The organism is Mesorhizobium muleiense (assembly GCF_900099905.1).
Classification (GTDB): domain Bacteria; phylum Pseudomonadota; class Alphaproteobacteria; order Rhizobiales; family Rhizobiaceae; genus Mesorhizobium; species Mesorhizobium muleiense.
On sequence record NZ_FNEE01000005.1, the window covers coordinates 276089 to 321676 of the forward strand.

General features: G+C 62.8%; 51 protein-coding genes, 1 other RNA gene and 2 pseudogenes (1 of these 54 running past the window's edge). 25 read left to right on the plus strand and 29 right to left on the minus strand.

Annotated elements, in window-relative coordinates:
• Window positions 1-354: the 5' portion of an Lrp/AsnC family transcriptional regulator gene (locus tag BLT09_RS12690; protein ID WP_091593435.1), read on the minus strand. The gene continues 105 nt to the left of window position 1, outside the view; 354 of the gene's 459 nt are visible here — the first part of the coding sequence; the start codon lies at window positions 352-354; its stop codon lies off the left edge, out of view.
• Window positions 355-488: 134 nt separating this feature from the next.
• Between BLT09_RS12690 and BLT09_RS12695 the strand changes: the two genes are divergently transcribed.
• The 9 genes from BLT09_RS12695 to BLT09_RS12735 all read left to right on the plus strand — a co-directional run bounded on the left by BLT09_RS12695 (window position 489) and on the right by BLT09_RS12735 (window position 8597).
• On the plus strand, window positions 489-1418 hold the full coding sequence (locus BLT09_RS12695; protein ID WP_091593437.1) for a DMT family transporter: 930 nt from the start codon (window positions 489-491) through the stop codon (window positions 1416-1418).
• 133 nt (window positions 1419-1551) lie between these two features.
• Window positions 1552-2199: a thiamine phosphate synthase gene (locus BLT09_RS12700; RefSeq protein WP_091593557.1), complete on the plus strand. Its 648-nt coding sequence runs from the start codon at window positions 1552-1554 to the stop codon at window positions 2197-2199.
• A 1-nt stretch (window position 2200) separates the two neighbouring features.
• The gene (locus tag BLT09_RS12705; RefSeq protein ID WP_091593439.1) at window positions 2201-3232 is read left to right on the plus strand and encodes a tetratricopeptide repeat protein; all 1032 of its coding nucleotides are present in this window, start codon (window positions 2201-2203) and stop codon (window positions 3230-3232) included.
• A 204-nt stretch (window positions 3233-3436) separates the two neighbouring features.
• A complete protein-coding gene (gene efp, locus BLT09_RS12710; RefSeq protein ID WP_023800001.1) occupies window positions 3437-4003 on the plus strand; it encodes an elongation factor P in 567 nt (188 codons plus the stop codon).
• Between the two features lie 138 nt (window positions 4004-4141).
• On the plus strand, window positions 4142-4942 hold the full coding sequence (locus BLT09_RS12715) for an inositol monophosphatase family protein (RefSeq protein ID WP_023800002.1): 801 nt from the start codon (window positions 4142-4144) through the stop codon (window positions 4940-4942).
• Between the two features lie 124 nt (window positions 4943-5066).
• A complete protein-coding gene (trhA, locus tag BLT09_RS12720) occupies window positions 5067-5774 on the plus strand; it encodes a PAQR family membrane homeostasis protein TrhA (protein WP_091593441.1) in 708 nt (235 codons plus the stop codon).
• A 121-nt stretch (window positions 5775-5895) separates the two neighbouring features.
• Window positions 5896-6921, plus strand: coding sequence for a MotA/TolQ/ExbB proton channel family protein (locus tag BLT09_RS12725; protein WP_091593443.1), 1026 nt, complete (start codon window positions 5896-5898; stop codon window positions 6919-6921).
• A 1-nt stretch (window position 6922) separates the two neighbouring features.
• Window positions 6923-7954 carry a peptidoglycan -binding protein gene (locus tag BLT09_RS12730; RefSeq protein WP_023800005.1) on the plus strand — a complete coding sequence of 344 codons (1032 nt, stop codon included), beginning with the start codon at window positions 6923-6925 and terminating at the stop codon, window positions 7952-7954.
• Between the two features lie 229 nt (window positions 7955-8183).
• The gene (locus BLT09_RS12735; RefSeq protein WP_091593445.1) at window positions 8184-8597 is read left to right on the plus strand and encodes a hypothetical protein; all 414 of its coding nucleotides are present in this window, start codon (window positions 8184-8186) and stop codon (window positions 8595-8597) included.
• Window positions 8598-8809: 212 nt separating this feature from the next.
• Here BLT09_RS12735 and BLT09_RS12745 read toward each other — a convergent pair whose 3' ends face one another.
• Window positions 8810-9727 carry a LysR family transcriptional regulator gene (locus tag BLT09_RS12745; protein WP_091593559.1) on the minus strand — a complete coding sequence of 306 codons (918 nt, stop codon included), beginning with the start codon at window positions 9725-9727 and terminating at the stop codon, window positions 8810-8812.
• A gap of 98 nt (window positions 9728-9825) precedes the next feature.
• Here BLT09_RS12745 and BLT09_RS12750 point away from each other — a divergent pair, with 98 nt between their 5' ends.
• Window positions 9826-10575 (plus strand): sulfite exporter TauE/SafE family protein, encoded by a 750-nt coding sequence (locus BLT09_RS12750; RefSeq protein ID WP_413468413.1) that lies wholly within the window; start codon window positions 9826-9828, stop codon window positions 10573-10575.
• A gap of 184 nt (window positions 10576-10759) precedes the next feature.
• On the opposite strand, the gene BLT09_RS12755 is transcribed toward BLT09_RS12750, so the two are convergent.
• On the minus strand, window positions 10760-11113 hold the full coding sequence (locus BLT09_RS12755) for a DUF1304 domain-containing protein (protein ID WP_091593453.1): 354 nt from the start codon (window positions 11111-11113) through the stop codon (window positions 10760-10762).
• A gap of 188 nt (window positions 11114-11301) precedes the next feature.
• Between BLT09_RS12755 and BLT09_RS12760 the strand changes: the two genes are divergently transcribed.
• Entirely contained in the window at window positions 11302-12801 is a 1500-nt protein-coding gene (locus BLT09_RS12760; protein WP_091593454.1) for a carboxypeptidase M32, read from the plus strand.
• Window positions 12802-12894: 93 nt separating this feature from the next.
• Here BLT09_RS12760 and BLT09_RS12765 read toward each other — a convergent pair whose 3' ends face one another.
• A complete protein-coding gene (locus BLT09_RS12765) occupies window positions 12895-14697 on the minus strand; it encodes an ABC transporter transmembrane domain-containing protein (protein WP_091593456.1) in 1803 nt (600 codons plus the stop codon).
• A gap of 35 nt (window positions 14698-14732) precedes the next feature.
• Window positions 14733-14921 (minus strand): hypothetical protein, encoded by a 189-nt coding sequence (locus BLT09_RS33670; protein WP_139172593.1) that lies wholly within the window; start codon window positions 14919-14921, stop codon window positions 14733-14735.
• On the opposite strand from BLT09_RS33670, the gene rpmE reads away from it, so the two are divergent.
• A complete protein-coding gene (rpmE, locus tag BLT09_RS12770; protein WP_006327661.1) occupies window positions 14904-15125 on the plus strand; it encodes a 50S ribosomal protein L31 in 222 nt (73 codons plus the stop codon). The two genes, BLT09_RS33670 and rpmE, sit on opposite strands and share 18 nt — an antisense overlap.
• A 69-nt stretch (window positions 15126-15194) precedes the next feature.
• On the opposite strand, the gene BLT09_RS12775 is transcribed toward rpmE, so the two are convergent.
• A complete protein-coding gene (locus tag BLT09_RS12775) occupies window positions 15195-15836 on the minus strand; it encodes a TetR/AcrR family transcriptional regulator (RefSeq protein WP_091593561.1) in 642 nt (213 codons plus the stop codon).
• A 112-nt stretch (window positions 15837-15948) separates the two neighbouring features.
• Between BLT09_RS12775 and BLT09_RS12780 the strand changes: the two genes are divergently transcribed.
• Both BLT09_RS12780 and BLT09_RS12785 read left to right on the plus strand, forming a co-directional pair.
• On the plus strand, window positions 15949-16782 hold the full coding sequence (locus tag BLT09_RS12780; RefSeq protein WP_091593458.1) for an NAD(P)H-binding protein: 834 nt from the start codon (window positions 15949-15951) through the stop codon (window positions 16780-16782).
• A gap of 1 nt (window position 16783) precedes the next feature.
• The gene (locus tag BLT09_RS12785; RefSeq protein ID WP_091593459.1) at window positions 16784-17263 is read left to right on the plus strand and encodes an anthrone oxygenase family protein; all 480 of its coding nucleotides are present in this window, start codon (window positions 16784-16786) and stop codon (window positions 17261-17263) included.
• 29 nt (window positions 17264-17292) lie between these two features.
• Here BLT09_RS12785 and BLT09_RS12790 read toward each other — a convergent pair whose 3' ends face one another.
• The 3 genes from BLT09_RS12790 to BLT09_RS12800 all read right to left on the minus strand — a co-directional run bounded on the left by BLT09_RS12790 (window position 17293) and on the right by BLT09_RS12800 (window position 19023).
• Entirely contained in the window at window positions 17293-17619 is a 327-nt protein-coding gene (locus tag BLT09_RS12790; RefSeq protein WP_091593461.1) for an Rdx family protein, read from the minus strand.
• A gap of 105 nt (window positions 17620-17724) precedes the next feature.
• Window positions 17725-18474 carry a YebC/PmpR family DNA-binding transcriptional regulator gene (locus BLT09_RS12795; protein ID WP_023800014.1) on the minus strand — a complete coding sequence of 250 codons (750 nt, stop codon included), beginning with the start codon at window positions 18472-18474 and terminating at the stop codon, window positions 17725-17727.
• Between the two features lie 225 nt (window positions 18475-18699).
• Complete coding sequence (locus BLT09_RS12800; protein ID WP_023800015.1) at window positions 18700-19023, minus strand: ArsR/SmtB family transcription factor; 324 nt, start codon at window positions 19021-19023, stop codon at window positions 18700-18702.
• A gap of 51 nt (window positions 19024-19074) precedes the next feature.
• Between BLT09_RS12800 and BLT09_RS12805 the strand changes: the two genes are divergently transcribed.
• Genes BLT09_RS12805 through BLT09_RS12815 form a run of 3 tightly spaced genes read left to right on the plus strand, consistent with a single transcriptional unit; the run spans window position 19075 to window position 20428 of the window.
• Entirely contained in the window at window positions 19075-19557 is a 483-nt protein-coding gene (locus BLT09_RS12805) for an SRPBCC domain-containing protein (RefSeq protein WP_091593563.1), read from the plus strand.
• Window positions 19558-19573: 16 nt separating this feature from the next.
• Window positions 19574-19936: a VOC family protein gene (locus tag BLT09_RS12810; protein ID WP_091593463.1), complete on the plus strand. Its 363-nt coding sequence runs from the start codon at window positions 19574-19576 to the stop codon at window positions 19934-19936.
• A 27-nt stretch (window positions 19937-19963) separates the two neighbouring features.
• Window positions 19964-20428, plus strand: a complete 465-nt coding sequence (locus tag BLT09_RS12815) for an SRPBCC family protein (RefSeq protein WP_091593465.1) — start codon at window positions 19964-19966, stop codon at window positions 20426-20428.
• A 126-nt stretch (window positions 20429-20554) separates the two neighbouring features.
• Here BLT09_RS12815 and BLT09_RS12820 read toward each other — a convergent pair whose 3' ends face one another.
• The 4 genes from BLT09_RS12820 to ssrS all read right to left on the minus strand — a co-directional run bounded on the left by BLT09_RS12820 (window position 20555) and on the right by ssrS (window position 23138).
• On the minus strand, window positions 20555-21322 hold the full coding sequence (locus BLT09_RS12820; RefSeq protein ID WP_091593467.1) for a TerC family protein: 768 nt from the start codon (window positions 21320-21322) through the stop codon (window positions 20555-20557).
• Window positions 21323-21394: 72 nt separating this feature from the next.
• Window positions 21395-22219: a TIGR00282 family metallophosphoesterase gene (locus BLT09_RS12825; protein ID WP_023800020.1), complete on the minus strand. Its 825-nt coding sequence runs from the start codon at window positions 22217-22219 to the stop codon at window positions 21395-21397.
• Window positions 22220-22300: 81 nt separating this feature from the next.
• Window positions 22301-22888 (minus strand): 5-formyltetrahydrofolate cyclo-ligase, encoded by a 588-nt coding sequence (locus BLT09_RS12830; protein WP_023800021.1) that lies wholly within the window; start codon window positions 22886-22888, stop codon window positions 22301-22303.
• 94 nt (window positions 22889-22982) lie between these two features.
• Window positions 22983-23138: non-coding RNA, 6S RNA (gene ssrS / locus BLT09_RS12835), on the minus strand.
• A gap of 181 nt (window positions 23139-23319) precedes the next feature.
• On the opposite strand from ssrS, the pseudogene BLT09_RS12840 reads away from it, so the two are divergent.
• The 6 genes and pseudogenes from BLT09_RS12840 (at window position 23320) to msrB (ending at window position 27762) form a co-directional block, all read left to right on the plus strand.
• Window positions 23320-24160, plus strand: a pseudogene (locus BLT09_RS12840) (AAA family ATPase).
• Window positions 24161-24328: 168 nt separating this feature from the next.
• A complete protein-coding gene (locus BLT09_RS12845) occupies window positions 24329-24775 on the plus strand; it encodes a GNAT family N-acetyltransferase (RefSeq protein WP_091593469.1) in 447 nt (148 codons plus the stop codon).
• A 46-nt stretch (window positions 24776-24821) separates the two neighbouring features.
• Window positions 24822-25226, plus strand: coding sequence for a type II toxin-antitoxin system HicB family antitoxin (locus BLT09_RS12850; protein ID WP_091593565.1), 405 nt, complete (start codon window positions 24822-24824; stop codon window positions 25224-25226).
• Window positions 25227-25236: 10 nt separating this feature from the next.
• A complete protein-coding gene (locus BLT09_RS12855; RefSeq protein ID WP_091593471.1) occupies window positions 25237-26427 on the plus strand; it encodes a vWA domain-containing protein in 1191 nt (396 codons plus the stop codon).
• Window positions 26428-27249, plus strand: coding sequence for an MBL fold metallo-hydrolase (locus BLT09_RS12860; protein WP_091593473.1), 822 nt, complete (start codon window positions 26428-26430; stop codon window positions 27247-27249).
• Window positions 27250-27357: 108 nt separating this feature from the next.
• A complete protein-coding gene (gene msrB, locus BLT09_RS12865; protein WP_091593475.1) occupies window positions 27358-27762 on the plus strand; it encodes a peptide-methionine (R)-S-oxide reductase MsrB in 405 nt (134 codons plus the stop codon).
• A 70-nt stretch (window positions 27763-27832) separates the two neighbouring features.
• Here msrB and BLT09_RS12870 read toward each other — a convergent pair whose 3' ends face one another.
• Entirely contained in the window at window positions 27833-28177 is a 345-nt protein-coding gene (locus BLT09_RS12870) for a hypothetical protein (protein ID WP_023800028.1), read from the minus strand.
• A 217-nt stretch (window positions 28178-28394) separates the two neighbouring features.
• Between BLT09_RS12870 and BLT09_RS12875 the strand changes: the two genes are divergently transcribed.
• Window positions 28395-28904, plus strand: coding sequence for an arsenate reductase ArsC (locus BLT09_RS12875; RefSeq protein WP_091593477.1), 510 nt, complete (start codon window positions 28395-28397; stop codon window positions 28902-28904).
• Window positions 28905-28926: 22 nt separating this feature from the next.
• On the opposite strand, the gene BLT09_RS12880 is transcribed toward BLT09_RS12875, so the two are convergent.
• From BLT09_RS12880 to BLT09_RS12940, 13 genes and pseudogenes are all read right to left on the minus strand, one after another.
• Window positions 28927-29382: a hypothetical protein gene (locus BLT09_RS12880; protein ID WP_091593479.1), complete on the minus strand. Its 456-nt coding sequence runs from the start codon at window positions 29380-29382 to the stop codon at window positions 28927-28929.
• Between the two features lie 48 nt (window positions 29383-29430).
• The gene (locus BLT09_RS12885; RefSeq protein ID WP_023800031.1) at window positions 29431-29691 is read right to left on the minus strand and encodes a DUF2312 domain-containing protein; all 261 of its coding nucleotides are present in this window, start codon (window positions 29689-29691) and stop codon (window positions 29431-29433) included.
• A 159-nt stretch (window positions 29692-29850) separates the two neighbouring features.
• Window positions 29851-33309 (minus strand): pyruvate carboxylase, encoded by a 3459-nt coding sequence (gene pyc, locus BLT09_RS12890; protein ID WP_091593482.1) that lies wholly within the window; start codon window positions 33307-33309, stop codon window positions 29851-29853.
• Window positions 33310-33548: 239 nt separating this feature from the next.
• Window positions 33549-34667 (minus strand): branched-chain amino acid ABC transporter substrate-binding protein, encoded by a 1119-nt coding sequence (locus tag BLT09_RS12895; protein WP_023800033.1) that lies wholly within the window; start codon window positions 34665-34667, stop codon window positions 33549-33551.
• Between the two features lie 139 nt (window positions 34668-34806).
• Window positions 34807-35154: a DUF6867 family protein gene (locus BLT09_RS12900; RefSeq protein WP_091593483.1), complete on the minus strand. Its 348-nt coding sequence runs from the start codon at window positions 35152-35154 to the stop codon at window positions 34807-34809.
• Between the two features lie 17 nt (window positions 35155-35171).
• The gene (locus tag BLT09_RS12905; protein WP_027152864.1) at window positions 35172-35900 is read right to left on the minus strand and encodes an ABC transporter ATP-binding protein; all 729 of its coding nucleotides are present in this window, start codon (window positions 35898-35900) and stop codon (window positions 35172-35174) included.
• Window positions 35900-37054, minus strand: coding sequence for an ABC transporter ATP-binding protein (locus tag BLT09_RS12910; protein WP_091593485.1), 1155 nt, complete (start codon window positions 37052-37054; stop codon window positions 35900-35902). Before BLT09_RS12910 ends, BLT09_RS12905 begins: the two co-directional genes overlap by 1 nt.
• A pseudogene (livM, locus tag BLT09_RS12915) lies at window positions 37054-38547 on the minus strand (high-affinity branched-chain amino acid ABC transporter permease LivM); the annotation flags it as partial. The gene BLT09_RS12910 and the pseudogene livM, both read right to left, overlap by 1 nt.
• 106 nt (window positions 38548-38653) lie before the next feature.
• Window positions 38654-39556, minus strand: a complete 903-nt coding sequence (locus BLT09_RS12920; RefSeq protein ID WP_023800038.1) for a branched-chain amino acid ABC transporter permease — start codon at window positions 39554-39556, stop codon at window positions 38654-38656.
• A gap of 335 nt (window positions 39557-39891) precedes the next feature.
• Window positions 39892-40893: a 4-hydroxyproline epimerase gene (locus BLT09_RS12925; protein WP_091593490.1), complete on the minus strand. Its 1002-nt coding sequence runs from the start codon at window positions 40891-40893 to the stop codon at window positions 39892-39894.
• A gap of 12 nt (window positions 40894-40905) precedes the next feature.
• Window positions 40906-42159 (minus strand): NAD(P)/FAD-dependent oxidoreductase, encoded by a 1254-nt coding sequence (locus tag BLT09_RS12930; RefSeq protein ID WP_091593492.1) that lies wholly within the window; start codon window positions 42157-42159, stop codon window positions 40906-40908.
• Window positions 42159-42605 (minus strand): GNAT family N-acetyltransferase, encoded by a 447-nt coding sequence (locus tag BLT09_RS12935; protein WP_091593494.1) that lies wholly within the window; start codon window positions 42603-42605, stop codon window positions 42159-42161. Before BLT09_RS12935 ends, BLT09_RS12930 begins: the two co-directional genes overlap by 1 nt.
• Before the next feature lie 10 nt (window positions 42606-42615).
• Window positions 42616-43509 (minus strand): dihydrodipicolinate synthase family protein, encoded by an 894-nt coding sequence (locus tag BLT09_RS12940; RefSeq protein ID WP_091593496.1) that lies wholly within the window; start codon window positions 43507-43509, stop codon window positions 42616-42618.
• Window positions 43510-43577: 68 nt separating this feature from the next.
• On the opposite strand from BLT09_RS12940, the gene BLT09_RS12945 reads away from it, so the two are divergent.
• Complete coding sequence (locus BLT09_RS12945; RefSeq protein WP_084833754.1) at window positions 43578-44270, plus strand: GntR family transcriptional regulator; 693 nt, start codon at window positions 43578-43580, stop codon at window positions 44268-44270.
• A gap of 67 nt (window positions 44271-44337) precedes the next feature.
• Here BLT09_RS12945 and BLT09_RS12950 read toward each other — a convergent pair whose 3' ends face one another.
• Both BLT09_RS12950 and BLT09_RS12955 read right to left on the minus strand, forming a co-directional pair.
• Complete coding sequence (locus BLT09_RS12950) at window positions 44338-44652, minus strand: hypothetical protein (RefSeq protein WP_027152857.1); 315 nt, start codon at window positions 44650-44652, stop codon at window positions 44338-44340.
• 284 nt (window positions 44653-44936) lie between these two features.
• Window positions 44937-45236 (minus strand): hypothetical protein, encoded by a 300-nt coding sequence (locus BLT09_RS12955; RefSeq protein WP_091593498.1) that lies wholly within the window; start codon window positions 45234-45236, stop codon window positions 44937-44939.
• Window positions 45237-45588: the final 352 nt, after the last annotated feature.

Sequence of the window (45588 nt, forward strand, 5' to 3'; positions counted from 1 at the left end):
GAGAAGCTTGTCGAGGTCGCCGATCGAGCGCACGAACAGCCGGGCAACAAAGCAGTCGTCGCCCGTCACCTTGTCGCATTCGCCAAACTCCGGAATCTCCTCGATCAGCTTCTGGACAATATGCAGCTTGCCCGGCAAGGGCCGGATGCGAACGATCGCCTGCAAGGTGTAGCCGAGCGCTTGGGGATCGATTTCGACGGTGAAGGCCCTGATAACGCCACGATCCTCCAGCCGACGCAGGCGTTCCGCGACACTCGGCGATGACAGTCCTACCTGCTGGGCCAGTTCCTTCAATGAGGTTCGCGAATCCTTGATCAGACTTTCGAGAAGGCGTCGGTCCAGATCGTCCAGCATTTGACATTCCCAAGGAAAAGGCCATCTTCACCTTATTTAATTAGGCATAACGGGCATATCACCCGGCGCAAATTATTGAAAGCGCTGATGTGGCATGGGATTATCAACCATCAGCGTTTCGAGAGGCAATATTCATGGACAGCACGGTGCGTGGCACGGTCGAAATGACGGCCGCAATGGTGATCCTCGGCACGATCGGATGGTTCGTCGTCATGTCGGGCGAGCCCATCATGGACGTCGTCTTCTGGCGCTGCGCCTTCGGCGCTATAACGCTGCTGATCATCTGCGCTGCCCTGGGGCTGCTGCGCGGCACGCTGTCACTGCGCATCGTGGCGATTGCGGCCCTTGGCGGCGCGGCCATCGTCATCAACTGGCTGCTGCTGTTCAGCTCGTTTTCCCGCGCCTCGATCTCGATCGCCACGGCTGTTTACAACACGCAGCCCTTCATGCTGGTCGGCTTTGGCGCGCTCTTCTTCTCAGAGCGGCTGACCCTGACAAAGCTGGCCTGGCTTGGCATCGCCTTCGCCGGCATGCTGCTGATCGTGCAAGGCTCGCCTGATGCCGGCTCCGATGCAGGCCCCAATACAGGCAATGTCGGCACGGATTATTTTATCGGCATCGCGATGGCGCTGGGTGCGGCTTTCTTCTGGGCCGTCGCCGCCATCGTCACCAAGAAGCTCAAAGGCACGTCGCCGCACCTGATCGCCCTCATCCAGGTCTGCGTCGGCGTCGTCATCCTGGCACCCTTCGCCAACCTTTCCCACCTTCCCGCCGACGTGTGGAGCTGGAGCATGCTGGCGACGCTTGGCGTCGTCCATACCGGCCTGATGTACATCCTGATGTACGGCGCCATTCAGAAACTGCCAACCTATCTGCAGGGGTCGCTGTCCTTCATCTACCCTGTGGTCGCGATCCTGGTCGATGTCGTCGCCTTCGGCCACCGGCTGCATCCGGCCCAGATGGTCGGCGGCGCCGCCATCCTGGTCGCCGCCGCCGGCATGAATCTTGGCTGGACGCTGTGGAAATCGAAAACCCCAGCCGAGAGCACCCAGGCAATCAAGTGAGGCAACAACGTCGCCGTGCGACAATCATGCGCCAATGGTCCTGGCCGCCCGCCTGTTCAAGGCCGGCACTTTGCTCTATGCCGCAATGCAACCATCTTCGCCCGGCATAGGCGAAAACCGGGGTCAAAAACCTATGAACGACGCAACGCCTCCAAATCGCTGCCGCATCGTGCTGATCGCGCCGCCCGGCATGCCGGCTGAGCACATCGGCGCGGCGTTCGAGGGCGGCGACGTCGCCTCGCTGATCCTGCCCGAAAACGACATGGACGAAGCCTCCTTCCAGGCCTTCGCCGAACAGATCGTGCCGGCGGCGCAAGCGGCAGGCATCGCTGTCATCATTGCCGGCGACACCCGCATCGCCGGCCGCGTCCAGGCCGATGGCCTTCATGTCGAGGCCGGCAAGGCCGAACTCGCCGAGACGATCGAGCGTTTCCAGGCAAAAATGATGGTCGGCACCGGCGGCGCCAAGACCCGCGACGATGCGCTGGAACTCGGCGAACTCAGGCCCGACTACATCTTCTTCGGCCGCTTCGGCTACGACAACAAGCCGGAGCCGCACCCACGCAACCTGTCGCTGGGGCAATGGTGGGCGGATGTGATCCAGATCCCTTGCATCGTCATGGCCGGGTCCGACATCACTTCGGTGGAAGCGGTGGCTGCCACCGGCGCCGAATTCGTGGCGCTGTCCAGCGCCGTCTTTGCCGAGGGCATCGACCCAAAGATGGCAGTCGCCAGCGCCAACGCGCTGCTCGACGAAACCGCGCCGCGTTTCGAGGACTGACGTGCCCGCGCCGACAATCCTTTTCAGTGCTTTGCTTGCGCAGCTCACGGTGCAGGTCGCCGTGGCGGAAACCGTCCCATTGCCGCAACCGAAGCCCGACACCGCTGCAAGCACGGACAAGCCGATCGCCACGCCGCTGCCGCAGCCCGCCACCACGGCGCCGCTGCCGTCGGCCGACGCCATCAATCCCGACCGCTTCGGTGCAAAGCCGTCGGATTCTGCCTATGGCGCCTTCCAGCGCGGCCTTTACAAGACGGCCTACAACCTCGCTCTGGTTCGCGCCCAGAACGGCGATCCGGCGGCGCAGACGTTGATCGCCGAGATATTGTCGCGCGGCCTTGGCGTGCCGGTCGACGCGGCGGAGGCGGCCAAGTGGTACGCGCTTGCCGCCGAGCAGGGGATACCGGAATCGCAGTTCCAATATGCGCTGATGCTGCTCGACGGCCGCTACGTCAAGAAGGACGAGAAAGGGGCTTACGCGCTGATGCAGGCCGCCGCCGAGGCCGGCAACCGTCTGGCGCAGTTCAATTTCGCGCAGCTGCTGGTGCGGCAGGACCCCGGCGATGCCGGCATCGCAAAGGCCGTGTCCTATTATCAGCGCGCCGCCGCGACCGGCCTTGCCGACGCGCAATATGCGTTGGCGCAGGTCTATGCCAATGGCGTCGGCGGCAAGCTGCGCGACGATGCCCAGGCGCGCGGCCTGCTGGCGCAGGCAGCAAGGCAGAACTACGATACGGCGCAGATCGATCTCGCTGCCTGGATGATCGAGGGACGCGGTGGCGCCCGCGACCTGAAGTCCGGCTTCGGCTGGATGAAACAGGCCGCCGAGGGCGGCAATGTCGCCGCCCAGAACCGCCTCGCCAAGCTTTACATGGGCGGCATCGGCACCGATCCGGATCCGATCCTTGCCGGCGCCTGGTACGTCGTCGCACGGCGCGCCGGGCTGATCGATCCGGAGATGGACGATTTTCTGCAGGGCCTGACCGACGACCAGACCAAGCAGTTGCTGCAGAAGGCCAACCGCCTGCCGTAAAGCGTCGCGGACAGTGAATATCGGGCAGCGGATGCTGACGAGGGAATGGCTCCGCCTCCCCCACTCCTCTCATGCCACCCCTTGCCCGCTCCCCCTCTTGCCCACTCCCCCCTCTTGCCCAATCCCTTGCCTCTCCTGGCGATTTGTGGTCTTGGAGGCGCCAAATCGCTTTCGTCGCGAAATCTCATTCCGGATCACATCATCATGGCCAAGATCAATGGCAACGAAATCCGTCCCGGCAACGTCATCGAGCACGATGGCGGCCTGTGGGTGGCGGTCAGAACCAACGCTGTCAAACCAGGCAAGGGCGGCGCCTATAACCAGGTCGAGCTGAAGAACCTGATCAACGGCACCAAGCTCAATGAGCGTTTCCGCTCGGCCGAGACAGTCGAGCAGATCCGACTGGAGATGAAGGATTTCTCCTTCCTCTACGAACAGGGCGAAGCGCTGGTGTTCATGGACACCGAAAGCTACGAGCAGCTTGAATTGCAAAAGGATTTCGTCGGCGATCGCGCTGCCTTTCTGCAGGACGGCATGATGGTGACGGTCCAGCTCTATGACGAAAGGCCGATCGGCATTTCGCTGCCCGACCAGGTGACGCTGACGATCACCGAGGCCGACCCGGTGGTGAAGGGCCAGACCGCCGCCTCGTCCTATAAGCCGGCGATGCTGGAAAACGGCATTCGCGTGCTGGTGCCGCCTTTCATCGGCTCGGGCGAGCGTATCATCGTCGACACCAACGAAATCACTTATGTGCGCCGCGCCGACTAAGGCATGATCCCAAAAAGTTGCAGACTTTTTTGGACAAGATCATGTCTCAAAGCAAATAGCATCATCCCAAAAAGTTGCAGACTTTTTGGATAAGATCATGCCTCAAGGCAAATAGGCGCAGCGGCAGGAAGAAGAGCAATGGCGCGTTCCGCGATCCTCAATGTCATGGTCCAGGCCGCTATGAAGGCCGGCCGCTCGCTGTCGCGGGATTTCGGCGAAGTGCAGAACCTGCAGGTCTCGATGAAGGGGCCGGGCGACTATGTCAGCCAGGCCGACCGCAAGGCAGAAGAAATCCTCTTCACCGAGCTGTCGAAGGCGCGGCCGGGCTATGCCTTCCTGATGGAGGAGCGCGGCCTGATCGAAGGCGACGACAGCCAGCACCGCTGGATCGTCGACCCGCTCGACGGAACCACCAATTTCCTGCACGGCATTCCGCTCTTCGCCATCTCGATCGCGCTGGAGCGCCAGGGCCAGATCGTCGCCGGTGTCGTCTACAATCCGGCGATGGACGAACTCTACACCGCCGAGCGCGGTGGCGGCGCATTCATGAACGACCGCCGGCTGCGGGTTGCCGGTCGCACCAAGCTGATCGACACGGTGATCGGCTGCGGCGTGCCGCATCTCGGCCGCGGCCAACATGGCAATTTCCTGATTGAGCTGCGCAACGTGATGGCCGAAGTTTCGGGCGTGCGCCGCCTCGGCTCCGCCTCGCTCGATCTCGCCTACGTCGCTGCCGGCCGCATGGACGGGTTCTGGGAAACCGGCCTGTCGGCCTGGGACGTCGCCGCCGGCATCCTGCTGATCCGCGAGGCGGGCGGCTTCATCTCCGACTTCGCCGGCGGGCAGAACATGCTGGATGGCGGCTCGATCGTCGCCGGCAACGAGACCATCCAGCGTGCGCTGTTGAAGACCGTCAGGAAGCCGGTGACGCCGCGCTAGACCATGATCCCCGAAAAAGCATGAACCCGGACTTGGCGCGCTGAACCGCCGCAGTCGCAAAACCGCAACGAAAGCTTGAAATGCTGTCCGGCATGCGCCCAAATAGGCGGATGCAGGATCATTCATGACGCATATCGGCCCGAAATCCCAGATCGAGATACCCCAGATCGAAATCCCCTTCATGGGACGCTGGCACTATTCGCGCGCCGAAATGATCGCTGACGGCATCGTCCATGCGGTGGGCATCGTGCTCGCCATTGCTGCTGGCTCGACGGTGCTGGCGCTGGCTGCCTTCCATACAGGTCCGGGCGAATATATCGCCGCCGCTTTCTACGTGGTTTCGCTGCTCGCCGTGCTGTCGGTGTCGCTGGCCTATAATCTGTGGCCGGTGTCGTCGCCTGCCAAGTGGATATTGCGGCGCTTCGACCATGCCGCGATCTATCTGCTGATCGCCGCGACCTACACGCCTTTCCTCGCCCAGCTCGACGGTTCGTCGCTGGCCATCTCGATGATCGTCCTGGTCTGGGCCGCGGCAGCGATCGGCATCGCCATCAAAGTGCTTCTTCCCGGTCGCTTCGACCGGCTGGCGATCGTCTTCTATCTCGCCATCGGCTGGAGCGGCATCGTTCTGGTCGAGCCGCTCGTCGAGACATTGCCGACGACATCGATCGCGCTGATCGTCGCCGGCGGCATCGTCTATTCCTGCGGCGTCATCTTCTTCGCCTGGAAGGGCCTGCGCTTCCACAATGCGCTGTGGCACGGCTTTGTCGTCACCGGCGCCGGCCTGCATCTTGCCGCCATGGTCGACTGCCTGGTCATCAACCGACCCTAACGCAATGGTCCGCTTGGCAATATTGCCAAGCGCCATTCAATTTGGTCACAATTGCGTTTAGAGTCGCCGTCAAACGTGAATTGGCGGCGGCGGCGGCGGCGGCATCGGAAACGGGGCACGGATGGCTTTACTCAAATCCTTCGGCATGGGCAGGCGCTCCGACGTGCTGATGTACGATCCGCACAAATTGTCGAGCCCGCAGGTCTTTCTCCTGACCATGGTCATCTTCCTGATGATCGTCGCTTTCATCGCCGCCATCCTGACCCGTCAGATCTCGACTGCCTTTGCCACCAATCCCGGTCTCAACGGCCTGATCGTCGGCGTGCTTGCGGTCGGCATCCTGCTGGCCTTCGCGCAGGTCGGCCGGCTGTTTCGCGAAGTGCGCTGGGTCAACTCTTTTCGGGCCGGCTCCGAAACCACCGAACCGGTGCTGCTGGCGCCGATGAAGGCGATGATCGGCCGCTCGCCGACGATCGCCTTCTCGACCAGCTCAATGCGCACCATGCTCGATTCGATCGCCACCCGCCTCGACGAAAGCCGCGACACCTCGCGCTATCTTGTCGGGCTGCTGGTATTCCTTGGTCTGCTTGGCACCTTCTGGGGCCTGCTCAACACGATCGGCTCGATCCGCGAAACCATCGATTCGCTCGATCCCGGCACCGGCGATGCCGCCGCCGTGCTCGAATCCCTGAAGGCCGGACTTTCCGCGCCGCTGGCCGGCATGGGCACCGCCTTCTCGTCCTCGCTGTTCGGCCTGTCCGGTTCCCTGGTGCTCGGCTTCCTCGACCTGCAGGCTGGCCGCGCCCAGACACGCTTCTACACCGAGCTCGAAAACTGGCTGTCCTCGGTCACCGACCTGTCCTCCGACATCGTCGTCGCCGAACCGCCCAGGGCCGAGTCCTCCGACGAGATCCGCGTCCTGTCGGAAAGACTGCGCAGCATGCAAGAGAACGGCGGCGGCGCCAATCCGCGTGTCGCCACCGCCATGGCCAACCTTGCCGACGGCATTTCGGGTCTGGTCAAGAACATGCGCTCGGAGCAGCAGATCATGCGCGACTGGGTCGAGGCCCAGTCGGACGAGCAGAAGGCGATGCGCAACACTCTGGAGAAGATCGCCGACGCCTTGAAGAAGACTGGAGTCCATTAGCATGGCTCTCGCCAGGAGCCGGCGTGCCGATCGCCGTATCGATTACTGGCCGGGCTTCGTCGACGCGCTGTCGACGTTGCTGCTCGCGATCATGTTCCTGCTTACCGTCTTCGTGCTGGCGCAGTTCCTGCTCGGCCGCGAAATCTCCGGCAAGGACACGGTGCTCAACCGCCTCAATTCGCAGATCAACGAACTGACCCAGCTTCTGGCGCTGGAGCGTTCGACAACGCAGGACAAGGAAGATTCGCTCGCCAATTTGCAGGCGTCGCTGTCGGCGTCGGAGGCGGAAAAGAGCCGGCTCGAGCAATTGCTGGCGCAAGGCGCCGGTGCCGGCGACGCCGCCAACCAGCGGGCCACGGCGCTGTCGGGCGAACTCGACAACCAGCGCCAGATCAGCCAGCAGGCACTGAGCCAGGTTGAAATCCTCAACCAGCAGATCTCGGCGCTGCGCAGGCAGATCGGAGCACTCGAAGAAGCGCTCAACGTGTCCGAAGCGCGCGATCGCGAGTCCAACACCAAGATCGCCGATCTCGGCCGCCGCCTGAACGTCGCGCTGGCGCAACGTGTGCAGGAACTGAACCGCTACCGGTCCGACTTCTTCGGGCGCCTGCGCGAAATCCTCGCCGACCGCGAGAACATCCGCATCGTCGGCGACCGCTTCGTCTTCCAGTCGGAAGTGCTTTTCCCGACAGGCTCCGAAGTGATCAACGATGCCGGCAAGGACGAGATGAAGAAGCTCGCCGACGCCATCATCGACCTGCAGAAGGAGATCCCGCCGGAGATCAACTGGGTGCTGCGCGTCGACGGCCACACCGATGACAAGCCGCTGTCGGGCACCGGCCGCTACCGCGACAATTGGGAATTGTCGACGGCGCGCTCGACCTCGGTGGTGAAGTTCCTGATCGAAAACGGCGTGCCGGCCAACCGCCTGGTTGCCGCCGGCTTCGGCGAATTCCAGCCGCTCGACCCCGCCGATACCGAAGACGCGCGCAACAAGAACCGCCGCATCGAGCTGAAACTGACCGAGCGCTGATCGCCCCGGCTCCAGGCGGCGGCCGCACTTAGGGCGGCGATGCAGGCCAGCAAGGCCTGAAAAGATTACCTTTTTTTGATTACACTTTGCCGAGGATCGCTCCTAGCTATGTCATGGGGCCGAGAACCGCCGGCGGTGGAAGCGTCCAATGCGACCCGACGGAACCGACGGCCCACGGCCGGAAGGTGGCCCTCCCAATCGCCGCCTCCCCTGTAAAAGGAGACGCAACATGCGCTCTTTCACTCCCAAGACCCTCAGGCCCAAAACCCTTAAGACTGCAACGCTCGCCGCACTTCTCGTCACCGTTCCGTTTGCTGGTGCCTACGCCGGCCCGCGTGAGACAGCTTTGATCAACCAGATAGAGAGCGTGGATACCGGTATCCAAGCCGCCATGCAGGCGAACAGGATCAAGCCGGACGAGGCACGTGGCTTGCGCACACAGGTCGGTCAACTTGATCGGGCCGCCCGGAGGGCCGCGCGAGATGGAACGATGCCGGCCACGCGATATCATCAAATGCTGACGCAGCTCGATCATGTGAGCCAGAGGCTGCGGGCTGCGACCGGCAGCGCCTTCCTCGTCGGCAGCGGCGGCGATGGCGGGTACTATCCGAACGGCTACGGCCCAAACTATCCAAAAGGCTGAAACCATTCAGTACAGCTCCACGGGTTTTCGGACGCGCAAAGGACGCGGAAGCAATTTGAGTTGCGCATGGTCCTTTTCCGTCCTTCGGTTTGGGATCATGCGCCGGTTGATCAAAACCTGACGCTTGGTGCCGATGCGAAATACCTGTTCCGACCCGTTGCTGACCTCCGGGGTCATAGAACGAATGGTCAGTTTCATTAAAAAACTTGACCTCAGGTCAACTCGCGCGGGCCATGGGAGTCGTGCGGACCGCTCGATGCTAGATGCTCGAAGAGGTCCAGCGCGGGCGGCGTCAACTCCTCCTGCGCGCGGACGCAGACCGACAGCCGGCGTGTCGCCCAGTCTTCGGCAAGGCGGACGGCCGCGATCTTTGCAGATCTGCCGCAGCGGCGCGCCGCCGTTTCGGGCACGATGCCGAGGCCGACACCAGCCGCCGCGATCTGGCAGATGCCCTCGAAGGTGCGTATCCGCAACCGCATCTTCAGCCTGACGCCCATCCTCGCGGCCTGGGCATCGATGTGGTCCTGCAGCGCGCCGCCCGCCAGACCGACAAAGTGCTGTTGCAGGATGTCCTCAAAAGCGACGCGCTTCTTCGCTGCCAGCGCGTGATCGCGCGGGACCACCACAACCAGCCGGTCGATGGCGAAGGGACGCAGGTGCAGGTCGCCAGTTTCGACCGCATCCGAAAGTATGCCGATCTCCACCAGTCCGGCCGCGACGGCTCCCGCGATCTCGATGCTTTGCCGTTCCTTCAGCTCGACATCGATCCGCGGATGGGCTGCCATCCAGATGCCGAGCCGTTGAGGTAGGAACTCGGTGAGGGCAGCCGTGTTCGCGGCAAGCCGGACGGTTGCCCGCAGGCCACTGGCATGCTCGCCGAGTTCGCCGCGCATCAGCGCCATCTGGCGTTGGATCACCCGGGCGTGATGCGCCAGCGCTTCGCCGGCCTCGGTCGGCGTGACGCCGCGGCGGCCACGCTCGAACAGCTTGACTTTGCCGGCAGCTTCCATGTCGCGCAGGCGCTCGCTGGCAGCCGGCAACGAAAGCCCGACATCCGCCGCTCCATGGGTGATGCTGCCGGCATCCACCACGGCGAGGAACAGGCGAAGGTCGGTCAGGTCGAAGCGCATGCGGACGAGGATATCCGACATCCAGCCTTCGGACCAGCCGAAGTCTGGCTGCGGATCATCCGCATTGTGACCGTCGCAAAATGCACTACCAGAAGGGTATTATGGACTTTTCACTTCTGCTCGTCGTCGCGGCAGCCGCGACCTTCTTTGCTGCCGGCATCGTCAAGGGCGTCACCGGCATGGGGCTGCCGACCGTCGCCATGGGCGTGCTCGGCGCGCTGATCTCTCCGCTGGCCGCGGCCAGCCTGCTGATCGTCCCGTCTTTCGTGACCAATGTCTGGCAGCTTTTGGCAGGTCCGAGCTTCGGCCTGCTCGCGCGCAGGCTCTGGCCGATGATACTGGCAGTCGCCGTGGGGACGATTGCCGGCTCGTCGCTGCTCACCAGCGGCGGCACCGTGCTCACAACAAGCGCGCTCGGCGCCGCTCTTGTCCTCTACGCCGCCTATACGCTCGCCGCTCGCCAGCTTCGCGTGCCGACGACCCTGGAACCGTGGCTGTCGCCCGTCATCGGAGCGGCAACCGGCGTGGTCACAGGGGGCACCGGTGTCTTCGTCATCCCGGCAGTGCCCTATCTTCAGGCGCTCGGTCTCGAGAAGGACGATCTGGTTCAGGCGCTCGGCCTGTCCTTTACCATCGCAACAATTGCTCTCGCGGCCGGGCTGGCATGGCGAGGCGCCTTTCAGATCGACAATCTCGCAATACCGGCGCTGGCGATCGTGCCAGCGCTCGCCGGCATGTGGACCGGGCAGATCGTCCGCAGCCGCGTCAGTCCGTCAACCTTCCGTCGTTGGTTCCTGATTTGTCTGCTCGCCCTCGGCACCGAAATGCTCGCGAGACCGTTTCTCTAAGCGCGGCAATCAGCAGCGATTTGGGTGCAATCGGTGGGATGATGGGTGGACGAGGGTTCGAGCTTCTTCATCGCGACTACGCCGCGAGCATCTAATCCCGCCAAGTGGGTGGAAGCGGCCATTCAGCTCTTTCGAATTAGACTTCCGCTCACCACCCTAAGCGGGCTTACGCCCCGGCGTCGGATTACTGGCTCAAAACGAGTGCGACCAGAGCAACTGCAGCGGGCACGGTTTGGACGTAGAGGATTTTCCTGCCGACCGTCGCCGCGCCGTAGAGGCCGGCGATGGCGACGCAGAGCAGGAAAAACACCTTGATCTGGAAACCGGCCGCGCCGAGGTAAAGCCCCCAGATCAGCCCGGCGGCGAGAAAGCCGTTGTAGAGTCCCTGGTTGGCCGCAAGCACTTTCGATGCGCTGGCGAATTCCGGCGTCAGTTTGAACGCCTTGTGGCCGCGCGGCGTGTCCCACAGCACCATCTCCAGATAGACGATGTAAAGGTGGATCAGCGCCACCAACCCGACCAGCACATTGGCGATCATGCTTCGTCTCCCCGATGCGACGCGCCGCCGCCTCGCGACATTGATCACGCACGCCACCGCTCCCGCAAGACCCATTGCAGCGTGCATCCTGGCCAGCAACCAATGTGCCATCGCGAACCGCCTTTCAGGGTTGCCAATATCAGCGCATTGGTATCTTTTCCCGCCGTTCAAATTCAGCGGAAGCCACCATGTCCTTTCAAAAACTCGACGACCTCGGCCACAAGCTTGAAGCACTGGAGCATGCGCTCGCCATTCTCGGCGCCGACGAGGCGACCCACATGGCCGTCGGCGGCGGCGAAAAGCGCGCCGAGGCGATGTCGGCGCTGGCCGGCATGCATCACGCCAGAGCGACAGCGCCGGAGATCGCCGACTGGATCGCAGCGGCCGAACAGGAAACGCTGAACGAAGAACAGCAGGCAGCGGTCAAGGAATTCCGACGGCAATACACCAACCTGACCTGCCTGCCGGTCGAATTCGTCGAGCGCCAAACCACCGCCCGGATGCGCTCCGAGCAGCTGTGGCGCGACTTGCGTGCAAAGAACGACTGGGCCGGCTTTTTGCCGGCGCTAGAAGGCGTCGTCGCACTGGTGCGCGAGGAAGCAGCCCTTCGCGCCGACGTGCTCGGCCTTGATCCCTACGACGCGCTGATGGAGCAGTACGATCCCGGCAACCGCGCCGCCGACATCACGCCGGTCTTCGCCGAGTTGAAGACGTTCCTGCGGGATTTCGTACCGGAGGCATTGGCGGTGCAGGATGAGCGGCTGGCGAAACATCCGCTAAAACCGCTTTCGGGCAGCTATGCGATCGAAAAGCAGCGCGAGCTTGGCCTCGCCATGATGGCGGCGGTCGGCTTCGATCTCACCCACGGCTCGCTGTCGGTATCGCATCATCCGTTCTGCGGCGGCGTGCCGAGCGACGTGCGCATCACCACCCGCTACAAGACCTCCGATTTCCTGTCGGCGCTGATGGGCGTGCTGCACGAGACCGGCCATGCGCTTTACGAGCAGAACCTGCCGCAGGCGTGGGCGCACTGGCCGCTAGGCAAGGCGCGCGGCATGGCTGTGCATGAAAGCCAGAGCCTGTTCGTCGAGAAGCAGATCGGCCGCAACCCCGAATTCTGGCGCTGGGCGCTGCCGGTGGTCGAAAAGCATCTCGGCGAGGCGTGGTCGATCGAAGACATCCTGCCGCACGTACACCGGGTCGAGCGCGGGCTGATCCGCGTCGACGCCGACGAGGTGACCTATCCGCTGCACGTCATCCTGCGCTACGAGCTGGAGCAGGAGCTTGTCTCGGGGCGGCTGGAGGCCGCCGACCTGCCGGAGGCCTGGGACGCCAAGATGCGCGACTATCTCGGCCTGTCGACCATCGACATCCCGGCCGACGGGCCGATGCAGGACGTGCACTGGCCGGGTGCTGCCTTCGGCTATTTTCCGTCTTATACACTTGGCGCGATGATGGCGGCGCAGCAATGGGCCGCCCTGACCAGAGACCATCCCTGCGCCGACGAAGATCTCGCCAAGGGAAATTTCGCGGCGATCAACGACTGGCGCCGGCAAAAGATCTGGTCGCAAGGCTCACGCTGGTCGACGCCCGACCTGCTCGAACGCGCCACCGGCGAGAAGCTCAACGCCACGCATTTCACCGAGCATTTGCGCAAGCGCTATGGGGAGGTGCTGAAGGGCGCCTGACATACCATTAAGCGCATCGAACGCGGCGGCACTTTCGTCACTGCCGACCAGCGCCGTTTGCAAAAGGCGAAGCCGTTTGGCAGCGTCGTCCTACTACTCCGCGGCGCCCCTGAAAGCGTTCGCCCCGGTTTCGAACTGCAGCTTGGCCAGCCGCGCATAGATGCCGCCCTTGGCGACGAGGCTCTGGTGGGTGCCTTCCTCGACGATGCAGCCGCCATCCATGACCAGGATCCGGTCGGCCTTCAGCACCGTCGCCAGCCGGTGGGCGATGACGATCGTCGTGCGGTCCTGCATCAGCCGCTCCAGCGCCGTCTGCACCAGCGTCTCGCTTTCGGCGTCCAGTGCCGAGGTTGCCTCGTCGAGCAGAAGGATCGGCGCATGGCGCAGTATCGCGCGGGCAATCGCCACGCGTTGGCGCTGGCCGCCGGACAAGGTCACGCCGCGCTCGCCGACCTGGCTGTCATAGCCTTTTTCGAGTTTCAGGATGAACTCGTCGGCAAGTGCATCCCTGGCCGCCGCCTCGATCTCGGCCTGGCTGGCGTCCGGACGGCCGAAGCCGATATTGTCGCGCGCGCTGGCCGCGAAGATGGTGACGTCCTGCGGCACGATGGCGATTCGCTCTCGGATGGCGACGGGGTCGGCCTCGCGCACATTGACGCCGTCGATCATGATCTTGCCGGTCTCGGGGTCGTAGAAGCGCAAAAGCAGCGAAAAGACGGTGCTCTTGCCAGCACCCGACGGGCCGACGATCGCCACCGTCTCGCCGGGCTTGACCTGGAAACTCAGGCCGTGGACGGCAGCGCGGTCGGGCCCGGCCGGATAGGAGAAGGACACATCGTCGAAACTGATTGCGCCTCTGGCCGTCGCCGGCAGCAGTTTCGGATGCGCCGGGGCCTGGATCGCGGGCGTCTCGGCCAGGATCTCGGTCAGCCGTTCGGCAGCACCGGCGGCTTGAGAAAGCTCGCCCCACACTTCCGAGAGCGCGCCAAGCGCGCCGGCGGCGAACACCGAATAGAGCAGGAATTGGCCGAGCGTGCCCGGCGACAGCGTGCCGTCGAGCACGTCGCGCGAACCGAACCACAGCACCGCCACCACCGAGGAAAAGATCATGAATATGGCGAAGAAGGTGAGGAAGGAGCGGGCAAAGATCGAGGATCGCGCCGCCGCGAAAGCGGCTTCCACGGCAGCTGAAAAATGCCCGGTGACCAGCTTCTCATTGGTGAAGGCCTGCAGCGTGCGCACCGCGCCGATCTGCTCGCTGGCGTAGGCCGTGGCGTCGGCCAGCGTGTCCTGCGCCAGCCGCGATTTTCGCCGCACCGAGCGGCCGAAGGCGACCAGCGGCAGCACGATCACCGGGATGGCGGCGATGACGAGGCCCGACAGTTTCGGGCTGGTGAAGACCATCATAGCCACGGCGCCAAGCCCAAGAATGACGTTGCGCAGCGCTACCGATGCGGTGGCACCGACCGCCGACTTGACCTGCGTCGTGTCGGCGGCGAGCCGCGAGACGATCTCGCCCGACTGTGCGGTATCGAAAAAGGATGGCGACAGCGTCGTGACATGGCGGAAGACGTCGCTGCGGATGTCGGCGACGACGCGCTCGCCCAGCGTGATGACGAAATAATAGCGGCTGGCCGACGCCGCAGCGAGCAAGGCAGCCATCACCACGAGCATGGCGAAATACTCGGCGATGAAAATGGAATCGGAAGCGGAAAAGCCATGGTCGATCATGCGCCGCACGGCCAGCGGCAACGCCAGCGTCGTCGCCGCAGCAACGGTCAGCGAGACGACCGCGCCAATGACCATTTTCCGGTAGCGGGTGATGTAGGGGAACAGGCGCCGCAGCGGCTTGAGCGAGCGCCTACGCTCGTCTGCATCGCCGCTGGTGTGCGCCATGACCGTTTCCTCTGGCCGCCTTCTGGGCATGCGCCTCAATATGCGCTTACCGCGGCCTTGTGATTCAATTCCGGCTGATGTATAGGCTCGCCGACCGTTTTTAAAAGCCGTGGCTCCTCAATAGCTGCGGCTTCGAGTTTTAAAAAGGGGCGCATCGACGCAGGCTTTACGCCCGTCAGCGGCGCCAGCGAACCAGGAATAGCACAATGAAGACCGATATCCATCCCGACTACCACACCATCAAGGTCGTCATGACCGACGGCACCGAATACATGACCCGTTCGACCTGGGGCAAGGAAGGCGATACGATGAACCTCGACATCGACCCGACCACCCATCCGGCCTGGACCGGCGGCCAGCAGACCCTGCTCGACCGCGGCGGCCGCCTGTCGAAGTTCAAGAAGCGTTTCGAAGGTTTTGGGCTCTAAGCCGTAAGCCTTTTTCGGATCAGAAGGAACCCGCCCTCGTGGCGGGTTTTTTCTTACCGGAATGCGGCTCTATTCGTCGACCAGTTCGCGCAGCGCCATGCGCTTGTAGGCGGCGACCAGGTCGTCGCCTTCCTTTCGACCGACCGAGATCGCCAGCCGCATGGTGGCCTCGCCCATCTGCCAGATGAGAAACGCCGTCGTTTCCAGCGCCGCCGGATCGGCGGTAGGCCGCAGCCGCTTCAGCACCGCGGTGAGGAATTCGGCGTTGGCCCGGCTGTCGGCGAGCTCGAGTTCGCGCAGCGCCTTGTCGGCCTGTGTGCCCGACCAGATGTCGCGCATCACCGGCTCGGCCAGGAACAGCCCGTAATAGATATCCACCAGCTCGGAAAATGCCCGCCGCAGCCCTTCGGCGTCGCTGACCTGTGCAAGCGCTGCCGCGATGCAGGCCTGGCTTTCGGCGGTGTGGCGCTCGGCCAGCGTCCAGATGATCGCCCGCTTGTCCGGGAAGAACTGGTAGAGCGAGCCGATCGACACGCCGGCCCGTTCCGCAACTTCGCCCATGCGCATGACATCGCTGCCTCGCTCGGCGATCAGCGCAGAGGCGGCGGCCAGCATCCGCTCGACCCGCTCGCGGCTGCGCTGCTGGCTGGGCGCCCGGCGCGGCGATGCGATCTGGCCATCCTGTGAACCCGCTACGCTCGAGCCTTCCATCACTGTCTCCTGGCGAATGATCAACAAACTGGCTTGACTCACAAAATACGAGGGTTTATCACGTTTTGCAAATGTGAGGATTACTCATATTTGTGAGCAAAGGAAAATCGCCATGATCGATACAGCAGCAAAACCGATTTTGATCCTCGGCGGCACCGGCAAAACCGGCCGTCGTCTCGCGGACAGGCTGACGGCGCAGGGCCTGCCGGTACGGATCGGCTCGCGCTCGGGCACCCCGCCCTTCGACTGGGAAGACGATACGACCTGGGAACCCGCGCTCGATGGTGTCGGTGCCGCCTACATCAGCTACTATCCCGATCTTGCGGTGCCCGGCGCGGCCGAAGCGGTCGGCGCCTTCGCCAACCTTGCCGTGGCAAGCGGTGTGCGCCGGCTGGTGCTGCTGTCGGGGCGCGGCGAGATCGAAGCGCAACGTGCCGAAGAGATGCTGAAAGCCTCAGGCGCCGACTGGACGATCCTGCGCTGCGCCTGGTTTTCCCAGAATTTCAGCGAGAGTTTTTTGCTCGATCCGCTGCTGGCCGGTGAGGTGGCTTTGCCGGTCGGCACTGTCGGAGAACCGTTCGTCGATGCCGACGACATTGCCGATGCCGCCGTGACGGTGCTTACCCGGCAAGGCCATGTCGGCCAGCTTTACGAGCTGACCGGGCCGCGTCTGCTGAGCTTCGCCGACGCGGTCGCCGAGATCGGCAAGGCGGCCGGCCGCGACATCCGCTTTGTCAGGATTTCGCATGCCGAGTTCACCACCGCAGTAGCCGGATACGAGTTGCCTGCCGAGTTCGCCTGGCTGCTCAACGAGCTGTTCACCGAAGTGCTCGACGGTCGCAACGAGGCGCTGACCGACGGCGTCGAGCGCGTGCTCGGCCGCGCCCCAAAGGACTTTTCCGCCTATGCAACCGAAACCGCTGGTACGGGCATATGGAGTGACTGACATGATCATGAAACTGCTTCCCAGCCTCACCTTCATCGCCGCGCTCGGCTCGGGCGTCGTCGCTGGTGTCTTCTTCGCCTTCTCCAGCTTCGTCATGCCGGGCCTCGCCCGCATGCCTGCCGTGGGCGGTATCGCCGCCATGAATTCGATCAACGTCACTGCGGTGACGCCGCTGTTCATGACCGCGCTTTTCGGCACCGGGCTGATCTGCCTCGTCCTCGTCGTCGGCGCTGTCATCGGCTGGGGCCAACCGGGCTCGTTGTGGCTTCTCGCCGGCGCCCTGACCTACCTCGTCGGCAACCTGATCGTGACGATGATTTTCAACGTGCCGCTCAACAACGCACTGGCCGCCGTCGATCCGGCAAGCGCCAACGGCGCCGCCGTTTGGGCCACCTATCTCAGGGACTGGGTGATGTGGAACCACGTCCGTACCATCACCGCCATCGTCGCGCTGGCCTGCTTCATCGTGGCGTGGCGGTGAACGAGGGCAGAAGTCTAAAAGACCTTGCGTCAGGCAGGGTCTTTTGACGGGGTATCTTTTGACTTGTCGCTCTTGCGGTCGGCATGGCCGAGATCGCGGTCCGGATCGATCACGTCGCGAACCAGTTGCTTGAGCCTTGCGGCATCGGGAAAGCCGCCGTCGCGCTTGCGGTCCCAGACCAGCGTGTCGTTGCAGGAAATGGTGAAGATGCCGCCGGTGCCGGGCACCAGCGTGACCTCGCCCAGATCCGTTGCGAAGGTCGACAGCAGCTCCTGCGCCATCCAGCCGGCCCGCAGCAGCCAGTGGCACTGCACGCAATAGGTGATGCGGACCTGGGGCAACGGCTTTTCGGTCATGTCAGATTGAGTTCCGCTCATATGTCAGATTAAGCTCCGCCCATATCTCGGACTGAGCTGTGCTCATGCCGGACTGAGTTCTGCTCATGTCCGGCCGAACTGTGATCATGCAGCGCTGAGTTTCGCCATGGTCTCGTCGTCGACCTCGAAATTGGCATAAACGCTCTGCACGTCGTCATCGTCCTCGAGCGTCGCGACCAGCTTCATCAGCGACTGTGCCCGCTCCTCGTCGACCGCAATGTTGGTCTGCGGCTTCCAGATCGGCTTCACCGACTCTGCCTCGCCGAGCGCGCCTTCAAGCGCCTTCGACACTTCGCCGAGATTCTCGAAGGCGCAATAGATCGTGTGTCCTTCCTCGTCCGACTGGACGTCGTCGGCCCCGGCCTCGATCGCCGCGTCCATGACCTTCTCGGCGCTGCCAACCGATGCCGGATAGAAGATCTCGCCGACACGGTCCCACATGAACGACACCGAGCCGGTTTCGCCCATTGCCCCGCCGGCCTTGGTGAAGGCGGCGCGCACATTCGACGCCGAGCGGTTGCGGTTGTCGGTCAGCGCCTCGACGATCAGCGCAACACCACCCGGCCCGTAGCCTTCGTAACGCACAGCTTCGTAAGTCTCGGCGTCGCCCATCGACGCCTTGTTGATGGCGCGCTGGATGTTGTCTTTCGGCATCGACACCGCCTTGGCGTTCTGCACGGCAAGACGCAGGCGCGGGTTCATCGACGGGTCCGGCGTCCCGCTCTTGGCGGCGACGGTTATTTCGCGCGCCAGCTTGGAAAACATTTTCGACCGCACCGCGTCCTGGCGGCCCTTGCGGTGCATGATGTTCTTGAACTGTGAATGGCCAGCCATGGCACCCCTGTCGTCTTCTTGGCAGAGCATCCTGCAGCGAGGTAGTCACCTCGCCTTTGCCAAAATGCTCGAAGTCAAAATTTCAGAACGTCCCTGCTGCGTCCGGATGGACGTACGGCGCTCTATCTCGGAATGGCCGGCTTATAGATAAATCGGCTCAATTCGTCCAGCCGCGCCGTAAGGATGGTGCGGCAAGGTAACCGCCAGCTGCTTTCCTGCGAACGCTCACTCCTCCAGATCGGATCTCAGCCGGTCGAGAATGCTGATCGCATGCGTGGCGTACTGGCTGATCCAGCGGTCGTGGATCTGCTTGATCGGCAGCGCATTGAGATGGTTCCAGCGTTCGCGCCCCTCGCGCCGCGCCACCACCAGGTCGGCTTCCTCCAGCACTTTCAGATGCAGCATGACGGTGCAGCGGTCCATGTCGGGAAAGGCATCGCACAGCATGCCCGTGGTCCGCGGCGCGTCCTTCAGCTCGTCGAGCAGCGCGCGCCGGCGCGGATGCGCCAGCGCCTTGAAAACATTGTCATCCTGCGCCTTGCTTGACATGTTATATTTTTATAACATAATACCGATCCGATCAAGGAAGGAGCTGTGGATATGTCTCTTGGATTCAGAGTTTCGGGCCGCATCGGCAAACCGGTTGCCGAAGTCTTCGATGCGGTCGTCAATCCGAACAAGCTCAGCGGCTATTTCACCACCATCGGCGGCGCCAGTGCCCCGCTGGTGGCCGGCGCCAGGGTCGTCTGGTGGGGCAAGGTCCCGGTCGAGGTCGACGAGGTGGAGAAAGACAACCGCATCGTGCTGCGCTGGGACGCCACCGACGCCGACGGCAAGCCGGCCTACAAGACGCGCATCGAGATGAATTTCGAGCCGCTGGACGATGGCGGCACCTTCGTCACCATCGCCGAGGCCGGCTGGCACGAGGACGCGGTCGGCCTGAAGAAGTCCTACCTCAATTGCGAGGGCTGGTCGCAGATGCTGGCCTGCATGAAGGCCTATGTCGAATACGGCATCAATTTGCGCGACGGCTACTATCGCAGCGAGATGAAGGGCAAGCCCGCCAATGAAGACAATATCTGAGAAGACGGAGGAAAGAATGGCTGCGAAAATCACCGGCGGCATCAACATCGCCATGAAAGTGCCGCCCCACCAACACCAGGCGACGATCGCCTTCTACCGCGATGTCGTCGGCCTAAAACCGTTCACGGCCAAGGCGCCGGCCATCGGATTCGAGCTCGGCCCCAATCGCCTGTGGATCGACGAGGCGCCGATGCTGAGCCAGGCCGAGGTCTGGCTGGAACTGTTCACCGACGATTTTTCGGCCGCCGCCGATCATCTCGCCAAGGCCGGTGTTGTGCGCTGCGACGCCATCGAGGCGCTCGGCGAAGGTTTTCGTGGCGGCTGGATCACCAATCCGGCCAACATCATTCACCTGGTGCGCGAACCCGACGCCTGGTGACGGAGACCGGTTCGGAAGGAGGACGAAATGGACATCCGTGAGACACCGACCGCCGAAGCCGGCATGCTGATCCGGCGGCCGGTCGCAGAAGTGTTCGAAGCCATCGTCGATCCGGCGATCACGACGAAATTCTGGTTCACCCACGGCAGCGGCAGGTTGGACAGCGGCAAGGAAGTTCGCTGGGAGTGGCGGATGTATGGTGTTTCGACGCCGGTCACGGTCAGCGAGTTCGTCACGAACGAAAAGATCGTCATGCAATGGAGCGATCCGCCGACCACGGTGGTCTGGACTTTTACCGAGATGCAGGGCGGCACCTTTGTCGAGGTTCGCAATTTCGGTTTTGCCGGCAGCACCGATGAACAGGTCAAGCAGGCGATCGGCTCGACCGATGGCTTCGCGCTGGTACTCGCCGGCGCCAAGGCCTGGTTGGAGAAAGGCTTGACGCTTGGCTTGATCGGCGACCGTCATCCGAAGGGCACGCCGACCGCTTAAGGCGCTGGGTGCAAAAAGCCGTTTTGCAGCGATCCTTCTGTCCCTCCGACGTGTCAAAGGTTCTGCATGGCCGCGACAATTGAGGCAGAGCTCAGGCCTTCGCGCCGTCGTTTCGCCCCGCCAACCTCAGTGCCCCGCGCCGGCCTTTGCCTTCCTCCGACGTCGCGCCAGCATGTTGAGGCCCTCGACAAGAGCGGAAAAGCCCATGGCGGCGTAGATGTAGCCCTTCGGCACATGGAAGCCCATGCCGTCGGCGATCAGCGTCATGCCGATCATCAGCAGGAAGCTCAGCGCCAGCATGACGATGCTGGGATTCTTGGCGATGAAGTTGGCGAGCGGCCCGGCCGCCAGCATCATCACGCTGACTGCCACGATCACGGCGATATACATGATGGCGATCTCGTCGGTCATGCCGACTGCGGTGATGATCGAATCGATCGAAAAGACGAGGTCGAGCAGCAGGATCTGGAAGACGGCGCCGCCCAGCGAAAGCTGCAGCGTCTCACCCATCATCGTGTCCTGATGGTCCTCGAGATCGACCGTGTGGTGGATTTCCTTGGTCGCTTTCCAGACGAGGAACAGGCCGCCGGCGATCAGGATCAGATCGCGCCAGGAAAACCCGTGGCCGAACGCGGTGAATACCGGCGCCGTCAACTGGACGATGATCGAGATGGTGGCAAGCAGCACCAGCCGCATGATCAGCGCCGCCGAAATACCGATTCGCCGGGCGCGGGCCCTCTGCGCCTCCGGCAATTTGTTGGTCAGGATCGAGATGAAGATCAGATTGTCGATGCCGAGCACCACCTCCAGCACGATCAGCGTCAGCAACGCGACCCATGCAGTCGGATCGGAGACAAAGGCGAAATGTGGCGCCAGGAATTCGATGAGCTGCATGGAGGTCGTCCCCTCTTACGATCTGAAGCAGGCGTGGCCGGCAATTAGGTACTGCAATCGCTTACATCAATGTCATGACCAGAACGAGGGCGCGGTTTCTTCGAGCCGCGGCCCGCGGCGAAACGGCGCAATCCGCTCGGTCAGGCCGCTGCGATCCGAAATGTCGACGCCGACGCCGCACAATGTCGCCGGGCCGCTCGCCGCCTCGAAGCGCCCTTTCGGCACCTTCGACAGAAACCGGTTGAGCGGCTCCTCCTTGTCCATGCCGAGCGAAGAATCATAGTCGCCGCACATGCCGGCGTCTGAGATATAGCCGGTGCCGCCGTTGAGGATATGGTGGTCGCCGGTCGGCTGATGCGTGTGGGTGCCGACAACCAGGCTGGCGCGGCCGTCGACGAAGTGCGCAAAGCACATTTTTTCAGAGGTCGCCTCGGCATGGAAATCGATGACCACCGCATCGGCCTGCTCGCCGAGCGGGCAGGCGGCAAGCTCGCGCTCGCCGGCTTGAAATGGATCGTCGAGTTCGGGATGCATGAACACCCGGCCCATGATGTTGGCGACCAGAACGCGCGCGCCGTTCCTGGCGATGTAGACGCCCGAGCCCCGCCCTGGCGTGCCCTTGGGGAAATTGGACGGACGCAGGAACCGTTCCTCGCGCGGGGCAAAAGCCAGCGCATCGCGCTGGTCCCAGACATGGTTTCCGGTGGTGACGACATCGGCGCCCGCCGAGATCGTCTCGCGAAAGATCTCTTCGGTGATGCCGAAGCCGCCGGCGGCGTTCTCGCCATTGACGATGACGAAGTCGAGTTTGAAATCCGAGATCAGGCCGGGCAGTTGTTCCCACACCGCCGTGCGTCCCGTCTTGCCGACCATATCGCCGAGGAAGAGAAGTCTCATCTAAACATGATCCCGAACCGAAGGTCAGCGAAGCAAAAAGCTGCATGACTTCCGGAAAAGACCATGCGTCCAGGAACTTATCTACAATTTCGGCGCGAACCGGCGCAACCCGCTCTCGGTGAGTATTTCCGGAATGGTCACGTCATGCGGCTCGTCCGGCACCAGCGCCACCTGCTGGCAGTCGAAAGCAATGCCGATCAGCCGCGGCGGCTGCCCCTTGTCGACCAGCCGCGCGATGGCACGGTCGTAATAGCCGGCGCCATAGCCAATGCGGTGGCCGCGCGCGTCGAAAGCCGCGAGCGGCACCAGCATCACCTGGGGATCGAGCACCTCGGCCTCCTCATGCGGCCCGACGGTGCCGAACCCCATGTCGATCATCGGCGCGCCGCGCACCAGTTCGCGAAAGACGATGGTGGTCTTGTCGAGAATCGCCGGCAGGCAAAGCCGTGCACCTTTTTCGCGCAAGGCGAACATCAACGGCCGGACGTCGACTTCCGAGCGCATCGGCCAGAAGCCGGAGACGATCTGGCCCGGCTCCATCGCAATGCTGTCCCGCGCCGTCTCGGCCATTTCGAGCGCTGCCTCCACCCGCCAGAACGGATCGAGCGCGTCGCGGCGCCCGAGTGCTTCGCGTCGCAACTGTCTTTTCAGGTCTTTCGAGGATGTCATGCGCCGACGATAGAAAAGGTCAGGTTTGGATGGAGTTTTAGGAGCGACGTTTTCCACCGCATGATCCACCGAAGCGTGGATCCTTTGCGTCAAGTGACGATCCACACAACCGGTGGAGAGAGCGATCCCGGGAACCTACAAAGTAGGTGGGCGCCGTATGAGAAAACCCACGGGTCTTCCCAGGGACAGCTCCCTAGGGATCATTAAGGCCCCGGGGAAAATGTTCTCCTGCCGGGAAGCGCAGACCGTCACGCCCAATATAGGCCGATGGCAGGCCAAGCGCCAGAGAGACGGCCATGTTCGGCGGCTTTATTCGTCGCAAGGTCCTGCCTGGGAGCTGCGCGGCACATGGGTTCACCGCACCCTCGCCGCTGCGCCTTGCATGGGCTGGGCTGTCTCCTTACGGTTGCCATGAAAACCGAGGAGCAAAAATGCGTTTCGAAGGCACGGCGGCCTATGTCGCCGACAAGGATCTGATGGTGGCGGTCAATGCGGCGATCGCGCTGGAGCGGCCATTGCTGGTCAAAGGGCGAGCCCGGCACCGGCAAGACCGAACTGGCCAGGCAAGTGGCGGCCGCGCTCGGCGTCGAGCTGATCGAATGGCATGTCAAGTCGACGACAAGGGCGCAGCAGGGCCTCTACGAGTATGACGCCGTGTCGCGGCTGCGCGACAGCCAACTCGGCGACGAGCGCTTCAACGACATCAGCAATTATATCAAGCGTGGCAAGCTGTGGGATGCCTTCGCGACGGCCAAGAAGGTCGTGCTTCTGATCGATGAGATCGACAAGGCTGACATCGAGTTCCCCAACGATTTGCTGCAGGAACTCGATCGAATGGAGTTCTTCGTCTACGAGACCGGCGAGACGATCCGCGCCGCTGTGCGCCCGATCGTCATCATCACCTCCAACAACGAGAAGGAACTGCCGGACGCCTTCCTGCGCCGCTGCTTCTTCCACTATATCCGCTTTCCCGACTTCGAGACGCTGCATCGGATCGTCGACGTGCACTATCCCGGCATCAAGCAGAACCTGGTGCGCGCCGCACTCACCCAATTCTACGAGATCCGCGACGTGCCGGGCCTGAAGAAGAAGCCGTCGACCTCCGAGGCACTGGACTGGATCCGCCTGCTCGTGACCGACGATATCGCGCCCGAGAATTTGCGCGCCGACCCGAAAAACGCACTGCCCAAGCTGCACGGCGCGCTGTTGAAGAACGAACAGGACGTGCATCTGTTTGAGCGGCTGGCCTTCATGGCGAGAAGGCAGGGGTGAGGAGCGGTCGGCCGACGAAAAGCCGACGATTTGGCTTTTCGAGCGACGAACGCCCGAAGCCATAGCGGAGGGCCGGGCATGCGGCGGACAGCGCTTTCCCGTTGCTGGACCGTTGCCGCCGTCCGGGCACCGGGGCAGCCTGGGCCCGAAGCTTCAGAAGGAAATGAAATGACCGAGATCACCGTCCGCCCACTGGCACAATCCGACCACGCCGACTGGCAGCGTCTGTGGACTGCCTACCTCACCTTCTACAAAACCGAGCTGCCGGAAGACGTCTGCGCCGTCACCTGGAAGCGGCTGTTCACGGCGGGTGAGTTTGAACCAAAAGGGTTCATCGCCACGCTCGGCGGTAAGGCGGTCGGCCTGACGCACTATCTCTACCATCGCTCCTGCTGGTCCGAAAAAAACAACTGCTATCTGCAGGACCTGTTCGCCGACCCGGACGTGCGCGGCAAAGGCGTCGGCGCCGCCCTGATCGAAGCAGTCAAGCAGGAAGCCGGCAAGATCGGCGTCAAGAACGTCTACTGGATGACGCACGAGACCAACACCACCGCGCGCAAGCTCTACGACCACGTGGCGCGCAGGACCGGCTTCATCGAATATGATCTGATGTGATGAACGGTCGATCGCCCGGCTTGCCGGATGGATTTAAGGAGGAATGATGACGCGCTATGTCGGAATTCTTGACGGCGCAGATGATGTCTGGGGAGTGCGGGTCCCCGATCTTCCCGGATGTCACGGCGGTGGCGCAAGTCCCGAGGAGGCGATAGCCGACGCGACCTCCGCCGTTCGCGAATGGGCTGAGGCACGAAGGGCGAAGCACTTGCCCTTGCCCGACGCGCGCACGGTGGCAGATCTGCTCCGACTGGGCGAAATCGATAGCGCCGCCGGAGAATCTGCCGTGATGATCCCCGTGCTGATCGATTCCGGACGGCCTGTCCGAGCCAATCTGTCGCTCGACGCAGGTCTCTTGGCGGCAATCGATGCCGAAGCGAGCCGACCCGGCCTCACGCGTTCCGCCTTCATCGCCAGCGCCGCTCGCGAGAAGATCGAAGGGCACAGATAGAAGTCGGACGATGTTCATCCCCTTCTTCCTCGAACTGAAGGCTGCGCGGGTTCCCGTCTCGCTCCGGGAATATCTGTCGCTGCTGGAAGGGCTGGAGGCGGGGCTGGTCGACTATGACGTCGAGGGTTTTTACTATCTCGCCCGCTCGGCACTGGTGAAGGACGAGCGCCACATCGACCGTTTTGACCAGGTCTTTTCGCACATCTTCAGGGGTGTCGAAGCGCTGGCTGGCGAAAACCCGGTCGACGTCGAGAACATTCCGGAGGAATGGCTGCGGCGGCTTGCCGAAAAGCACCTGACCGATGCGGAGAAAAAGCTGGTCGAGGCGCTGGGCGGTTTCGAAAAGCTGATGGAAACGCTCAAAAAGCGGCTGGAGGAACAGAAGGGCCGCCACCAGGGCGGGTCGAAATGGATCGGCACCGGCGGCACCTCACCCTTCGGCGCCTATGGCTACAATCCCGAAGGCGTTCGCATCGGCCAGCATGAGAGCCGCAACCGCCGTGCGGTGAAAGTCTGGGACAGGCGTGAGTTCAGGAATTTCGACGATGCCGTCGAGCTCGGCACCCGCAACATCAAGATCGCGCTGAAGCGCTTGCGTCGCTGGGTGCGCGAAGGCGCCGAGGAAGAGTTCGACCTGCCCGGCACCATCCACGCCACGGCCGAGCACGGCTATCTCGACGTGCAGACACGGCCCGAGCGGCGCAACGCCGTGAAGCTGCTGATGTTCTTCGATGTCGGCGGCTCGATGGACGATCACATCAGAAGCGTCGAGGAGCTGTTTTCGGCCGCCCGCGCCGAATTCCGCCAGCTCGAATATTTTTACTTCCACAACTGCCTCTACGAAGGTGTGTGGAAGAACAATCGCCGCCGCCATGCGGAGGTGATTCCGACCTTCGATCTCCTCCACAAATACGGTCCGGCCTACAAGGTGATCGTCGTCGGCGATGCCTCGATGAGCCCCTATGAGATTGCGCATCCCGGCGGCTCGGTCGAGCACTGGAATCCGGAGGCCGGCGTCGTCTGGCTCGGCCGTCTGCTGCAGCAATGGCCGAACGCGGTATGGCTCAACCCCGAAAGCGAAAAGCACTGGGGTTTTACCCATTCGATCGCCATGATCCGCGACATCTTCGGCGGCCGCATGTTTCCGCTGACGCTCGCCGGACTCGAGGCCGCGACGAAGCAACTTTCAAGGAAGCACTGAATGGATTCACGCAAAACAGGACGGCCGACCTGTTTCCTCTGCCTGCAATGTGGCGTCCAGTTCGCGGCGGCAGCGACGCCGCCGCAACATTGCCCGATCTGCGAGGACGAGCGGCAATATGTGCGCTGGGAGGGCCAGGCCTGGAGCACGCCGCAAGAGCTCGCCGCCGGGCATCGGGTCGTGATGAAAGACGACGCCGGCGTGCTCGCCTTCGGCATCGAGCCGCGCTTCGCCATCGGTCAGCGGGCGCTGCTGGCACAGACGCCGCATGGCAATGTGCTGTGGGACTGCATCTCTATGGTCAGCGACAAGGCGGTGGCCGAAATCAACCGACGAGGCGGCCTGGCCGCGATCGCCATTTCGCACTGCCATTATTATTCGGCGATGGTCGAGTGGAGCGAAGCCTTTGGCGGCGTGCCAATCTATCTGCATGCCGATGACCGCAAGTGGATCATGCGGCCGCATTCGGCTGTTGTCAGTTGGCAGGGTGAGACGCGCGCCCTGAACCCGTCGCTGACACTTATCCGTTGCGGCGGTCACTTTGCCGGTGGCCAGGTGCTGCACTGGAAGCGCGACGGCGGTGACGCCATCCTGGCCGGCGACATCCTGCAGGTGACGCCAACCCGCCGCCATGTCAGCTTCATGTACAGCTACCCGAACTACATCCCGCTCAATGCGGCGAAGGTACTCCGCATCGCGTCGGCACTGGAGCCTTTCGCGTTCGACCATATCTATGGCGCATGGTGGAACCAGAACGTCATCGGCGATGCAAAGACGGGATTTGCAAGGTCTGTTGCGCGGTATCTCGCAGCGATCGCCTAAGGAATTCTTCGCGGCAGGACTGGAAATATCGGCAAACGCCGTAACAAAAGCCTATTTTAGGCGAACTTGGGAAGCAGCCCAATAGCGGCATGAGCTAAGAGGCATAAAATGGATAGTCACACCTACCCTGTCACCCGCACTGATGCCGAATGGCGCGCCCGGCTGACGCCGGAGCAATATGCGGTGATGCGCAACCACGGCACCGAGCGGCCGGGCAGCTGCGCCCTGCTCCACGAGAAGCGCGCCGGCACATTTTTCTGCGCCGGCTGCGACCAGCCCTTGTTCGAATCCAAGCTGAAGTTCGAGAGTGGCACCGGCTGGCCAAGCTTCAACGATCCGGTGCCCGGTTCGGTCGAGACGACCGTCGACCGCAGCTACGGCATGGTCCGCACCGAATGCCACTGCGCCCGCTGCGGCAGCCATCTCGGCCACGTCTTCGAGGACGGCCCGCCGCCGACCGGCCTACGCTATTGCATCAACGGGGTCGCGCTGAAATTCGAGCCGGCCGCCTGACTGCAATTCAAGTTTGTGCAACGCTGTCAAAGGACGGCTTCTGCCGGCCTTTGACGGCAGCACTGTCCCGTCAGATCACCACCACCAGTAACAGCCACAGCACGGCCCCCAGCGTCATCAGCGAAGCCTTGACGCCGCCGGTTTTCTCGGCGGTCCGCCACACCGCAAAAGTCAGGAAGAAATTGTACGGCACCGGCGCGAAATGCACCGCCAGAACGAGAGCGAGCGGCAGCTTCAGCCCGAGCAGGATCAGCGCCAGCACCGACACGGCGATGTTGATCGCCGTGCCGACAAGGACAAGATCGCGCCAGAACAGCCGGTCTAGCGGGGCCGTGCCTTGCCAGCGCGAGCGGAAGAAACCCGCCGCACGGCCTGCCTTGCCGTCTTCGCCTTCGAAAGTCTCCGGCGCACTCATCGATACGGCTTTCTCTCATTCGACAGCCGCAGAGATTTCCAAAGCAGCAAGCCTGTCAACGCAAATCGATCATCGGCACGCAAGCGTATGATTTGACAAATTGTCATCAAACGGTCGTGAAACCTTTCTACGTCGCCCTTGTCGGCGTCTCGGCAAAGACACCTTGCCGGACTCTGCCGCCCCCATCATCCAGTCGCCTGCCAGGGGAGGTCTTGAGATGAGCGATAATGTCTACAACGTGCTGTTTCTTTGCAACGCCAATTCGGCGCGATCGATCATGGCGGAAGCCATCCTCAGCCGGATCGGTGGCGGCAGGTTCAAGGCCTTTTCCGCCGGTTCGCAGCCGAGGGGCGAGGTCAATCCCTACGCATTGCATCTGCTCGAAAGCCTTAGCTACGACACGAGCTTCGCCCGTTCGAAAGGCTGGGACGAGTTTGCCGAGCCCGACGCGCCGGAAATGAATTTCATCTTCACGCTTTGCGACAGCACCGCGAATGAATCCTGTCCGATCTGGCCGGGTCATCCGATGACCGCGCTCTGGTCGATACCGGACCCAGCCAAGGCAGACGGCACCGAAGCCGAACTGCATCTTGCCTTTGCCGATGCCTATCGCATGCTCAACAACCGCATCTCGCTGTTCACCAATCTGCGGGTGGATGCGCTCGACCATTTGGCGCTGCAACAGCATCTCGATCGGATTGGCCGCGACACGGCGAAACCGAACTAACTCAAGCCACTGCGACGCGAATTCACGGTCCGGCTTCGCCACCCTCGCCCAGCACCTCGGCAACGGCGCGCTCGAAACGCGATGCTTCCGTCACCAGCCAGTCGGCCATGGCCGGCCAATTGTCCTCGGCAAAACAGTTCACGCGCCACAGCGAATTGATGCCGAGGCCCTCGCAGCTCTGTTCCGGCCTGAGTTTCAACCTGTCTTCGATCGCCGGCTGGAACGGCTTCAACCGCGACCAGGCTTGCGTGGCACCGAACTTCTCGTTGCGGCCGAAGAAGACGCCGACATGGTTCTGCGCCGGCGCGACATACATGGAAAGGACCAATGCGAAGTCGGGCAGCCCGCGCTGCCAGAACCAGGGTCCGCGCCGTGCCATCAGAGGCCTTTCTTCCGGATGCCGTTCCGCGAACAGCGTCCAGAAGCCGCGTTGGCGGAACTCAGAGGCGCGGCGGCCGCCAAAGTCGAATTCGCTCATGGTTCGACCCGTTGCGGGCGCAACCGGCGCCCAGGGCTGTTACCAGCCTTACACCATGCCGAGTGCGGCTTTGTAGAGGTCGAGGATGGTTTCCTCCTCTTGCCGCTCAGCCTGGTCCTTCTTGCGCAGCCGGATGATCGACCGCATCGCCTTGGTGTCGAAGCCGGTGCCCTTGGCCTCGGCGAACACTTCCTTGATGTCGTCGGCGATCGTCTTCTTCTCTTCCTCGAGCCGCTCGATGCGCTCGATGAAGGCTCGCAGCTGGCCGGCGGCAACAGTCTGGCTGGTCTCGGTGATGTCGTCGGCCATTTTTTCTCCGCGTCGTTTTCCATGCCGCGACTCACGAACCGTCGCGGCGAATTTGCAGCGGTTCGATGCCCGACCGGAGCCGACCGGTCAAGCTGTTATCGATGCGGCATGAAGGGCTGCCGCCAGACGCAGACAACTCTGCCTGGCAACATTTCTGTCTCATCCGAATGCGATCAGCAGATCCTTGGCGTCGATCTGGTCGCCGGTCTTGACCAGCACTTCGGCGACAACCCCATCACGCTCGGCATGCAATGCCGTCTCCATCTTCATCGCCTCGATCGACAAAAGCACGTCGCCGGCCTTGACCGCTTGGCCGGCGGCAACGGCGAGCGCCGAGACGACGCCCGGCATCGGTGCGCCAACATGCGCCTCGTTGCCGGGCTCGGCCTTGCGCCGCGCCTTGGCGGCGGAAGCGCCGTGCGCCCGATCCGGCACTTTGACCCGGCGCGGCTGGCCGTTGAGCTCGAAGAACACGGTGACCATGCCCTTCTCGTCGACATCGCCGATGGCCAGGCAGCGCACCACCAGCGTCTTGCCCTTCTCGATGTCGACAAAGATCTCGTCCTCCGGCTTCATGCCGTAGAAATAGGTCGGCGTCGGCAGCACGCTGACCGGCCCATAGGTTTCCTGCGCTGCGGTAAAGTCGGAGAAGACCTTCGGGTACATCAGCCACGAGGCGAATTCGAATTCGCTGAGCTTGCGCTCGAGCTTGTCTTCGATCTCCTTGCGGCTGGCCTTGAGATTGGCTGCTTTCAGCAGCGAACCGGGCCGCACGGTGATCGGTTTGTCGCCTTTCAGCACCTTCTTCTGCAGTGCCTCCGGCCAGCCGCCGGGCGACTGGCCGAGGTCGCCGCGCAGCATCGACACGACCGAGTCAGGGAAGGCGATATCCCTGGCCGGATTTTCGACATCGGCAACCCTCAGGTCCTGGCTCACCATCATCAGCGCCATGTCGCCGACGACCTTGGACGACGGCGTCACCTTGACGATGTCACCGAACATCAGATTGACGTCGTGATAGGTCTGCGCCACTTCGTGCCAGCGCGTCTCCAGCCCGAGCGAGCGCGCCTGCTCCTTGAGGTTGGTGAACTGCCCACCCGGCATTTCGTGCAGGTAGACTTCCGAGGCCGGCCCCTTCAGGTCGCTTTCGAAGGCAGCATACTGGTTGCGCACCGCCTCCCAGTAGAACGAGATGTTCCTGATCCATTGCGGGTCGAGGCCCGGATCCCGCTCGGTGCCCTTCAGCGCCTCGACGATCGAGCCCAGGCAAGGCTGCGAGGTGTTGCCGGACAGGGCATCCATCGCCGCGTCGATGGCGTCGACACCGCTGTCCACCGCCGCCAGCACCGTCGCCGCCGACAGGCCTGACGTGTCGTGCGTGTGAAAGTGGATCGGCAGGTCGGTCGCCTCGCGCAGCGCCTTGAACAGTGCGCGGGCGGCATTCGGCTTCAAGAGCCCGGCCATGTCCTTGACCGCGACGATATGGGCGCCGGCCGTCTGCAACTCCCTGGCCAGCGCGACGTAGTATTTGAGGTCGTACTTGGCTCGGGCCGGGTCGAGTATGTCGCCGGTGTAGCAGATCGCTGCTTCGATCAGCTTGCCTTCGGCGCCGACCGCGTCCATGGCGACGCGCATGTTGTCGACCCAGTTCAAACAGTCGAAGACGCGGAACAGGTCGACGCCGCCGCTTGCTGCCTGTTTGACGAAATGCTGGACGACATTGTCGGGATAATTGGTGTAGCCGACGCCGTTGGCGCCGCGCAAAAGCATCTGCAGCAACAGATTGGGCGCTGCCTCGCGCACCAGCGACAGCCGCTCCCACGGGTCCTCGGTGAGAAAGCGCATGGCGACGTCGAAGGTCGCCCCGCCCCAGCATTCGAGCGACAAAAGCTGCGGCAGCGCGCGTGCATAGGTGCCGGCAATGCCGGCGATGTCATAGGTGCGCACGCGCGTCGCGAGCAGGGATTGGTGTCCGTCGCGCATCGTCGTGTCGGTGACCAGCACTTCTTTGCATGCGCGCATCCAGGCCGCGAATTTCTCCGGCCCAAGCGCGTCGAGCTTCTGCTTGCTGCCATCGGGCACGTTGCCGTTGAGGTAGGGCACCATGGGTGCCGCCGCATCGGCCTTAGGCTGCGGCCGGCCACGGGTTTCGGGATGGCCGTTGACGCTGACATCGGCCAGGTAGTTGAGCAGCTTGGTCGCGCGATCCTGCCGCTTCACGCTCGCGAACAGTTCCGGTGTCGTATCGATGAACTTGGTCGTATAGGAATTTTCGGCGAAACTTGGGTGATTGATGATCGCCTCGAGGAAGGTGAGGTTGGTCGCCACCCCGCGAATACGGAACTCGCGCAGCGCCCGGTTCATGCGGGCGATGGTCTCGGCCGGCGTCGGCGCCCAGGCCGTCACCTTCTCCAGCAGCGGATCGTAAAAGCGGGTGATGACCGCGCCGGAATAGGCGGTGCCGCCATCGAGGCGGATGCCGAAACCGGTGGCGCCGCGATAGGCGGTGATGCGGCCATAGTCGGGGATGAAATTATGCTCGGGATCTTCCGTGGTGATGCGGCACTGCAGCGCGTGGCCGTTGAGCCTGATATCCTTCTGCGCCGGCACGCCCGATTCCGCCGTGCCGATGGCAAAGCCATCGAGGATATGAATCTGCGCCTTGACAATGTCGATGCCGGTCACCTGCTCGGTGACGGTGTGCTCGACCTGGATGCGCGGATTGACTTCGATGAAGTAGAATGTGCCGGTGTCGGCATCCTGCAGGAACTCGACCGTGCCGGCGCCGACATAGCTCGTCTCGCGCGCGATCTTCAGCGCGTAGCCGCAAAGCTCTTCGCGCTGCGACATTTCGAGATACGGCGCCGGCGCGCGCTCGACCACCTTCTGGTTGCGGCGCTGGATCGAGCAATCGCGCTCGAACAGGTGCACGGCATTGCCGTGTGTGTCGCCCAGCACCTGGACCTCGACATGGCGGGCGCGCTCGATCAGCTTTTCGAGATAGACCTCGTCCTTGCCGAAGGCGGCTTTCGCTTCGCGCTTGCCCTCCGTCACCTCGCGGGCGAGATCGACTTCCGAGCGGATGGCGCGCATGCCGCGGCCGCCGCCGCCCCACGACGCCTTCAGCATCACCGGATAGCCGATCGTCCTGGCGAGCGCCTTCACCGTCTCGATGTCGTCCGGCAAGGGATCGGTGGCGGGAATTACCGGCACGCCGACCTCGATCGCCAGGTTGCGTGCGGCGACCTTGTTGCCGAGCCTGCGCATCGTATCCGGCTTGGGTCCAATGAAAATAATGCCGGCCTTGACACAGGCTTCGGCGAATTCAGGGCTTTCCGACAACAGCCCATAGCCCGGATGGATGGCATCGGCGCCGGAAAGCCTGGCGACGCGGATCACTTCCTCGATCGACAGATAGCTTTCGATCGGCCCCATATCCCTGGTCAGATGCGGCCCGCGCCCGACCTGATAGCTTTCATCCGCCTTGAAGCGGTGCAGCGAGTACTTGTCCTCCTCGGCCCAGATCGCCACGGTTTTGAGGCCGAGTTCGTTGGCCGCGCGGAAGACGCGGATGGCGATTTCGGACCGGTTGGCGACAAGGATCTTCGTGATTGCCAAGGACAAGGCTCCGGACGCTGACGGAAGGGGAACTGCGCCATGATTAACGCGAAAATGCTGCAGCGCAAACAAAATCGGGCGGCGACGATTAAACCGATTTAAATCCACTCATTGGGTAGAGCGCCGCGCGTTCCCTCGAATGCGCAAAGGGTGCTCCGACGAAAGGTAAAACGGCACACACGAAAAATGCCCGGCGCGAGGCGCCGGGCATTCCGGAATTGTCGTCGTCGTCGACAGGCTTACATCTTCTGGACGTAGGTGTATTTGCCGTCGTCGCCCTTCTTCCATTCGTACATGACGTAGCCAGGCAGCGTCGGATCGCCCTTCTCGTCGTAGGAAAGATCGCCCAGCACGGTCTTGAACGGGCCGTTGGCCTTGAGAGCCTTGGCAACTTCCATCGGATCGTTCGACTTGGCGGCTGTGGCGGCTCCCACGATCGCCTGCATGGCGGCGTAGGAATAAAGCGTGTAGGCCTCCGGCTCGAAGCCCTGCGCGCGGAACTTCTCGACCAGTTCCTTGTTCGCCGGGATCAGACGCGGATCCGGGCCGAACGTGTTCAGCGTGCCCGCAACCGCGTCACCGGCGATTGAGGCCAGTTCGTTCGACACGATGCCGTCGCCGGAAACCAGCGTGGCCTCGAGGCCCTGGTCAGCCACCTGGCGGATGATCAGTCCGGCTTCGGTGTGCAGACCACCCCAATAGATGATGGAAACGCCGGCTTGTTTCATCTTGGCGATCAACGCCGAGAAGTCCTTGTCGCCGATATTTACGCCTTCATACATGACTTCCGTCACGCCGGCAGCGTTCATCGCCTTCTTGGTCTCGTCGGCAAGGCCCTGACCATAGGTTGTCTTGTCGTGGACGACCGCGATCTTGGCATCCTTGAAGTTCTCCGCGAGATAGGCGCCGGCGATGCTGCCCTGCTGGTCGTCGCGTCCGCAGGTACGGAACGTGTTCCACAGGCCGCGCTCGGTGAACTGCGGGTTGGTCGCGGCCGGCGTGATCTCGAGGATGCCGTTCTCCGCGTAGACTTCCGATGCCGGGATCGAAACGCCCGAGTTGAAGTGGCCGACCACGAACTTGACGCCGTCGCCGACGAACTTGTTGGCGACCGAAATGCCCTGCTTCGGATCGGAGACGTCGTCGCCGACCGTGAGCTTGACCTGCTCGCCGTTGATGCCGCCGGCCGCATTGATGTCGGCGACAGCCTGTTCGGCGCCCTTCTGCAGCTGCGCGCCGAAGGCGGCATTCGGGCCGGTGATCGGACCGGCAACGCCGATCAGGACGTCAGCCCACGCGCTTCCGCTGAACGCGACGAGCGCGGTCAGGGCGACGGCGGACAAAAGTGATTTTCTCATGTAAAACGCTCCCATTTACAGAGTGGGCGTGGATGATGCTTTCATGCGATGCCCACCTTTACTCGCAGAAAGCGTACTTTGCCGATTTTCAGGCACTTGTCACGCCGATTCATCCCCGAAACGGCGTTAATAATGAACGTCAACCTTTTGGTTTCCAACTCAAAAGCGATGCTCTTTCGTAGAGCCAGCTATACTGTGTCACCATCTGGTTGGTGCGCGTGTATTGATAGCCGATGAAGCCCAATATCATCAGGACGATGGTGTCGACGATGTAGTAGTGCAGCGAGAACATCGTGCCGCCGAACAGCGCGTGATGGATGAACCTCACGGCGATGCCGAGGCCGAGCATATAGGCGAACAAGTGGACGAAGCTGCGCCATGTCTGGGCGCAGGCCTTGCCCGTCATCCACGCCGCCCAGCCGCCAAGCAGACAGGTGACGAAGAAGAACTGCCAGATCGAGGGTTCCTCATAGAGAATGCCCTGCATGATGAAGACTCCTGAACTCAGTGATGGCCGCCTTCGAGATAGGCGGCGCGCACGTCCGGATCGGCGAGCAGCTCCTTGCCGGTGCCGCTCATCGTCACGTTGCCGTTGACCATGACATAGCCGCGCGTGGCGAGCTTCAGCGCGCCGAAGGCGTTCTGCTCGACCAGGAACACGGTCAGCCCCTGCGTGCGGTTCAACTCGCGGATGGCGTCGAAGATCTGCTTGACGATCAGCGGCGCCAGGCCCAGCGACGGCTCGTCGAGCAAGAGCAGTTTCGGCCGCGCCATCAGCGCACGTCCGATCGAAAGCATCTGCTGCTCGCCGCCCGACAGCGTGCCGCCGCGCTGGGCAATGCGTTCCTTCAGGCGTGGAAACAGCGTGAACACCTTCTCGACGTCCTCGTCGTAGTGCTTGAGGTCGTCGAGGCTGGCGCCCATCTGCAGGTTTTCCATCACTGTCATGCGCGGGAAGATGCGCCGGCCCTCCGGCGACTGGGCGATGCGCATGCGCGCGATCTCATGGGTCGGCAACTGGGTGATGTCGGTGCCGGCGAAGGTGATGGTGCCCGCCCGGGCCCGTGGTGCACCAAAAATGGTCATCATCAGCGTCGACTTGCCGGCGCCATTGGCGCCGATCAGCGCCACGATCTCGCCCTGCTTGACGGTGACATCGACGCCGTTCAGCGCCCTGATGTTGCCGTAATAGGTCTGGACGCCCTTGATGTCGAGCAGCGTTGTGCCGGCCATCATTCATTCCCTCCGCCCCGGTTGGAGTCGCCCGGTGTCTTGGGCTTTGCCGGAGCCTTGGCGGCCGGCTTTGTCGCGGAAGGTTTCTCCGTCGGTTTGGCTTCGGCCGGCGATGCGGGCCTTGCCGCCGCGCCCGACCTTGCATCGACCTGCCCGGCTTTCGACGCGCCCTTCGACACCGTGACGCGTTCGCCCTCACTGTGTCCGACGGTGTCGATCACTGGCCCGGCGAAATACGAGGACGACGAGTCCGGACCGTGCGTCGAATCCGGGCCGGTGTCGAGTTGCTCGATGACGTCTTCGTCGCCGACCTCGATCAGCACCGTCTCGACGTCCTCGTCTTCGACCCCAAGATAGGCGGCGATGACACGCGGGTCGGTGCGCACCGCATGCGGACTGCCGTCCGAGATCTTGCGCCCGTATTCGAGCACCACGACATGGTCGGAAATCTGCATGACCACCGCCATGTCGTGCTCGATCAGCAGGATCGAGGTGCCGGTGTTGTCCTTGATGTCCATAAGGAGCGCGTTGAGCGCCATTGATTCCTTCGGATTGAGCCCTGCCGCCGGTTCGTCGAGGCAGAGCAGTTCCGGACCCGTGCACATGGCCCGCGCGATCTCCAGGCGCCGCTGCGCGCCGTAGGGCAAGTCGCCGGCCGGATCGTCGGCTCGATCGACGAGGTCGGCCTTTTCCAGCCAGTGCCTGGCGAGATCGATCGACTCGGCCGACGCCGTCCGGTAGCCGCTGAAGCCAAACAGGCCGAGGACAGTGTAGCCGGACGCCTTCATCAGCTTGTTGTGCTGCGCCACCAGCAGGTTCTCCAGCAGCGTCATGCCGGAAAACAGGCGGATGTTCTGGAAGGTGCGCGCCACCTTGGCTCGCGCCGGAATCTCATGGTTCGGCAGCCGTTCGAGCAGATAGCTCGAGCCGTCGCGCCGGTTGAGCGTGAGCATGCCTTCAGACGGCTTGTAGAAGCCGGTGATGCAGTTGAACACGGTTGTCTTGCCGGCGCCGTTCGGCCCGATCAGCGCGGTGATCTCGCCGCGCCTGGCCTGGAAGGACAGGTCGCCGATGGCGACCAGACCGCCGAACTTCATCGACAGATGTTCGACCTGCAGGATGGCATCGTTCACGGATGGGTTCGCATCGCTCATCAGCCGTGGCCCTCCTTGGTGAAGGAGCCGGATACAGCCCTCCTCTCCTTGAGAAAGGCTGTCGGTTCACGACTGCCGACGAAGCCGCGCGGCTTCCACAGCATGACGATGACCATGGCCATGCCGAACAGCAGCATGCGGTAGAGTTCCGGCGTGAAGTCGGGACCGAAGACCTGCTTCAGGAAATCGAGTTCGCGCAGCACCTCGGTGCCACCGATCATCACCATGGCGGCGACGGCGATGCCAACCAGCGAACCCATCCCGCCGAGCACGACGATGGCGAGGATGATGGCCGATTCCAGGAAGATGAAGGATTCGGGGCTGACGAAACCTTGCCGCGCGGCGAAGAACGAGCCGGCGAAGCCGCCGAACATGGCGCCGGTGGCAAAGGCGGTGAGCTTGGTGGTGGTGGTGTTGATGCCGAGCGAGCGGCAGGCGATCTCGTCCTCGCGCAGCGCTTCCCAGGCACGGCCGACGGGCATACGCCTAAGCCTTATGGTGACGAAGGCGGTGAGCAGGCAGAGCCCGAGGATCAGGTAGTAGAGGAAGATTTTGTAATAGGCGCTCGACGTGGCGATGTCCAAGACCTTGGCGATATAGTTCGGATCCGAGACGTTGAACGACATCAGTCCGAAAAACGTGACCTTGGGAATGCCGGAGATACCGGCCGAGCCGTTGGTAACCTCACGCCAATTGATCAGCACGAGACGAATGATCTCGCCGAAGGCCAGCGTCACGATCGCCAGATAGTCGCCGCGCAGGCGCAGCACCGGAAAGCCGAGCAGCACCCCCCAGAAGGCGGCCATGGCGCCGGCGGCAGGCAGCAGGATCCAGAACGACAGGCCGTATTGCGTGCCGAGCAGCGCATAGGCATAGGCGCCGACGGCATAGAAGGCGACATAACCAAGGTCGAGCAGGCCGGCGAGGCCAACGACGATGTTCAGCCCCCAGGCCAGCATGACATAGATCAGGATCTGAATGCCGTAATTGTCGACCCATTTCAGAGAACCCTGGAACCCGGCGGCCACCGATCCTCCGTACACAGCAAGCACCAGCACAACGATGATCGGGTAGAGCGCCAGTGCGGTTATGCCCAATGCCGAGAAATGGGCATGGATGAAGGTTCGGAAATAAAACATCACCGAGGCCAGGGCGTAGATGGTCGCCAGCGCTCTCAGGAACCGTGCATAACCGGCCAGGCCGGGGCCCAGCAATCCGTCGAGGGAACCGGCAAGGAAAACCAGCACGGCCACTGTGACGACGGCAGCGATGAAATACGGCAAGCGGAAGAACCGCGCCGCCATGCTCTGCGGCAGCAGGCCGGTGGCGACGTCGACGATCTTCTGATTTGCCAGGAAAGGCTGTCCGTAGGCGACATAGAGAAAACGGCCGGCCATGGTCAGCACGACCACGACTGCTAGAAGCCACCAGCGCTGTACAAGGATCAGCTCGTTGGAGATGTTCTGATCGGTCCTCAGGCCGATGAACAGCACGAACAGGCCGAGCGCGATGGCGCCGGCATAAAGCGCTTCGCGGGTAGCGCGCTGCATGGGAGTGGCGACGATGTCGCGCTCCGGAGACGTGGTGACCGCCATGAACTCAGACCTTTTCGACTTCTGGCCGGCCGAGAATGCCGGAAGGCAGGAAGATCAGCACGATCGCCAGGATGGAGAAGGCCGCGACGTCCTTGTAGTCGATCGAGAAATAAGCCGACCACATGCTTTCGATGAAGCCGATCATAAGCCCGCCGAGCACGGCGCCGGGCAACGAGCCGATGCCGCCGAGCACGGCCGCGGTGAACGCCTTCACGCCGGGCGTGAAACCGTCGGAGAAGGCGATGACGCCATAATACATCAGGAACAGCGTGCCGGCGACGGCGGCGAGGGCCGCACCCATGACGAAGGTGATCGAGATGGTGCGGTCGACGTCGATGCCGAGCAACGCCGCCATCTTGCGGTCCTGCTCGCACGCCCTTTGGGCTCGACCCAGCGAGGTCTTGTTGACCAGGTACCAGAACAGCGCCAGCAGCAGCGCGGTGACGATGACGATGACGATTTGCTTCAGCGACACGCTGACGCCCTCGATATTATAGACCTTGGACACCATCGGCGGGATCGGCTTGTTGCGCGGCCCCTGCGTCACCTGGACGAAGTTCGACAGCGCGATCGACATGCCGATCGCGGTGATCAGCGGCGCCAGCCGGAACGACCCGCGCAACGGCCGGTAGGCCACCTTTTCGATCGTCCAGTTGTACAGGCTGGTCAGCAGCATCGCGACGATCATCATGACCAGCAGCGCGATCACCACCGGCACCGAATAGAACATCGCGCCGAGGATGAGGAAAACGATGAGGGCGGCGAAGGCGCCGACCATGAAGATGTCGCCATGGGCGAAATTGATCATGCCGATGATGCCGTAGACCATCGTGTAGCCGATCGCGATCAGTCCATAGATCGATCCCAGCGTCAGCCCATTGATAAGCTGCTGGACAAAATACTGCATGCTGTCGTGGCTCCCCTGGAATGTCGCCCATGCAGACGCATTCCTTTTCGTATTTCCCCTAGTCGTAAAGTTTCGAGCCCGGATTGCAACGTCATTCTTTAATCGGCATGCGTGATTTTGAAGCACGCAATCGGATTGCCCGTTCTTCCCTTCCCGGCCTCTGGACTATCGCCGACCCTATCATTGGCCTAACGCAATGTCTTTGGCGATTCGTCGTCAAAATGCACGCTGCTTCGAAGGAATCGCCGTAAAAATAAGTTGATGAGCGGGATCGTTGCGCCGTCGCAGCGATCAATCTTTGCGTTTCGTTCGTTTCCCCTGCGTCAGGATTCTCTCTATTTGACGACGAATCCGTGCGCGAACGGATCGCGGTCATCAATGAAGATCGTGTTCAATCCGGTCATGCGCGCCCAGCCGCCGATCGAGGGAATGATCGCCGGCTTGCCCGCCACCGTGACTTGCTTCTCGACCCTGCCCTTGAACAGCGAGCCGATGATCGATTCGTGGACGAATTCGTCGCCGGTCCCAAGCTTGCCCTTGGCGTGAAGCTGCGCCATCCGCGCCGAGGTGCCGGTACCGCAAGGCGAGCGGTCGATCGCCTTGTCGCCGTAGAAGACGGCGTTGCGCGCATCAGCCTGGCTGTCGGTCGGCGCGCCCGTCCACAGTATGTGCGACAGCCGTTCGATGCCGGGATTCTCGGGATGCACGAAGGCGTATTTTTCGTTGAGCCGCTGCCGCACCACCGGGCTCCAGGCGATGAGGTCGCCGGCAGAGTGGTCGGCCATGTCGCGATAGGTCTTCTGCGGCTCGACGATGGCGTAGAAATTGCCGCCATAGGCGACATCGACGCTGATCTCGCCGAGCTGCGGACATTCGACAGTCAGACCCTCCGCATGGAGGAAGGACGGCACGTTGGTGATGCGCACCTCCTCGACATATTCGCCGACCTGCCTGTACTCGGCGGTGACCAGGCCGGCCGGCGTGTCCAGCCTGAGCAAGCCCGGTGTCTTCGGCTTGACCAGCCCGTGCTCGATGGCCATCGTCACCGTGCCGATGGTGCCGTGACCGCACATTGGCAGGCAGCCCGAGGTTTCGATGAACAGGATGGCGATATCGCAATCGGGCCGCGTCGGCGGATAGAGGATCGAGCCGGACATCAAATCATGGCCGCGCGGCTCGAACATCAGCCCTGTTCGGATCCAGTCATATTCGGCCAGGAAATGCGCGCGCCGCTCCATCATCGTCGCGCCGTTGAGCAGCGGTCCGCCCCCGGCGACCAGCCGCACCGGATTGCCGCAGGTGTGACCGTCGATGCAGAAGAAGGAGTGGCGCGCCATTTCTAGATCCCGTCAGAAGCGGTTCGGAGAAAACGGAGACAGATCAAACACCGGATTTTGGCCGAGAATGAGATCGCGAACCAGGCGTCCGGTGGCAGCCGCCTGGGTGAGGCCGAGATGGCCGTGGCCGAAGGCATAGACTATCGTGCCGGCCCGCCTGGCGCCACCGATCACCGGCAGCGAATCCGGCAGCGATGGCCGCAATCCCATCCATTCGCGGCCGCCGGCCGGGTCAAGCCCCGGCAGGAATTTCTGTGCCTTGTCGAGCAGCGCTTTCGAGCGGGCGTAGTTGGGCGGCCGCTCAATGCCGCCGAGCTCGACCGCGCCGCCGACGCGCACGCCGGTTTCAAGCGGCGTGACGACGAAGCCGTGGCCGGAGAAGATCAGTTGCCGCTTCACGTCGAAGGCGGTCTTCGGCAGCGTCGTGTTGTAGCCGCGCTCGGTCTCGAGCGGGATGCGGTCGCCGATATGTTTCGCCAGGAGATGCGACCAGGCGCCGGCGGCGATGACGAGGCATTTTGCCTGCCGCACCGTGCCGTCGGCCAGCGTCAATGTCGCGCCGTCCTGTCCCGCCCCGACGTGGTCGATCCGAGCCTTTTCGAAACGCGCGCCCTTGGTTTCGGCATAGGCCCAGATCGCTTTGCCCAATAATTTCGGATCCGTAACGGTCTTCCATCCCGGCACGAAAGTGCCCTTGACGAACCGCGGCGACAGGCCCGGCTGCAAGGCGGCGAGCGCATCGCCCTCGACTTGGCTGAAGCCGATGCCGAAGCGTTGCCTCGCCGCCCAGCCGGGCAGCGACGCCTTGTATTCGGCCTCGCTCTCGTAAAGTTCGAGCGAGCCGTCCTCGCGCAGCATATTTTCGGTGCCTGAGCGCGCCATCAGCCCGGCCCATTCGGCCTCGGCGAGCCGCATCATCCCGGCCTGCGCCGCGAGGCTGGCCGCGTAGCGGTCGCTTCGTCCGGTGCGCCAGAAGCGAACAAGCCAGGGCAGCAACTTCGGCAGGTAGGTGGGCGGGATGCTGAGCGGGCCGAGCGGATCGGCAAGCCATTTCGGCAAGTGCCTGATCATGCCCTTGTGGGCCAGCGGCAGCACATCGGAAAAGGCCAGGGCGGCGGCATTGCCGGAACTCGTTTCCTCGCAGATCCCCGTCCGATCGAAGATCGTGACGTTTCGCCCCGCCTCGGCCAGATAGGTGGCGACACAGATGCCGATGATGCCGCCGCCGACAATGGCGATGTCGACCGTCTGGTTTGGCGCCGCCACTATTGGATTTCTCCAGGACTGAGGGACTTTGTCATCAATGGGTTTTTCCGGTCGGACCGAACGGCCACCCAGCCGAGGCTTTGATAGAACCCCTCTGCCTCCTTAGCGGCATTGACTTCAAGCCGCTCCAAACCAACATGGCGGGCATAGCTCTCGACTTCCTGCATGAGAATCCGGCCTAGGCCACGCCGCTGCAGATTCGGTTTGATGGCAACAAGCCTGACAACGCCGAGGCGCGGACCAGCAACGTCTAGTCTGGCAGTGCCTACCGGCTTGCCATCGTGCATGAGGAGCAGTGGGTGATTGCTCGTAAGACGGTCGTCGGGATGCTGTTCGTCATATCCATCCAAGCCCCGGTTCTCCCAAAGAACCCGCTTACGAATACGGTGATATGCCGCCCAATCTCCATCGCTTTCGACGCGTTTGAGACGGATCCGAGACGGCATAAAACCTTCCTCAAAACCTCGGCAGCTCCGGCCGCGCCGCCAGCGCATCCCGGACGATCTTCTCGACCATCTTGCGGCGCTCGCCCGACAGCGGCTGGCGCGGCATGCGCACGCGGTCGTTGGTGTTGATCGCCAGGACTTCGGCGAGCTTGATGTTCTGCACCAGATAGGTCGACACGTCGAGGTCGAGCAGCGGCCGGAACCAGCGGTAGATTGTCAGCGCCTCTTCGCGGCGGCCCTGCTTCATCAACTGGTAAATCGCGACCGTTTCGCGCGGAAACGCGGTGACCAGCCCGGCCACCCAGCCGATGGCGCCGACCGACAGCGCCTCGAACGCCAGATTGTCGACGCCGGTGAACAAATCATAGCGGTCGCCGAAGCGGTTGATGATTTCGGTCGAGCGGCGGATGTCGTCGGAGGATTCCTTGATGGCGACGAAGCGCTTGTCCTTCGCCAGTTCCTCCATCTGATCGACGGTGACGTCGACGCGGTAGGCAAGCCGATTGGAATAGATCATCACCGGCAGGTCGCCGGCCTCGGCGACGGCGCGCAGCGCGGCAACCGTCTCCTCCGCATTGGTGTGATAGATCGGGCTCGGGACCACCATCAGCCCGTTGGCGCCCTCCTTGGCGGCGCGGCGCGCGATCGCCACCGCCTCGCGGGTGCCAGGTTCGTTGACAGTCAGCAGAACCGGCTTGCTGCCGGCGATCTTCTGGGCGGTCTTCAACACGTCGATCTTCTCGTCATGCGAGAGCATCGGCCCCTCGCCGAGCGAGCCGCAGACGATGATGCCGTCGCAGCCAGCCTCCATCTGCAGCGCAAAGCAGCGCTCCATCTCGGCATGGTCGAGGCGGTCGTCCTCAGTGAATTTGGTCGTGACGGCGGGGAAAACTCCGGTCCACATAGCGGTGCTCCATCTGATATATCAGTCGTATATTTATTAGGAAACGGACTGTCAACACGGATTTCGCTATGATATACCAAAAATATATCAGGAGCTCACCTTTGATATTCAATGAAACAAGCCCGGCATTCGAGCCAGTGGCGGCGAAAGCCTACCGCGTGCTCGAGCACATGATCGTAACGCTCGAACTGGCGCCTGCAAGCTTCATCACCGAAGGTGCGCTGATCGACAGGCTGGGGCTCGGCCGCACGCCGGTGCGCGAGGCGATCCAGCGGCTGGCGTGGGAGGGACTGCTGGATGTCCGGCCGCGTGCCGGCATCGCCATTGCCCCGCTGCATCCCGGCGACTGGTTGCGCGTTCTCGATGCACGACGTGGCGTCGAGGTGGTTCTTGCCCGCTCGGCCGCCCGCTTCGTCACCCGCGAGGCCGCCGACCTGTTTCACGACGCGGCACTGGCCATGCAGAGGGCGGTGATATCGGGCAATGTGCTGGCCTTCATTCAGGCCGACAAGGCGCTCGACGAGGCGCTGGCGCTGGCTGCCGACAACCCCTTCGCCGCGCGGCTGGCGGCTCCCTTGCAGACCCACAGCCGCCGCTTCTGGTTCCGCTACAAGGCCGATACCGGGCTTGCCGAATCGGCCGAGCACCACGTCGCGCTGATCCGCTCGATCCTCGACGGCGACGAAGACGCCGCCGCCAAAGATGCCAAGCGCCTGATGGCGCTGCTGCGCGGCCATGCCGCGGCGGCTGCCACGCGCTAGAGATCGGCATCAAGCTTCGGCAGGCTCTTTGAGTTCCGCCCACAGGCGCTGAGCATCGCTCAATTCGTCATGCGTCCTGGTCGGTCGGGATCACCACGTTTTCCCAATGTTCGCCGGCCGCGACGATGCAGCTTCTGCCGGCGACGTCGGTGACGATGATCGTCCAGCTTCCGCTGTCGGCGACATAGACTTCCATAATCGCCATCTGACCGATCAGCCCGAAAGCAAACTGTCTTTCCTGGAACTGCTCGCTCAGGTGGGCGACGAGATCGCGATGTTCAACGCAGTATTGATATTGGGCGCTTGCGGCGTTCGTACCCACCGCCAATGCGCCAGCAAGAATGAGGGTTTTCAACCCAACCAACAGCGATTTGCGCGCCATAGGGCATCTCCTTTGCCATCACGTCCGGCAAAGGAAGAGCCCTCATTTTGCCGGAACGATCCAGGCCGGTCCCGACGTCATCATCATCGCGTCGTTCCTTTCCGTGTCCGGTCTGTCATCAGCGGGACGATTCCAAATGTTCCCACTATGTTCCATATATGGTGTCGGCAACAAAAAAGCGCAAGCAGGCGCCCGCTGGGGCGCCTGTGGATCCGTTTCATGGTCGTCACCGAGAACCGCGGCCTGCGCGGCTATGCTAAGGCGGCTGCCACCCGCTAGGCGGCTCAGGTCCCTGGCAGCGCCGCTGTCCTCACCGCGCTCTCCCAGCCTTCACCCACCGAAACCACGCAGCTTTGACCGCGTGTGTCGCTGGCGAGGATGGTCCAGGTGCCCTGATCGGAAACGAAGACTTCAACAATCACATTCGGATTGACGACGCCGATCGCGGTTGGATTTTCCCGGAACTTCTCGCCGAGCGCCTTGATCATGTCGGCTCGTGGCGCGCATTGTTCGGCCGCTGTTGCCGGGGCCGCGGAAAACGCGGCAGCCGCCGCGCCAACTATCGACACCATGAGACGTGTCATCTCACACCTCCTTGCGCCGGCCGTAGCCCCCGAAGCTGTCGCCAGCGCCGTTGGTCGATCTGCCGCGTCCCTTTGCGGCAGGATTGCAAGTTAAGGCTTCTGCTGTCCCCCTGGTTCCATCACATTAGCGTTCAGGCATACACGGGGCCGCGACCAGTCAGCAAAAAGGCCCGGTTTCTGGTCGGGCCTTTTTCGTCTTCAATCATAAAATCTGGAGCTGTTTGTCGACTGGCTAATTCATCGTCGGGATGACGAACTCGGCGCCGTCCTTCACGCCTGCCCGCGCGCCCGCAGCCGAAGGCGAGGACGCGCAGACAAGCAACCGTCCGGCTAATTCATCGTCGGGATGACG

Coding starts and splice junctions, on each gene's coding strand:
- BLT09_RS12695 (WP_091593437.1), top strand. CDS start 489: ATGGACAGCACGGTGCGTGGCACGGTCGAAATGACGGCCGCAATGGTG.
- BLT09_RS12700 (WP_091593557.1), top strand. CDS start 1,552: ATGAACGACGCAACGCCTCCAAATCGCTGCCGCATCGTGCTGATCGCG.
- efp (WP_023800001.1), top strand. CDS start 3,437: ATGGCCAAGATCAATGGCAACGAAATCCGTCCCGGCAACGTCATCGAG.
- BLT09_RS12715 (WP_023800002.1), top strand. CDS start 4,142: ATGGCGCGTTCCGCGATCCTCAATGTCATGGTCCAGGCCGCTATGAAG.
- trhA (WP_091593441.1), top strand. CDS start 5,067: ATGACGCATATCGGCCCGAAATCCCAGATCGAGATACCCCAGATCGAA.
- BLT09_RS12725 (WP_091593443.1), top strand. CDS start 5,896: ATGGCTTTACTCAAATCCTTCGGCATGGGCAGGCGCTCCGACGTGCTG.
- BLT09_RS12730 (WP_023800005.1), top strand. CDS start 6,923: ATGGCTCTCGCCAGGAGCCGGCGTGCCGATCGCCGTATCGATTACTGG.
- BLT09_RS12735 (WP_091593445.1), top strand. CDS start 8,184: ATGCGCTCTTTCACTCCCAAGACCCTCAGGCCCAAAACCCTTAAGACT.
- BLT09_RS12745 (WP_091593559.1), bottom strand. CDS start 9,727: ATGCGCTTCGACCTGACCGACCTTCGCCTGTTCCTCGCCGTGGTGGAT.
- BLT09_RS12755 (WP_091593453.1), bottom strand. CDS start 11,113: ATGATCGCCAATGTGCTGGTCGGGTTGGTGGCGCTGATCCACCTTTAC.
- BLT09_RS12760 (WP_091593454.1), top strand. CDS start 11,302: ATGTCCTTTCAAAAACTCGACGACCTCGGCCACAAGCTTGAAGCACTG.
- BLT09_RS12765 (WP_091593456.1), bottom strand. CDS start 14,697: ATGGCGCACACCAGCGGCGATGCAGACGAGCGTAGGCGCTCGCTCAAG.
- rpmE (WP_006327661.1), top strand. CDS start 14,904: ATGAAGACCGATATCCATCCCGACTACCACACCATCAAGGTCGTCATG.
- BLT09_RS33670 (WP_139172593.1), bottom strand. CDS start 14,921: ATGGATATCGGTCTTCATTGTGCTATTCCTGGTTCGCTGGCGCCGCTG.
- BLT09_RS12775 (WP_091593561.1), bottom strand. CDS start 15,836: ATGGAAGGCTCGAGCGTAGCGGGTTCACAGGATGGCCAGATCGCATCG.
- BLT09_RS12780 (WP_091593458.1), top strand. CDS start 15,949: ATGATCGATACAGCAGCAAAACCGATTTTGATCCTCGGCGGCACCGGC.
- BLT09_RS12785 (WP_091593459.1), top strand. CDS start 16,784: ATGATCATGAAACTGCTTCCCAGCCTCACCTTCATCGCCGCGCTCGGC.
- BLT09_RS12790 (WP_091593461.1), bottom strand. CDS start 17,619: ATGACCGAAAAGCCGTTGCCCCAGGTCCGCATCACCTATTGCGTGCAG.
- BLT09_RS12795 (WP_023800014.1), bottom strand. CDS start 18,474: ATGGCTGGCCATTCACAGTTCAAGAACATCATGCACCGCAAGGGCCGC.
- BLT09_RS12800 (WP_023800015.1), bottom strand. CDS start 19,023: ATGTCAAGCAAGGCGCAGGATGACAATGTTTTCAAGGCGCTGGCGCAT.
- BLT09_RS12805 (WP_091593563.1), top strand. CDS start 19,075: ATGTCTCTTGGATTCAGAGTTTCGGGCCGCATCGGCAAACCGGTTGCC.
- BLT09_RS12810 (WP_091593463.1), top strand. CDS start 19,574: ATGGCTGCGAAAATCACCGGCGGCATCAACATCGCCATGAAAGTGCCG.
- BLT09_RS12815 (WP_091593465.1), top strand. CDS start 19,964: ATGGACATCCGTGAGACACCGACCGCCGAAGCCGGCATGCTGATCCGG.
- BLT09_RS12820 (WP_091593467.1), bottom strand. CDS start 21,322: ATGCAGCTCATCGAATTCCTGGCGCCACATTTCGCCTTTGTCTCCGAT.
- BLT09_RS12825 (WP_023800020.1), bottom strand. CDS start 22,219: ATGAGACTTCTCTTCCTCGGCGATATGGTCGGCAAGACGGGACGCACG.
- BLT09_RS12830 (WP_023800021.1), bottom strand. CDS start 22,888: ATGACATCCTCGAAAGACCTGAAAAGACAGTTGCGACGCGAAGCACTC.
- BLT09_RS12845 (WP_091593469.1), top strand. CDS start 24,329: ATGACCGAGATCACCGTCCGCCCACTGGCACAATCCGACCACGCCGAC.
- BLT09_RS12850 (WP_091593565.1), top strand. CDS start 24,822: ATGACGCGCTATGTCGGAATTCTTGACGGCGCAGATGATGTCTGGGGA.
- BLT09_RS12855 (WP_091593471.1), top strand. CDS start 25,237: ATGTTCATCCCCTTCTTCCTCGAACTGAAGGCTGCGCGGGTTCCCGTC.
- BLT09_RS12860 (WP_091593473.1), top strand. CDS start 26,428: ATGGATTCACGCAAAACAGGACGGCCGACCTGTTTCCTCTGCCTGCAA.
- msrB (WP_091593475.1), top strand. CDS start 27,358: ATGGATAGTCACACCTACCCTGTCACCCGCACTGATGCCGAATGGCGC.
- BLT09_RS12870 (WP_023800028.1), bottom strand. CDS start 28,177: ATGAGTGCGCCGGAGACTTTCGAAGGCGAAGACGGCAAGGCAGGCCGT.
- BLT09_RS12875 (WP_091593477.1), top strand. CDS start 28,395: ATGAGCGATAATGTCTACAACGTGCTGTTTCTTTGCAACGCCAATTCG.
- BLT09_RS12880 (WP_091593479.1), bottom strand. CDS start 29,382: ATGAGCGAATTCGACTTTGGCGGCCGCCGCGCCTCTGAGTTCCGCCAA.
- BLT09_RS12885 (WP_023800031.1), bottom strand. CDS start 29,691: ATGGCCGACGACATCACCGAGACCAGCCAGACTGTTGCCGCCGGCCAG.
- BLT09_RS12895 (WP_023800033.1), bottom strand. CDS start 34,667: ATGAGAAAATCACTTTTGTCCGCCGTCGCCCTGACCGCGCTCGTCGCG.
- BLT09_RS12900 (WP_091593483.1), bottom strand. CDS start 35,154: ATGCAGGGCATTCTCTATGAGGAACCCTCGATCTGGCAGTTCTTCTTC.
- BLT09_RS12905 (WP_027152864.1), bottom strand. CDS start 35,900: ATGGCCGGCACAACGCTGCTCGACATCAAGGGCGTCCAGACCTATTAC.
- BLT09_RS12910 (WP_091593485.1), bottom strand. CDS start 37,054: ATGAGCGATGCGAACCCATCCGTGAACGATGCCATCCTGCAGGTCGAA.
- BLT09_RS12920 (WP_023800038.1), bottom strand. CDS start 39,556: ATGCAGTATTTTGTCCAGCAGCTTATCAATGGGCTGACGCTGGGATCG.
- BLT09_RS12925 (WP_091593490.1), bottom strand. CDS start 40,893: ATGGCGCGCCACTCCTTCTTCTGCATCGACGGTCACACCTGCGGCAAT.
- BLT09_RS12935 (WP_091593494.1), bottom strand. CDS start 42,605: ATGCCGTCTCGGATCCGTCTCAAACGCGTCGAAAGCGATGGAGATTGG.
- BLT09_RS12940 (WP_091593496.1), bottom strand. CDS start 43,509: ATGTGGACCGGAGTTTTCCCCGCCGTCACGACCAAATTCACTGAGGAC.
- BLT09_RS12945 (WP_084833754.1), top strand. CDS start 43,578: ATGATATACCAAAAATATATCAGGAGCTCACCTTTGATATTCAATGAA.
- BLT09_RS12950 (WP_027152857.1), bottom strand. CDS start 44,652: ATGGCGCGCAAATCGCTGTTGGTTGGGTTGAAAACCCTCATTCTTGCT.
- BLT09_RS12955 (WP_091593498.1), bottom strand. CDS start 45,236: ATGACACGTCTCATGGTGTCGATAGTTGGCGCGGCGGCTGCCGCGTTT.